Genomic DNA, 53,059 nt, shown 5'->3' with positions numbered 1-53,059 from the left:
AGCGCTCGCCGCGAAGGTCGCGAGCCAGTCGTCCAGCTGTCGGCGCAGTTCGGCGTGGTCCTCGCCCTGCAGGCCATACCACACGTCGGACTGGCCGAACGCCCCCTTGCCGCGAGGCATCGCGAAATGACGGTCCGGCTCCGGGATCAGCACCGCGCGCGGGCTGATCGCCCTGACGATCCATTCGCGTCCCAGTTCGTCGCGTTCGATCTTCGGAGATCTGAAAACCGTCGAATTCAGGTAGGCGCCGACCACCCGGAGCTCTTTCGCGGCCTCGGAGCGCGCGCAGAAGATGACCGTCACATCCTCGGCCGCATCATCCGTGCGGGCCGCGCCCAGCTTGCTGACTTCTAGATTTCCGGGGGCGCCGCCCGCGTCGCCCTTGTGGACGATGTATCCATGAAAGCGGCCGTCCGCTCGCCTGAGGAAATTCAGGCTCTCATAAGGACGGTTGTTTTCGGAGACGTACCTTTGCAGGCCCCAGCTGGCTTCGTGTTCCGAACGGTATTCCGGCATCCAGGACACGCGGGCGACGAGGTAAGGCATGACTGTCCATCCAACAAAGAAAAAGCCCCGGAAGCTTCCGCTCCCGGGGCCTTGAGTTCAACGCCGAGGGCGAAGAAATCAGATCGTCGCGGCCAGCGCCACGGCGGTGTCGGACATGCGGTTGGAGAAGCCCCACTCGTTGTCGTACCAGGTCAGGATGCGGACCATGCGGCCTTCCATGACCTTGGTCTGGTCCATGTGGAACACCGACGAGTGCGGGTCGTGGTTGAAGTCGATCGAGACGTTGGGCAGGTCGGTGTAGCCCAGAACGCCCTTCAGCTCGCCATCCGCGGCTTCGCGGATCGCGGCGTTGATCTCTTCGACCGTGGTGTCCTTCTTGGCCATGAAGGTCAGGTCGACCACCGAGACGTTCGGGGTCGGGACGCGGATCGCGACGCCGTCCAGCTTGCCGGCGAGCTCGGGCAGCACCAGGCCCACGGCCTTGGCGGCGCCGGTCGAGGTCGGGATCATCGACATCGCCGCGGCGCGGGCGCGGTAGAGGTCGCCATGCATCGCGTCCAGGGTCGGCTGGTCGCCGGTGTAGGAGTGGATGGTGGTCATGAAGCCTTTTTCAATGCCCACGACCTTGTCGAGGACCGCGGCCACCGGCGACAGGCAGTTGGTGGTGCAGGACGCGTTCGAGACGACGATGTCGTCCGAGGTCAGCACGCCGTGGTTCACGCCGTAGACGATGGTCTTGTCGGCGCCCGAGGCGGGGGCGGAGACGAGCACGCGCTTGGAGCCGTTCTTGAGGTGCAGCGCGGCCTTGTCGCGGGCGGTGAAGATGCCGGTGCACTCCATCGCCACGTCGACGTCGCCCCAGGGAAGGTCCTCGGGGTTGCGGATGGCGGTGACGCGGATCGGGCCGCGGCCCACGTCGATGGTGTCGCCGTCGACCTTCACCTCGCCCGGGAACTTGCCGTGCACCGAGTCGAAGCGGATCAGGTGGGCGTTGGTCTCGACCGGGCCGAGATCGTTGATGGCGACCACCTCGATGTCGGTGCGGCCCGACTCGATGATGGCGCGCAGAACGTTGCGCCCGATGCGTCCGAAACCGTTGATCGCGACCTTGACCGTCATGATGACTTCTCCTCGCCCAGGAAGGGTGTGCGCCGCCGGGATGGGCCCCCGGACGGCAGGGATATGTTTCGAAGGGGTGTATAGACGCCGCGGCGGCCCGCGAAAAGCGCGGGTTAATGCGGCGCATTGCGGCGGGGCCGGGGGCGCGGGGCGGGGCGAGCGGGGCGGGGTCTGCGGTTGAAACCCGTGTCGGGGCAGGGGGTTGAGGCGCGGCCCGCCGGGGCGCCCGCGCGCCGCCGCCGGGGCCGGGCAAAGGTTTTGCTTCGCGATGCGCAGAAAAATGAAGGTCTCTTGCTTGCCCGTCGCCGGGGCGTGAGCGGCGGGCGCGCGCCCCTCAGCGCCGCCCGAACGCCCCCGCGAACACCCCGTTCACCGCCGCGACGCCGAGGCAGGCGAAGACCACCGCCGCCCAGCCGAGCGGCCCGACCTCTTCCCCCAGGAACAGCCAGCCCCCCGCCGCGGCCCCCATCGGCACCAGCGAGGTGAAGGAGGAGGTGCGCGCGGCCCCGAGATGGCGCACCGCGTAGGCGAAGCCCGCCACCGCGCCGATGCCCGAGAGGACCGCCTGGCTCAGCGCCACCCAGAGGAGGGTCAGGGGGGCGGCGTCGGCCAGGTGCGTCCCCTCGATCAGCGCCGCGATCAGCAGGAAGGGCGAGGACCACAGGCACACATAGGCCGTCGCCTCGAGGCCCGAGAGCGAGGTGCGCCGGAAGGCGATGGTGAAGGCGGCCCACCCGGCGGCGGCGAGCGCGAGGTACGGCGCGCCCTGCAGCACCCCCGGCGGGCCGCCCGCCAGTCCCGGCCCGAGCGTGAGCGCGATGGAGGCGAGGATGAGCGCGAGGCCGACGCCGCGCTGGGCGTGGATGCGCACATCCTCGACGAAGCGGTCCCAGATGGCGACGAAGAGGGGCAGGGTGGCGGGCACCATCGGCCCGAACAGCGAGGCGGGGACCGTCTCCAGCCCCTTGGCGGTCAGCATCACGAACCCCCCGCCCCAGCCGATGGTCATGATGGCGAGGAGGCGCCAGTCCTCTCCCTTCGGGACGATGCCCTTCTTCAGCCAGATGGGCGCGAGGATCAGCGCGGGCAGGCCGTAGCGGACGAGCGAGAGGTCGAGGGGCGAGAAGGCGCCGACCTGGTCGCGGGTGGCGACGATCCAGCCGGCCCAGATGGCGACGGCGAAGATGATGGCGGCGTAGCCGAGCAGCGGGTTCGGGGCGCTGGGGGCCGCCGGGTCTGCGGGTGCGTCCGCGCCCGTGTCGGGGTTGGGCGCCGGGACGGGCGCGCCGGTGGCGAGGGGCACGCCGTCGGCGTCATGGCGGGCGGCGTCATCGGGCGCGGCGTCGGGGCGGGGTGCGGTCATGGTTCGCGGCGCCTCCCAACGCCTTGTCGGCCGGGGGCGGAAGGTGCTGCGCCCGGATCGTAAGTCTCCCTTGGTTTTGGGGGCGGTGCAAGGGGCGCCTTGGGGGAAGGCGGATGCGCGGGCCGGGGGCGGGCCGCCTCGGGGGGGCGCAGGGCCCCCCGCTCGGCGTCCCGCGCCGCGCGGGGCGCGGCGGCGCCCGGGCAGGTCGGATGAGCCCGTTCGATTCGCCCCCGCCGCGCCCCCCCGGGCGCCCGAAACCCGCGCCGGCGGCCCCGTTCGGGCGCATCCGCCGCGGCTTCGGCGCGATTACGGGCCGTTCGGCGCCCCCTCCCCCCTCGCCACGCGGGCCAACCTCCGCTACAAGGCGCGCGTCCGCGCACGCAGAGGACCTGCCAATGACCCTTGAGCCCGCCATCACCGACCAGCTGATCGCCGATCACGGCCTGAAGCCGGACGAGTACCAGCGCATCCTCGACCTGCTGGGCCGGGAGCCGACCTTCACCGAGCTCGGCATCTTCTCGGCCATGTGGAACGAGCACTGCTCCTACAAGTCCTCGAAGATCCACCTGCGCACGCTGCCCACCGAGGGCCCGCAGGTGATCTGCGGCCCGGGCGAGAACGCGGGCGTGGTCGATATCGGCGACGGCGACGCGGTGGTCTTCAAGATGGAGAGCCACAACCACCCCAGTTACATCGAGCCCCACCAGGGCGCGGCGACGGGCGTGGGCGGCATCCTGCGCGACGTGTTCACCATGGGCGCGCGCCCGGTGGCGGCGCTGAACGCGCTGTCCTTCGGGCGGCCCGACCATCCGCGCACGAAGCATCTCGTGGCGGGCGTGGTCGAGGGCATCGGCTCCTACGGCAACTGCTTCGGCGTGCCGACGGTGGGCGGAGAGGTCCGCTTCCACACCGCCTATGACGGCAACTGCCTGGTGAACGCCTTCGCCGCGGGCGTGGCCAGGGCCGACGCGATCTTCTACTCGGCCGCCTCGGGCGTCGGGCGCCCGGTGGTGTATCTCGGGGCCAAGACCGGGCGCGACGGCGTCGGCGGCGCCACCATGGCCTCGGCCGAATTCGACGACACGATCGAGGAGAAGCGCCCCACGGTGCAGGTGGGCGACCCGTTCACCGAGAAGCGCCTGCTGGAGGCCTGCCTCGAGCTGATGCAGACCGGCGCCGTCATCTCGATCCAGGACATGGGCGCCGCGGGGCTGACCTGTTCGGCGGTGGAGATGGGCGACAAGGGCGGCCTCGGCGTCAAGCTCGACCTCGACATGGTGCCGACGCGCGAGACCGGGATGACCGCCTACGAGATGATGCTGTCCGAGAGCCAGGAGCGCATGCTCATGGTCCTCGACCCCGAGAAAGAGGACGTCGCCCGCGCGATCTTCGACAAGTGGGACCTCGACTTCGCCATCGTCGGCGAGACCATCGCCGAGGACCGCTTCCTGATCGTCCATGGCGGCGAGGTGAAGGCGGACCTGCCGCTGAAAGCCCTGTCGGGCGAGGCGCCGGAATATGACCGCCCCTGGGTGCCGACCCCCAAGGCGGCCCCGCTGCGCGAGGCCCTGCCGCAGGACGAGGCGGCGGACCTGCTGCTGCGCCTCGCGGCCCATCCGAACCACTGCTCGCGCGCCTGGGTGTGGGAACAGTATGACAGCCAGGTCGGCGCCGAGACCCTGCGCAAGCCGGGCGCCGACGCCGCCGTGGTGCGCGTCCACGGGCGCGAGAAGGCCCTCGCCTTCACCGCCGACGTGACCCCGCGCTATTGCTTCGCCAACCCGCTTCAGGGCGGCCGCCAGGCGGTGGCCGAGGCGTACCGCAACCTCTGCGCCACCGGCGCCAAGCCGCTGGCCACCACCGACAACCTGAACTTCGGCAACCCCGAGAAGCCCGAGATCATGGGCCAGTTCGTCGGCTGCATCAAAGGCATCGGCGAGGCCTGCGCCGCGCTCGACATGCCGATCGTGTCGGGCAACGTGTCCCTCTACAACGAGACCGACGGCTCGGGCATCCTGCCGACCCCGACCATCGGCGCCGTGGGCCTGCTGGAGAACGCCGAGGCGATCATCCCCACCGCGGGCGAGGATGGCGACGCGCTGGTGCTGCTGGGCGAGACGAAGGGGCATCTCGGCCGTTCGGCGGTGCTGGCCGACCTGTTCGGGATCGAGGAGGGCGACGCGCCCGAGGTCGATCTCGAGGCCGAGCGCAAGGCGGGCGAGCTGGTGCGCAAGCTGCACGGCGCCAAGCTGATCCGCGCGGCGCATGACCTCGCCGATGGCGGGCTGGCCTCGGCCGCCGCCGAGGTGGCGCTGGCGTCGAATGTCGGCGCGGTGCTGGACGCGCACGAGACGCTGTCCGACCTCGCCTGGTTCTATGGCGAGGACCAGGGCCGCTACCTGCTGGCGGTCGCCCCGGCCAAGGCCGACGCGGTGATCGAGGCGGCAAATGCCGCGGGCGTGCCGGCGGCGAAGGTCGGCGGCCTCGGCGGCGCCTCGGTGGGCCTCGGCGAAGGCTCGGTCTCGCTCGACGCGCTGCGCAAGGCCCATGCCGGCGGCTTCGCGAAGATGATGGGCGAGGGCTGACGGCCCCACGCCGCCCACCGATGGCGGACCGCGACGGCGGACCGTGACGGCGGACAAGGCGCCCTCCCGCGAGAGATCGCGGGAGGGCGTCGTCGTTTGCGGGGGGCGCTTGCACGTGGGCCGGGCCGCGGCGATGCTGCGCGGACGAGAGGGGAGAACCGGCATGATCGACGGCGGCGAGATGGACGAGGCGCGCTATCGCGCGGCGCTGCGCGGGATCCTCGACGCCCATTCGGGCGCGGCGCTGGAGAAGCTGCGGGGCCTGTCGCGGGACCTGCCCGAGGCGGCGCGGGGGCTGTCGATCCTGGTGCATGTTCCCCAGGACCCGGAGGGGATGTTCGACGTGGCGGCGCATCTGGACGGGCCGGACCTCCACGCGCTGAACAAGGCCGTCGCGGCGCATCGCGACCTGTTCGGCGTGCGGTTCGAAAGCGGCGTCCTCGTCCCCGACGTCCCGATGTTCGACCCGTTCGACCAGGCGTTCGACGTGAACGAGGTGATCACCCGGGTCGCCCTCGACTGGATCGCCGCGCTCTGGGCCGCGTTCGGCGGGCTGTCCCGTCCGATCCCGGTGATCGCCGCGGGGGTGGACCACCACGGTCCCGAGACGCCGCTGCGCCTCGCCTGACCGCGCCCTTTCCCGCCCGCCGCCGGTTGTCCGCGCGCCGCCCATGGGCGTAGCATCCTTGCCATTCCACGCGGCCTGAAGCGCCGCGCCTATGGCTCGGGAGGAGCGCATGTCGATCATCAGGCTTTCGGTGCTGGGGGACGGGACCTACGCCCCCGACCAGGCGGGCAACATTTCGCCCGAGGAATTCTCGTCCCGCCGCGGCAAGGACTCGCGCGGCGAGGGGCGGATGGACAAGTACCTGCGCGGCGCGCGCCCGCGGCCGGGCGACCCGCTCTGGCGCTACCTTGAAAAATCGCTCTCGGTCGAGGCGGCGAAGCTGCCCGCGGACAAGCCGGTGACGGTGATGGTCCACGGCTTCCAGTTCGACCCGGCGAGCGTGGTGATGCGCCCGCCGCATCACCACAAGGCCGACAACCCCCATGCGCGCCTCTATCATTTCGAGGAGCATGACGAGCTGCGCGAGATGAAGGCGCATTCGACGAGCTGGCCGCTGGGCCTCGGCTTCGCCGAAGGTGATGGCGGGGCCGAGGGGCTGTGCATCGGCTTCGGCTGGTATTCGAACCCGGGGTTCTTCTCGTCCCTCTTCGATCACGGGATGAATTTCTACGCCAAGGCGTATCGCAACGCCGAGGACGCGGCCTGGCAGCTTCTGTGCACGCTGGAGATCCTGACCACGGTGCTGGACCGCAAGGTGGACCTGTTCTGCCACTCGCTCGGCAGCCGGGTGGTGGTGCGGGCGCTGGCGATGGCGGCCTCGCCGCTCTCGGACCTCGGCGCGATGGTGGACGGCAGGCTGACGCCGGGGGCCTGGACCGAAACGCTGGACCGGGTCGACCGGGTGGTGATCCTGGCGGGGGCGGAGAAGGTGCTGGAGGCGCAGCTGATGATGTCGCTGCTGACCACGCTGCGCGCCGAGGGGACGGACGTGACCCCGTGGTTCTTCAACATCGTGAGCCGCGAGAACGACGTGCTCGACAAGCTGGGCGAGAATTTCGGCCCCTCCTCGCCCGGCTCCAAGCAGGTGATCGGGCATAACGGGCTCGAGAAACGCGACGTGAACTGGGTGGACGTGCAGCTTGACGACGTGCTGGTGGGCGAATGGTTCCACGACGCGCACGGGCTGAAGATCTCGGGCGACAACCAGAGCTCGGTCTTCGCGGTGATGGATCACTGGATCCACTACACCTGGCGGGACAACATGAAGGTCTACAACCGCATCCTGCGCGAGCGGGACGCCTGGAGCGTTCCGGGGCTGAAGGCGGTGCGCCACAAGGGCGAGGACATCTTCAACAAGATCCGCCTGAACCGCGGCAAGGGCTTCCGCAGCTTCGACTGAGGGGGCGGCGTCCGGGCCTGCGCCGGGGTCCTGGTGGGGGCCTGGCGGGGTCTCGGCGCGGGCCCGCGGCTTGCGTCGGGCCCCGGCGGAAGCTACATCCCGAAACAGACGACCTGAAACCAATCAAGGGGGCGGCCCATGGCCATGGAAGCGGCTGAGATCGAGCGTCTGATCAAGGAGGCGTTCCCGGGCGCCGTCGTGGAGATCACCGATCTCGCCGGGGATGGCGACCATTACGCCGCCTCGGTCACGGCCGAGGAATTCCGCGGCATGAACCGCGTCCAGCAGCAGCGCGCCGTCTACGCCGCCCTGAAGGGCCGCATGGGCGGGGAGCTGCACGCGCTGGCGCTGACCACCAAGGCGCCGGAGTGACGCCTGGGTGACGCCGGGGTGACGGGCCCGCGCGGGCGCTGAACCGGACGCCTTACGATCCGCGGGCAGGGGCCTTGTTCCCTGCGCCCGCGGCCCCACATCACGCCCTTGAGACAGGGCCGAGCCGCCGCGGCGACCGCGCCCGGCTGCGAGCGAAAAGGACCGAGCCATGACCAATCCCGCGCATGACGCGATCAAGGCCGATATCGACGCCAACGACGTGGTGCTGTTCATGAAGGGCACCGCCTCGATGCCGCAATGCGGCTTCTCCAGCCGCGTGGCGGGGGTGCTCAACTACATGGGCGTGACGTTCAAGGACGTGAACGTGCTGGCCGACGACGCGATCCGCCAGGGCATCAAGGAGTTCTCGGACTGGCCGACCATCCCGCAGCTCTACGTGAAGGGCGAGTTCGTGGGCGGTTGCGACATCATCACCGAGATGACCCTGTCGGGCGAGCTCGACAGCCTGTTCGAGCAGAACGGCGTCGCCTATGACAAGGACGCCGCCGAGAAGATCCGCGAAGCCAACAAGGGCTGAGCCGCTCGCCCCTCGGGGCTGAGCCGCGCGCCCCTCGGGGCTGCGCCGCGGGCCTGCGGGCAGCGGCGCCGGCCTTCGGGCCGGGTGAGACAGGAAAGGGCCGCGCCCCGGGCTGGGGCGCGGCCCTTTTGCGTGCTGCGCGGGGGATGGGGAGAAGGGCCGCGGCCCCCGTCCCATGCCCCGCGCGCGCCCCTCTCCCCTCCCGCGCGGCGGGGCGCGGCGGGGCGCGGGGGCGCGCCGGTCAGCGGCGGCGGCGCAGGGCGACGAGGCCGCCCAGCCCGGCCAGCAGCAGCGGCGCGGCGGCGGGCAGGGGGACGTCCGAGGCGCCGATGGCGTTTTCCTCGAGCACGATGTTGTCGAAGATCGGGAAGGTGCCGTCGGCCATGGCGCTGATGGTGAGGCTGCTCAGCCCCATGTAGCCGGTCGCGGTATAGGTGGTCGGGGCGCTGGCGGTGGTGTCGACGGCGTCATAGGCCGAGCCGCCCTCGGCGATGACCCCGGTGAACTCCAGCCTGCCGTCGCTGTCGAAGGCCGTCGCGTAGTCGAGGCCCAGGAAGTTGAAGGTCCCCCCGGAGGTCGCGGTGATCGTCAGCTGCGCGCCGGACCCGTTGAACATGTAGAGGTCGTCGTCGAAGGGGGCCAGCGCGGCGTTGAAGTCGTTGTCGACGATGTTCTGGATGACTCCGTTGGCGGTGAAGGTGAAGCCGTCTTCGGTGAAGGTCGTGTCGGTGGTCCGCGTGAACGTGCCATCCGCGGCGCGCCCGTTGAAATCGATGGTCACGGGCGCCGCGGCGGCGGAAGACGCGGCGATGGCGGCGGCGAGGCCCAGGAGCGTTGCGCGGAGCGAGGAGAATGTCATTTGCAGATCCTTTGAGGCGCGTGCGGCGAGGGCGACGCATGAAGGGAGGGAGGATCGGAATGGACGGCGCCGTTCACGAAGAATTCATCCCTTGGATCTGCGCTGACCGACAACCCCGATGGGGCCATGAACCTGCAAAAGGCGCCGTTTCAGCGCAGGCTTTTCTGCACCGCGGTGGTGTATGCGCCAGAATGGATAAGATATTGATGTGTATTGTTATTTAGAGCGCCCCGCGCGGGGCGCCGGGTTTCGTTTCCGGCGCCGTCACGGGCGCCGCCGGGGAATCGCCCCGGACCCGCCCCGCCGCGCGCCTCAGCCCCCGGCGCCTTCCTCGATGTCGCCGATCAGCACCCGGATGCGGCGGGTGGCTTCCTCGAGCGCGCGGGCGGCCTCGGCGGCGTCGGCCGGGTCGCCCCCGGCCTCGGCCCGGGCCTCGGCGGCCTGGGCGCGGGCCTTGAGCCCGTCGATCTCGGCCTCCGACGCCTCGATCTGGTCCGAGAGGAGCGCGTTGCGGTGCTCGGCCGCCGCGATGCGGTCGCGCAGGGCGGCGATCTCGGCCGCCGCGGCGGCCTCCGGCTCCCCGGCCCGCAGGCGCGCGTTCTCTTTCTCGAGCGCCTCGAGCCGGGCGGCGTCGGCGCCCCCGGCGGCGCCGGATTTCAGCGCCTCGAGCTCATCCTGAAGCCGGTCGCGGGCCGAGGCCGCGCGCTCGGCGTCGACGCGCAGGCGCTCCATCTCCAGCATCGTTTCGGCCAGGTCCGCGGAGAGGCGGGATTTCTCCGCCTCCAGCGCCTGTTCGCGCGCCTCCACCTCGCCGAGCTTCGCCGAGAGGCGGCTCGCCTCCTTGCCCTGCGCCTCGACCGCGCGCAGGCGGTCGGCGACGAGCAGGCCCGACATCAGCAAGAGCCGCGTCTCGGACAGGTTGGAGAACTGCGACAGCAGCGCGTCGGCCTCCTGGCGCAGCCGCGCGGCGACCGCTTCCAGGTGGGGCTCCTGCCCGTCCTCGCAGGCGACGCGGTACTTGCGCGCGCCGATCTGAACCTCAAGATCCGCCATGGAACATCCCGTCGGGCCGGGCCGCCCGGGGCGGGCGGCGCGGCGTCAAGTGCAAGCTGCGGGGCCGCGCGCGGCGCGGCCCGTGTCCGGGGCATGATTCACGCCCCGGCCGCCTGATGCCAGCGATTTTCGGGAAAATCGTCAGGACGCGGGAAGGCGGCCCGCGGGCCGCGCCCCGGCGGCGCCCTTCAGGACACCTGCCGCAGGTCGCGCAGCGCGTCCTCGACCAGCCGCGCTTCCTCGGCCCGGGCCGAGCGCAGGGCGGTCAGCGCCGCGCGGGCGGCGTCGCGCTCGCGCTCGGCCAGCGCCAGCGCGGCCTCGAGCTCGGCCACCCGGTCGCGCAGGCCCTCCGACTCCGCCGCGCCGCCGTTCGGCGCGCCGCCCATCTGCAGCCCCGGCAGCATCCCGGCCCCGCCGCGCGGGGCCGCCTGCGCCATGGCGGGGGCGATCATCCGCCGGGTCACGACGGTCTCGAGTTCATTCAACGCGGCCGCGAACCCCTTCCGCGCCGCGACCACGGCGCCCTTCTTCGCACTCATCCCCGATCCTTCCATTTCGCCCGAAACACCACGCAGGACGGATCCGGCGCGCACGCCGCCCGGGGCAGGGCGGGCGCGGGGCGCCGGAGAACCATAATGAGCGACACGTTAACACCGCGCGTACGCCCCGCCGACCCCCGAATCGCGCCGCGGGCGCCGCAAATCGCGCCAAAAGCCCGTTCATCGGCCCTTTGCGGCCCGTGTCGCCTTGACCGGAACGGGGGGGCGTGACAAGAGGCCCGCGACCCCGGAACCCCATCGGCGCGGCCCGGACGCCTTGCCCGGCCCGCGACGCCAGCACGAAGAGAGCGACCCCTTGGACATCTCCGATCTGCGCGCCAAGCACCCCGAGCACTGGATGAAGGCCGCCGCCCTGCGCGTCCTGGCCATGGACGCGGTCCAGGCCGCCAATTCCGGCCACCCCGGCATGCCGATGGGCATGGCCGACGTCGCCACCGTCCTGTTCGAGAAGCACCTGAAGTTCGACGCCTCGGCGCCCGAGTGGCCGGACCGCGACCGGTTCGTGCTGTCCGCGGGCCATGGCTCGATGCTCATCTACGGGCTGCTGCACCTGTGCGGCTACCCGGAGATGGACATGGACCAGATCCGCAACTTCCGCCAGATGGGCTACAAGACCGCCGGGCACCCGGAATACGGCCACGCCCCGGGGATCGAGACCACGACCGGCCCGCTCGGCCAGGGCATCGCCACCGCCGTGGGCATGGCGATGGGCGAGGCCTCGATGGCCGCGCGCTTCGGCAAGAAGGTCGTCGACCACTACACCTACGTGATCGCCGGCGACGGCTGCCTGATGGAGGGCATCAGCCAGGAGGCCATCGGCCTCGCGGGCAAGCAGCAGCTGGGCAAGCTGATCGTGCTGTGGGACGACAACGGCATCACCATCGACGGCTCGGTCGAGGCGTCGGACATGACCGACCAGGTGGCGCGGTTCGAGGCTTCGGGCTGGCACGCGATCTCCTGCGACGGGCATGACCCGGAGGCGATCGACGCCGCCATCGCCGCCGCCAAGGCCGACAAGCGCCCGTCGCTGGTCGCGTGCAAGACGCATATCGGCTACGGCTCGCCGGCCAAGCAGGACACCGCGGGCGCCCATGGCGCGCCGCTTGGGGATGCCGAGATCGCCAAGGTGCGCGAGATCTACGGCTGGACCGCGGCGCCGTTCGAGATCCCGGCCGACGTGGCCGCCGCCTGGACCGCCATCGGCGCCCGCGGCGCCGCGGACCGGCAGGAGTGGGAGGGGCGCCTCGCGACCCTCTCGGCCGCCCGCCAGGCCGAATTCGCCCGCGTGGTGTCGGGCGAGGCGCCGAAGAAGCTCGCCGGCGCGGTGCGCAAGGTGAAGAAGCAGGCCGTCGAGGACATGCCGAAGGTCGCCACCCGCAAGGCGTCCGAGATGGCGCTGGAGGCGATCAACGCCGCGATGCCCGAGACCATCGGCGGCTCGGCCGACCTGACCGGGTCGAACAACACCAGGACCGCGGGTCTGGGCACGTTCGACGCCGATGACCGCAAGGGCCGCTACGTCTATTACGGCATCCGCGAGCACGGCATGGCCGCGGCCATGAACGGCCTGGCGCTGCATGGCGGCTGCGCGCCCTATGGCGGCACCTTCATGTGCTTCGCCGATTACGCGCGCGGCGCCATGCGCCTCTCGGCGCTGATGGGCCTGCGCGTGGGCTACGTGATGACCCACGACTCGATCGGCCTCGGCGAAGACGGCCCGACCCACCAGCCGGTGGAGCACCTGGCCTCGCTGCGCGCCATGCCGAACATGAACGTGTTCCGCCCGGCCGACCTGACCGAGACCGTCGAGGCCTGGGAAATCGCGATGACGACCCAGCGCACCCCGTCGGTGCTGGCCCTGTCGCGCCAGAACGTGCCCGCGGTGCGCGAGAAGTTCGTCGGCAAGAACATGACCGCCTTCGGCGCCTACGTGCTGGCCGAGGCGGAGGCCAAGCGCCGCGCGATCCTGATCGCCACCGGCACCGAGGTCGAGATCGCGCTGGCCGCGAAGGCGATCCTCGAGGCCGAGGGCATCGGCGTGCGCGTCGTCTCGGCCCCCTGCCTGGAACTGTTCGCCCAGCAGGACGAGAAGTACCGCAAGAAGGTGCTGCCCGCCGGTCCGGTGCGCGTGGCGGTCGAGGCCGCGACCTCCTTCGGCTGGGACCGCTGGCTCTGCGCCGAGCGGGGCTCGGAGAAGAAGGCGGCCTTCGTGGGTCTCGACAGCTTCGGCGCCTCGGCCCCGGCGCCCGAGCTCTACAAGCATTTCGGCATCACCGCCGAGAACGTGGCCGAGAAGGTGCGCGGCCTGCTCTGAGGCCCGCGCGCGCCGATCGCCGGCAGGGAAGGGGCGGCCCGTCGCGGCCGCCCCTTTCGCGTGCCGGGCTCCCGTCCCGCGTCCGGGGCGGGGGCGCCCTTTCGGACGCTTGACCCCGGGCCGCCGCGCGTGTCCGTTGGGGACGTGCAACCGGAGTCGCATATGACGCTTACTGCCGCAGACCTGGCCGCCGAGGCCGCCGCCGCCCTGGGCGAGCGGGTGGTCGACGCGCGCCCCCTCGCCGGGGGCGACCTGAACCTTGCGCTGCTGGTCCGGTGCGAGAGCGGGCGGGAGATGGTGGTCAAGTCCGGCCCCGCGCCGCGGGTGGAGGGCGAGATGCTCTCGGCCCTGCGCGCCGCCGGGGCCCCGGCGCCCGCGGTGCTGGGCGCCACGCCCCACGCGCTGGCGCTGGAGCGGCTGGACCATGACGGCGCGGGGCTGGGCCCCGAGGGCTGGGCCGAACTGGGGCGGGCGCTGCGCGCGCTGCACGACGCGCCCGCGCCCGCCGGGGCCGCGCTGGGCTGGCCCGAGGACTACGCCTTCTCGGGCGTCGCGATCCCCGGCGCCCCGGCCGCCGACTGGCCGTCCTTCTGGGCGGAGCGGCGGCTGGCGCCGTCGCTGCCGCACCTGCCCGCGGACCTGGCGCTGCGGGTCGAGCGGGTGGCGGCGACGCTGCCGGACCGGCTTCCGGCCGCGCCGCTGTCGCTGCTGCACGGCGACCTGTGGGTGGGCAACCTGCTGGCCGCGGGCGGGCGCTTCACGGCGCTGATCGACCCGGCCTGCTGCTATGGCGACGGCGAGGCGGACCTGGCGATGCTGAACCTGTTCGGCGCCCCGGGCGAGGGGTTTGCCGAGGCCTACGGCCCGCTGGCCCCGGGGGCGGGAGAGCGGCGGGCGGTCTACCAGCTCTGGCCCGCCATCGTGCACGTGCGCCTGTTCGGGGCGGGGTATCACGGGCTGCTGGACCGGATCCTGCGCGCCGCCGGGGCCTGAGACGCCGCCCGTCCCAAAACGAAACGCGCCGCCCCCTGGGGGCGGCGCGCTGCGTTTCAGCCCTGCGGGGCCGGATCAGGCGTCGGCGAGCGATTCGGCCAGCGCGGCGAACATCGCGGCGCCGTCGGTCCCGCCATGGAGCGCGTCCACGGCCCGCTCCGGGTGGGGCATCATGCCCAGCACGCGGCGGTTCTCGGACAGGATGCCCGCGATGTCGTCCGCGGCCCCGTTGGGCGCGCCGCCGGCATAGGTGAAGGCGACCCGGTCCTGGTCCTTGAGCGCGGCCAGCGTCTCGGCGTCCGCGCGGTAGTTGCCGTCATGGTGCGCGATCGGGATGGTGATCTCGCCGCCCGGCTTGTAGCCGCGGGTGAAGGGGCTGTCGGCGGTCTCGACCTTCAGCGCGACGTCCTTGCACAGGAAGCGCAGGCCGGAGTTGCGCATCAGCACGCCGGGCAGCAGGCCGGTTTCGCACAGCACCTGGAAGCCGTTGCAGACCCCGAGGGCGTGGCCGCCGCCATGCACGAAATCGACCACGGCGCGCATGATCGGCATCCGCGCGGCGATGGCGCCGCAGCGCAGGTGGTCGCCGAACGAAAAGCCGCCAGGAATGGCGACGAGGTCGAGGCCCTTCGGCAGCTCCGTCTCCTTGTGCCAGACAAGGGCGGGGGCGCGGCCGGCGGCGCGCTCCAGCGCCGTGGCCATGTCGCGGTCGCAGTTCGAGCCGGGGAAGATCAGGACGGCGGTCTTCATCGCGATACCCTCATCGGAAAGGATGGGCGAGCGGGCGCGGCCTGCGCGCCCGGCGCGGATCAGTCGAGCTCGACCTTCCAGCTCTCGATCACGGTGTTGGCGAGCAGGGCGTCGCACATCTTCTCGACCTCGGCGCGGGCTTTGCCCTCGTCGGTCTCGGCGAGGTCGATCTCGATCATCTTGCCCTGGCGGACGCCTTCGACGCCGCTGAAGCCGAGGGCGCCGAGCGCGTGGCGGATCGCCTCGCCCTGGGGATCGAGCACGCCGGTCTTGAGGGTGACGTAAACGCGGGCGCGCATGGCAGCCTCCTGTCGCATCGCTGGGAGTTCGCGCGGGGCTTAGCGCGGATCGGCGGCGGAGGCCAGAGGCGATGCGGCGCAGAGGGGGCGTCGGGGGGGCGCAGAGGGGGCGCCGGGGGGCGTCCCGGGGACGCATCGGGGGCGATTCCGGCGCGGAGGGGCCGGGCCTGCGCCCGGCGGCCGGGATTCGGGGCCTCTGCGGGGCGGCCCCCGGGGCGGCGGCGCGGCGCGGGGGCGGGGGGCGCGCGGTCAGCCGTCCAGCTTCTTGAGCCATTCGCGCGTCATGCGGGCGACATGGCCGGTGAAGCTCGAATCGATGGCGCGGGAGAGGAACAGCGCCCCGACCCCGTCGGCGCCGCTGTGCATGATCAGAGTCGCGCGGGTGTTGCGGTTGGTTCCGAAGCCGCAGGCGATCACCGCGTCATGGGTTCCGCCGAGGCCGATCAGCTCCACCGTCCAACCCGCGTGGCGCAGCGCCCTGGCGCCGTGGATGCGCGCGGTTTCCTGGAACGCCAGGGCGGCGGCCTCGAGGCAATGCGCCTCGGTCCGGGTGATGCCGAGGTCGATCACCGTCCAGGGGCCGATATCGGGGATCCGGGTGCCCTCGGCGCGGATCACCCGCGGGGCGCGGGGGCCTTCGGCGTCGGCGATCACGGCGGGGAGGAGGGGCGCCTGCAGGGCGGGCGGGGCGATGGCGGGCCGCGGGTCGGCGCGGCCGGGAATCGCCGAGGCGAGGAAGGCGAGGGCGGCGAGGGCGAGCATCCCGGCCAGCGCGGCCAGCCCCTCGGCCCGCAGGCCGAACGGCCCTTCCACCGCCCCGAGGCGCAGCGCGGCGGCGCGCGGCGCGTGGCGATGGGCGGGGGCGTGGCGATGGGCGGGGGCGTGGGGATGGCCGGGGGCGTGGGGATGGGCGTGGGCGTGCGCGGGCCCGGCTGCGGCGTCCGACGGCGCGGCGTCGAGGAAGCGCGCATCCCCCCGCGCGCCGCGCATGGTGGAGAGGGGGCGGGCCCGCTCCGGGCCGTCGGCTGCAAGGGCTGCCTGCTGATGCTCCATCCCTGGTTCTCCCGTTCCGCGTTGAAACGAAAGATGAGGCGACAGCCTTTCCGGGAGCCTAACGCGCGCGACGGGACGCCGCGGATTTCCGGCGAATCCGCTGCGCTCCCCGCGGGCGCGGCGGGGGCGGGTGGGGCGGCGGGGCGTGAAGGTGCGCGCAAACGAAACGCGCCGGGGCGGGGCCCCGGCGCGCGTCATGCGATTCGCGTTCCTTGCGCGGCCCGGCGGGGCCGGGCGGGATCAGTGGACCAGCTTGGGCCCCGATTCCCCGGCGCCGCCGCCCGCGGGCAGGATGCCGAGCCGGGTCGCGACCTCGGTATAGGTGTCGGCCAGGTCGCCCAGGTCGCGGCGGAACACGTCCTTGTCGAGCTTCTTGCCCGTCTTGACGTCCCACAGCCGGCAGCTGTCGGGGCTGATCTCATCCGCCACTACGATGCGCTGGAAGTCGTCTTCCCAGACGCGCCCGGCCTCGATCTTGAAATCGACGAGGCGGATGCCGACGCCGAGGAACAGGCCCGACAGGAAGTCGTTCACCCGCAGCGCGAGGGCGATCATGTCGTCCATGTCCTGCTGGGTGGCCCAGTTGAACGCGAGGATATGCTCCTCGGTCACCATCGGGTCGCCGAGCTTGTCGTCCTTGAAGTAGAACTCGATGATCGGGCGGGGCAGCGGCGTGCCTTCCTCGATCCCGAGACGCTTCGAGAGGGACCCGGCGGCGACGTTGCGCACCACGATCTCCACCGGGATCATCTCCACCGCGCGGATGAGTTGTTCGCGCATGTTGAGACGCTTGATGAAATGGGTCGGCACGCCGATGGCGTTCAGGCCCAGCATCACGTGCTCGGAAATCCGGTTGTTCAGGACGCCCTTGCCGTCGAAGATCGCGTGCTTCTCGCCGTTGCCGGCGGTGGCGTCGTCCTTGAAGTGCTGGATCAGGGTGTCCGGCTCGGGGCCCTCGTACAGGATCTTCGCCTTGCCTTCGTAGACCAGTCTGCGGCGCGCCATGGGTGTCTCCAGGGGGTCCGAAATAGGGAATGGGCCGCGCGGCGGAAGCCGGGCGGCCGAGGGGCTGCGTATACGCCGGGGAAGGCCGCTTGCCAAGGGGCGCCTGCGCCGCGCCCGGGCGCTTGCGCGAAGAAACCGATCCGGCGGTGCAGAAGGGGCCGGTTGTCGCGCCCGGGCGGGGGTCCGGGCGCTGTACACGGGCCGCGCCGGGGGGTACACCGGGCGTCAGGGTACGGACCACGGGCGGAGGAACCCCAGATGACCACCTTCGACAATCGCGAGCAGGCGTTCGAGAACAAGTACGCCCATGACGCTGAAATGCAGTTCAAGGCGCAGGCGCGCCGGGACAAGCTCCTGGGCCTCTGGGCCGCCGAGCAGATGGGCCTGTCGGGCGACGAGGCCGAGACCTATGCGCGCTCGGTCGTGATCGCCGACCTCGAAGAGGCCGGGGACGAGGACGTGTTCCGCAAGGTCTCCGCCGATCTCGAGGGCAAGGGCCTGTCCACCGAGGGCCTGCGCGCCAAGATGGACGAGCTGCTGGCCGTCGCGAAGACGCAGGTCTTCAACGAGGCCGACTGATCCCGTCAGCGGGTTTCGGAACAAGAGGAAGGGGCGGCCCGGCGGGCCGCCCCTTCGTCATTTGCGCCGCCGGAAAGGGCGGGGCGGGGGCGGGCGCGGTCAGGCCGCGCGGCGCCGGGCGGCCCCGAGGGCGGCGAGCGCGCCGAGCATCAGCGCCGCGCCGCCGGGCAGCGGCACGTCCGAGACGGCGGCGGTGTAGCTCAGCGCGATCTCGCCCACCGTGAAGGTCGGCGGCGAGGTGAGCTGCCCGGTGGCGGAGATGCTGAGCGTGTTCAGCCCGTTCACCACCAGCGCGCCGACATCGAGGTCGATCGAAGCCGGCTGGCTGTAATAGGCGCCCGTGCTCTCGAAGCTCGGCAGAACCGTCCCGTTGAAGGCGACGCTCATCGTCAGGGCGTCCGGGTCGCCGCTCCACTGGCCGAAGCGCAGGTGAAGGCTGGCGGGCCCGGGAAGGACGCCGGACAGGGTGAACCCGGCGAGGGCGTGGGACGTTCCCGTCTCGAGGCCGATGTAGAACGCGGGGTCGGAGGCGGTGGCGGCCTGGGCCGAGGCGGCGCCGAGCAGCGCCATGCCGGCCGCGAGGGCGGCGGTTCGTGCAGTCTTCATCTGGATCTCCCCGGATCGGGCGCGGGCGAACGGATGAAGCGCCCGGGCTCGTTTCAGGAAAGGCTGAAGACTTCCGCTAGGTCAACGTCGTTGGAGGCGCCCCGGGCGCCGCGCGCCGCGTCTCAGCCCGGCAGCAGGGCGTCGATGGCGGCGAGGATGTCGGGGTCGCGCGGCTTGACCTCGGAATCCCAGGCCCCGGCCAGCCGCCCGTCGGGCCCGACCAGGTATTTGTGGAAGTTCCAGCGCGGGCTGGGCAGGTCCTGCGCCTTGGCCTGCGCTTCGGCCCAGCGGTAGAACGGGTGCGCGCCGCGCCCCTTCACCTGCACAAGCTCGGTCATCGGGAAGTCTACCTCGAACTGCGCCTCGCAGAAATCGCGGATCTTGCCCTCGTCCTCGAACTCCTGGCGGCCGAAATCGCGGCTCGGGGCGCCGATCACCACCAGCCCGCGATCCTTGCGCGAGGACCAGAGCGCCTGCAGCCCCTCGTATTGCGGGGTGAAGCCGCAGCGCGAGGCGGTGTTGACCACCAGCAGCGGACGCCCGGCGAATTCCGACAGCGCGAGGGTCCCGTCGCGCCGCTCGAGCGTCGCGAAGCTGAAGCCATGCGCGCCGGCCGGGTCGGCCGATGCGGCCGCGGCGGCGATGCGCGGGGCGGCGAGGGCGGCGGCGGCGCCGAGCAGGGCGCCGCGTCTGGTCACGCTGTTGGACACGCTAGCTCTCCGGATCTCGAGGATTGTCGGATGTCGAGGAACGTCGCCCCCAAGGGTGGCGCCCTGCGCCGCCGGGTCAAGCGGGCATCGGGCTGCGGCGGGGCGCCGCGGGCGGGGGCGCAAAGCCGAGTTCTTGACTCCGATCAATGCGTGCGGGGCGTAACGAATGCACTGATGTGCATGTGAAAGATGATGGAGGCTGACATGTATCGCTTGTTCCAGGTCGTGTTCGCGATGGCGGGAACCACGCTTGCGGGCGTGATGGTCACGGCATGGCTGGTGGCGCCGCAGCTGCAGGCGCTGATGAACATCTGGGTGGCGGCGGGGATCGGGTTCGCGCTCGGGCTGCCGTTCTCCTGGTATGTCGCGAAGAAGATCAACCATGTGGCCGACGGCCCCGGCTCGCACCCGCTGCCGGAGTGACGCGGCCCGGCCCGGGGAGGCCGGAAGGACGCGAAGGCCCCGCCGCGGCGACGCGGCGGGGCCTTTCTTGCGCAGGTCTGACATGTGGGCGTCAGGCGCGGGCGAGGCGCAGGGCGGCGGCCTCGGCCGGGGCCTCGGACCCGCCGGGCAGGAAGGCGGCGACGATGGCGGGCGCGGCGCCGGGCGGCGCGACGCGGTACACGGCGCAGGCGCTGAACGGCCCGGCGCCGGAATGGCCCGCCGCCGCCGCATCCCCCCACGCGCCGCACATGACCCCGAGCCCGTAGCCATGGCGCGTCCAGGGGCGGCCCGGAAGGGCGCCCCCGAGGGTGCGCTCGCGCGTCATCCGCGCCCAGGCGGGGCCGGCGGCGAGGGCGGCCAGGAGCTCCGCCGCGTCCCGCGCCGTGCCGGTGAGGCAGCCGGGCGCGACCCAGCCGGGATCGTAGTCCGACGCCTCGGCCCGCGCCTCGGGCCAGGGCAGCCCGTCCCAGTCGGCCGGGCTGCGGGCGAGCCGCAGGCCCGCGGGCGCCCCGGGGATAAGGCGCGGCAGCAGGGCGTCGAGGGGCGCGCCCCCGGCGGCCTCCACCGCCTCGCGCGCCAGCATGCAGCCGATATTGGAATAAGCCCAGCCTGCGCCCGGTGCGAAGGGCGGGGGCGGGATGCGGGCGAGGAATGCGTCCCGGTCCCAGGCCGGGCCGCGTGCGGCGACGGCGTCGTGATAGGCGCGCAGCCCGCCATAGCAGGGCGCCCCGGCGGTATGGGCGAGGAGCTGGCGCAGGGTCCAGCCGCGCGCGGGGTCGGGCGCGTCGAGCGCGAGCGCCCCCGCATCGGCCAGCGCCAGGACGGCGGCGGCGGTCGCGGTCTTGGTGACGCTCCAGAACGGGAAGCGGGCCCCGGGATCGCCGAGGATCCGGGCCGGGCCGTCGGGGCGCAGGACGCAGGCATGGAGAGCGTCGGTCATGGGCGCCAGCCTGCGCCCGCGCGGCGGTGGAGGCAATCCGCGGCGAAATCCAGGGGGAATTCGCGCAAGTCGCCCCGGGTCGTTATTTCGTTTGGTTGCGCGAAGGAGAAAGTATACGGAATTAACCATTAGCTCATCAAGAACCTGGGGATCACCTGATGACCGCTTTTCGCACGACCGCCGCCGCGGCGGCCCTCGCGCTTTGCGCCGCCGCGCCCGCCTCGGCCGCCATGCTGATCTCGATCGACGATGTCGGCTCGGACCTGTCGATCACCTATGCGGGCACGCTCGACCTCAGCGGCTACACCGCGGTCGAGACCTTCGGCGTTTCCAACTTCCGCGCCCTGCGGTCCAACCAGGCGGCGATCTTCAACCTCTCCGGCTCCTACCAGCGCTACCAGTTCGCCTTCTCCCTGACGCCCTTCGGCACGGACCCCGAGATCTTCGCCGCCGCCGGCGCGGGCGACAGCTTCTACATCCTGCCCGGCTACATCTCCGTCCCGCTCGGCTATGTGTCGGGCACGTTCTTGGCGGGCGAGGTCCAGTTCGCGAACACGAGCATCGCGGCCCTGGGCATGAGCGCGGGCACGCAGGAGGCCGTTCTGCCGAACGACAGCATCACCATCGCCATCGGCCAGGGCGGCGGCCTGTCGGCGGACGTGCCGGTCCCGGCCGCCGCGCCGCTGCTGCTGGGGGCGCTGGGCCTCGGGGGCTTCATCGCCCGCCGCAAGGGCTGAGCCGCGCCGCACATACCGCGCCGCTGAAATGCAGAACGCCCCGGCCATGGCCGGGGCGTTTCGCGTTCTCGGGGGCGGGCGGCGCCTCAGTGTTCGCCGAACACCCGGTCGAAGATCACGTCGACGCGCTTGGTGTGGTAGCCGAGGTCGAATTTCTCCTCGAGCTCGGCCTCGGACATGTACCCGCGCACCTCGTCGTCGCCCTTCAGCTCGGTCAGGAAGTCGGCGCCCTGTTCCCAGACCTTCATCGCGTTGCGCTGCACCAGCTTGTAGCTGTCCTCGCGCGAGGCGCCCTTCTGGGTCAGGGCCAGCAGCACGCGCTGCGAATGCACCAAGCCTTTGAACTTGTTGAGGTTCGCCATCATGTTCTCGGGGTAGACCACCAGCTTGTCGATCACCATGGTCAGGCGCGCGAGGGCGAAATCGAGGGTGACGGTGGTGTCCGGGCCGATATTGCGCTCGACCGAGGAGTGGGAGATGTCCCGCTCATGCCACAGCGCCACGTTCTCCATCGCCGGGACCACGGCCATGCGCACGAGGCGGGCGAGGCCGGTCAGGTTCTCGGTCAGCACCGGGTTGCGCTTGTGCGGCATCGCCGAGGAGCCCTTCTGGCCCTTGGAGAAGAACTCCTCGGCCTCGAGGACCTCGGTGCGCTGCATGTGGCGGATCTCGATGGCGATGTTCTCGATCGAGGAGGCGACGACGCCCATGGCCGCGAAGAAGGCGGCGTGGCGGTCGCGCGGGATCACCTGGGTGGAGATCGGCTCGGGCTTGAGGCCGAGCTTGGCGCAGACGTGTTCTTCGACCGCCGGGTCGATATTGGCGAAGGTGCCGACGGCGCCGGAGATGGCGCCGGTGGCGATCTCCTCGCGCGCGACCTTCATGCGGGCCAGGTTGCGGTCCATCTCGGCGTAGAAGCGCGCGAAGGTCAGGCCCATGGTCACCGGCTCGGCATGGATGCCGTGGGAGCGGCCGATGCGGACGGTCATCTTGTGCTCGAAGGCGCGGCGCTTGAGGGCGGCGAGGAGCGCCTCGATGTCGGCGATGATGATGTCGGCGGCGCGCACCAGCTGCACGTTGAAGCAGGTGTCGAGCACGTCCGAGGAGGTCATGCCCTGGTGGACGAAGCGGGCTTCCTCGGCGCCGACATGCTCGGCGAGGTGCGTGAGGAAGGCGATGACGTCATGCTTGGTGACGGCCTCGATCTCGTCGATGCGGGCGACGTCGAATTCCACGTCCTTGGCCTTCCACACGGCGTCCGCGTTCTCGCGCGGGATGACGCCGAGATCGGCCTGCGCGTCGCAGGCATGGGCCTCGATCTCGTACCAGATGCGGAACTTCGATTCGGGCGACCAGATGGCGACCATCTCGGGGCGGGAGTAGCGGGGGATCATGGCGGCCTCCGGGCTCGTGGTGCGTGCGCCGGGTCGCGGCCGTCGGGCGGCGCGGGGGCGCGGGAATTGCGTCGATCTCGCGCGCGGTGTAGCCGGGGGGCATGGATGATGCAACGAAACGTCGCGCCGCAGGCGCGCGGGGGAAAGGCGACGCCGCAGGCGCGCGGGGGACAGGCGACGCCGCAGGGGCGCAGGCGCCGGGCGCATCCGGGCAGGACGCCGCGGGCGCGGGCGCGGGGCTGGACCGCCCCGGCGGCGGCGGCGGGCTGCGCCACCCGGCGTTGCGCTTGCTCGGGCGCTGGCGGCTGACGCGGCGGATCGAGGATTTCCACGCCGCGCAGGAGGGCGCGTTCCACGGCGAGGCGGAGCTTCGGCATGAGCCCGGCGCCCCCGACCGGCTGGCCTGGGAGGAGGAGGGGCTGCTGCGGCTGGGCAAGGCCGAGGCGCGCGGGCGGCGGGCCTATCTTTGGCGGCTCCAGCCCCCGGACGTGGTGGAGATCAGCCACGCGGACGGGAGGTTCTTCCACCTGCTGCGGGTGAAGGGGGACGGGGACGCGGTCTCGCATGATTGTCCGCCCGACCTCTACAAGGGCGAGTACCGGTTCGAGACGCCGGACCGCTGGACCCTGGAATGGCGGGTGACCGGCCCGCGCAAGGATTACCGGATGCTGACGGTGCACGAGCGGATCGGCTGAGCGGCGCGGCCGGGGCGGGGGGCGGAGGCCCTGGCGGGGGAGGCCCGCGCCCCTTTCGGCGGAGAATCGCCACCCCGCCTCCGCGCCCCGCTTTTCGCGCCCCCTTCGCGCCCCTCGCGTCCCGCGCCCGGCGCGCCCGGGCCGCGGCCTTCGGCGCAGGCCCGGCCCGGGGCCGCCCCTGGGGCGCCTTTCGCTCCGTGCATGGCAGCCATGCAAATCACGCTGCGGCGCAGCGTTTCCCGGGGTGAAATACTCGGATCCCGTGGCTTTCCTTTCCTGGTGCAGGAAGGTTAAACCTTTGCCGCGCAACGCCGACCCCGCCGGACTTGAGGGGCGGGACGGCCGCGCTGCACCGCGGTGCGGGAAGGCCCCCGCCCGTGGCGGCGCGCCCCCGCGCGGCAATTCATTGCCCCCGCCGCCCGGCCGCGGCCGCGGGGGACGAACGAGAGAGCAAGAGAGGAAGACGCGCATGAACGCGAAGCTGCTCGCCGACACCTTCGGCCCCGCCGAGGGCGCCGGTCTCTGGATCAAGCGCGCCGCGCTGGTCGTCGCCGGCGTGGCGATCCTGGCCCTGGCCGCGAAGATCAAGGTTCCGATGTGGCCCGTGCCGCTGACCATGGGCACCTTCGCGGTGCTGGCCATGGGCGCCGCCTACGGCCCCCGCCTCGGCCTCGTAACCATCCTGGGCTACATGGCCGTGGGCGCGCTGGGCTTCGACGTCTTCGCCGGCTCCTCGGCCGAGAAGGCGGGCCTGGCCTACATGGCGGGCGGCACCGGCGGGTACCTGGCGGGCTACGTGCTGGCGGTGCTGGCGCTGGGGACCGCGGCCCTGAAGGGCTGGGACCGCTCGCCGGTCAAGATGGCCGCCGCGATGCTGATCGGCAACGCGCTGATCTACATCCCGGGCCTCGCCTGGCTGCAGATGCTCTACGCGGGCGAATCCTTCGCCACGATCCTGGACTGGGGCCTGGTCCCGTTCCTGGTCGGCGACGCGATCAAGCTGGCCCTGGCCGCGGCGCTGCTGCCCGCCGCCTGGAAGCTGATCGGCGACGCGCGCGCCTGATCGGGGGGGGGGCGGGGGCCGCGCGGCCCCCGTCAGCCCAGCCGGTCCACGACCTTGAGGGCGGCGGAGGGGAGACCTTCCGCCGCCCCTTCCTTTTCCAGCGCCCAGGTCTTCGCGTCGATCCGCGCGCCCTTGGCGGTGACATGCGCCTGCATCGAGAGGCGCCAGCGGTTCGGCCCGCTGCGCGCGACGGTCCCGAACCCGGCGCCGCCATCCGAGAATTCGACCATGCAGGGGACGGCGCCCTCGGCCCGGCGGGGCAGGGGGCCTGCGCCGCGCGCGCCCTTGTAAAGATGGGTGTTGGAGAAGCGCAGCGCGATGGCGGCGCGGTCCTGGTCGGGCATCGGCGGTCTTGTCCTGGGGCGGCGGGGGCGACATGCGGCGCACCGCACGTTCTATTCAAAACATGAACGAATTTACAGAAAACTGTGATACGGGGCGATCAGCGCATGTTCGAGTGCGCCGACTCTATCTGGGGGAATGACATGATCCGTACCACTCTCGCCGCCGCGGCCCTCGCCCTGGCCGCCGCGTCGCCTGCGGCTGCAGTATCGCAGACCGGGGCGCTGCCCGACAGCGCCTACATCACCTTCGGCGGGCTCGACTGGGCCTGGGCGGCGCCGGTGGCCAACGGCGCCAGCCCGATCAACTTCACCTTCCAGGGCGCCTATGGCTGGCGCCTGCCGACGGACCTGGAGCTGGCCTCGGCGCCGACGATCTTCGACTTCGCCTTCGACGGCGCGAATGTTCCGGTCGGCGGGTCCGACCCGGCCACCGGCGCGAACTTCCATGTCGAGAACCCGGCCCGCACGTCGGCCGCCGCCTGCGCCGCGCCGTGGTTCAGCGACGCCTATTCCCATTGCGACTGGCAGGACGGCAACGGGGGCGGCCTGGGCTGGAGCTGGGCGACGTCGAGCGACGTTGGCTCCGAGGACCAGCTGGTCGTCCGCGCCGCCGCCGTTTCGGACGTGCCGCTTCCGGCCGCCGCGCCGCTGCTGCTGCTGGGCCTGGGGGGCCTCGCCGCGCTGCGCCGTCGCGCGGCCTGAGGCGCGGGCTCGAGAAACACGAAAGGGCGGCCCGCCGGGGCCGCCCTTTTTGCATCGCCGAGACCCGTTCAGTCCCCCGCTCAGCCCCCCAGCGCCGCCTTGAGCAATTCGCGCGTGTAGGGGTGCTGCGGGTCGGTGAACACCTGCTCCGCGGTTCCGCTTTCCACCACGTCGCCCTGTTTCATCACCAGGATCCGGTGCGAGAGGGCGCGCACCACCTTCAGGTCGTGGCTGATGAAGATATAGGCCAGCCCGCGCCGCTTCTGCAGGTCGCGCAGAAGCTCGACGATCTGCACCTGCACGGTCATGTCGAGCGCGCTGGTCGGCTCGTCCAGCACCAGCAGGCGCGGCTTCAGCGCCACCGCCCGGGCGATGGCGATGCGCTGGCGCTGCCCGCCCGAGAATTCATGCGGGTAGCGGTCCATCATCGCGGGGTCGAGGCCGACTTCCGTCAGCGCGTCGGCCACCACCTCGCGCCGCGCGCGGCCATCCCCCGTGCCGTGGACCTCGAGCCCCTCGGCCACGATCCGCTCGATCGACATGCGCGGGCTGAGGGAGCCGTAGGGGTCCTGGAACACCACCTGGAAGGCGGCGCGCAGGGGGCGCATCTCCTTGCCCGCAAGCCCGTCGATGCGCCGCCCCAGCGCCTCGATCCGCCCCTCGGAGCGGATGAGGCGCAGGAGGGCCAGCGCCATGGTGGTCTTGCCCGAGCCGGATTCGCCGACGATGCCGAGCGTCTCGCCTTCGTGCAGGGAGAAATCGGCGCCGTTGACGGCCTTCACATGGCCGACGGTCTTCTTGAGGAACCCGCGCTTGATGGGGAACCAGACCTTGAGGCCCTCGGCCCGGGCGATCTCGGGGGCGTCCGCGGGGGGCGGGGGGGCCACGCCCTTGGGCTCGGCCGCCAGCAGCTTTTGCGTGTAGGGGTGCCGGGGGGCGTCGAACAGCGCCTGGGTCGGCCCCTGTTCGACGATCTCGCCATCCTTCATCACGCAGGTGCGGTCGGCGATGCGGCGCACGATGCCGAGGTCATGGGTGATGAAGAGCATCGACAGCCCCTCGTCCCGCTGAAGCTGTTTCAGCAGGTCGAGGATCTGGGCCTGGATGGTGACGTCGAGCGCGGTGGTCGGCTCGTCCGCGATCAGCAGCTTGGGGTCGTTGGCCAGCGCCATGGCGATCATCACCCGCTGGCGCTGCCCGCCCGAAAGCTGGTGCGGGTAGTCGCCGAGGCGGCCCGCCGCGTCGCGGATGCCGACCTTGTCCAGCAGCTCGATCATCCGCGCCCGCGCCGGGGCGCCCGAGAGGCCCTTGTGCAGCGCGAGGCTCTCGCCCAGCTGCTTCTCGATGGTGTGCAGCGGGTTGAGCGAGGTCATCGGCTCCTGGAAGATGAAGCTGACCTGGTTGCCGCGCACCCGGCGCAGCTCGGCGCCCGGGGCGCCGACCATCTCGGCCCCCTCGAGGCGCACGGAGCCGCCCACCACCGCCGATTCCGGCAAGAGGCCGACGGTGGAGAGGGCGGTGATGGACTTGCCCGAGCCGGATTCCCCCACCAGCGCCACGCATTCCCCGGCCTCGACCCGGAAGCCGACGCCGTGCACGGCCTGCGCGACGGCGCCCTTGCGGCCCTTGAAGCCGATGGTCAGCCCTTCGATGGCAAGCAGGCTCATGTCAGGGTCTTCCGCGGGTCGAAGGCGTCGCGCACCGCTTCGAAGACGAAGACCAGAAGCGAGAGCATGATCGCGAAGGTGAAGAAGGCGGCGAAGCCGAGCCAGGGGGCCTGCAGGTTGTTCTTGCCCTGCAGCGCCAGGTCCCCGAGCGAGGGGTAGGAGGCCGGGAGCCCGAAGCCGATGAAGTCGAGCGTCGCGAGGGTGGAGATGGAGCCCGTCAGGATGAAGGGCATCATCGTCAGCGTGGCGACCATGGCGTTGGGGGCGACGTGGCGGAACATGATCTTGCCGTCGCTCACCCCCAGCGCTCGGGCGGCGCGCACGTATTCGAAGTTGCGCGCCCGCAGGAACTCGGCCCGCACCACGCCCACGAGCGTGGTCCAGGAGAAGAGCACCAGCAGCCCGAGGAAGATCCAGAAATTCGGGTCGATCACCGCCGCCACGATCATGATGAGGTAGAGCGCGGGGATGGCGGACCAGATCTCCTCGATCCGCTGGGTGATCAGGTCGAACCAGCCGCCGAAATAGCCGCAGGAGGCGCCGATCAGGAAGCCGATGGCCGAGGCCGCGGCGGTCAGCGCCAGCCCGAACAGGACCGAGATGCGGAACCCGTAGATGATCCGCGCCAGCACGTCCCGCGCCTGGTCGTCGGTGCCGAGCCAGTTGACGTCGTCGGGCGGGGACGGCGCGGCGGCGACGTCGTAATTGATGGTGTCGAAGCTGAAGGGGATCAGCGGCCAGGTCATCGAGCCGGGGACGGCGCCCTCGGGGGTCTCGCCCGCCTTGATGGCGTCGATCAGCCCCTCGGGGTCGTCGAAGCAGTCCTCGAGGCCGCCGGTGACGACCAGGCACTGCACCTCGATCGAACGGTAATCGGCCTCGGTCTCGAAATCGCCGCCGAAGGCGGTTTCGGGATAGGCGGTCAGGAGGGGGAACATCACCTCGCCGCGATAGGTGACCATCAGCGGCTTGTCATTGGCCACGACCTCGGCGACCAGCGAGATGGCGAAGAGGACGAGGAACAGCCAGAGCGACCAGAACCCGCGGCCATTGGCGCGGAAATTCTCCCACCGGCGCTTCTGCAGCGGGTCGAGGGTGAAGAGCCCGCGGCGGGGCGGCGGGGGCGGGGCGGCCGTGTCGGCGGAAGCGCTCATGTCTCGCGGCTCTCGAAATCGATGCGCGGGTCGATCCACACATAGGTCAGGTCGGAGATCAGCTTCACCACCAGCCCGATGAGGGAGAAGAGGTAGAGCGTGCCGAACACCACCGGGTAGTCGCGGTTCACCAGGCTCTCGAACCCCAGCAGGCCCAGGCCGTCGAGCGAGAACACGATCTCGATCACCAGCGCGCCGGTGAAGAAGATCGAGACGAACGCGGCCGGGAAGCCGGCGACGACGATCAGCATCGCGTTGCGGAACACGTGGCCGTAGAGGACCTTGCGCTCGGACACGCCCTTGGCGCGGGCGGTGACGACGTATTGCTTCTTGATCTCGTCGAGGAAGCTGTTCTTGGTCAGCAGCGTCAGCGTGGCGAAGCCCGAGATCGACATGGCGATCACCGGCAGGGTGATGTGCCAGAAGTAATCCGCCACCTTGCCCAGCAGCGAGAGCTGCTCGAAGTCGTCCGACACCAGCCCGCGCAGCGGGAAGGCCGAGAGATACGAGCCCCCGGCGAAGAAGATCAGCAGCATGACCGCGAACAGGAAGCCCGGCACCGCGTAGCCGACGATGATGACGCCCGAGGTCACCGCGTCGAAGCGCGAGCCGTCCTTGACCGCCTTGCGGATGCCGAGGGGGATGGAGACGAGGTAGCTCAGGAGCGTGGTCCAGAGGCCGAGCGAGATGGAGACGGGCATCTTCTCCATCACCAGCTCCAGCACCCCGACCGAGCGGAAATAGCTCTCTCCGAAATCGAAGGTGGCGTAGTTCCACATCATGTTGAGGAACCGCTCGACGGGCGGCTTGTCGAAGCCGAACTGGGCCTCGAGCTCCTTGATGAACTCGGGGTCCAGCCCCTGCGCGCCGCGATAGTCCGAGGACGCGCCCGCGCCCTGGCCGCCCGACTGGGCGCCCGCGTCGCCGCCGCCGCCGGTGAAGCGGTCGGTGGCGGAGGTGGGGTCGTTGATCTGGGCGATGATCCGTTCCACCGGCCCGCCGGGGGCGAACTGGATCACGGCGAAGTTGATCAGCATGATCCCGACCAGCGTCGGGATCATGAGAAGGAGGCGGCGCAGGATGTAAGGGCCCATTCAGTCCTCGGTCCGGCGGGGACGGGGCGGGCGCTCGTCCGCGCGGACGGGAATGCGGCGCGGCTCGGGGCGCGCGGCGAGGCCCGCGGCCGCGAGGGCCCCGAGCGCGCCGAGCCCGATCAGGATGGCGGCGTCGACCGGCGTCACAGCGCGCCCTCCGCCTCGAGCTTCGCGGCCTTCTCGGCGTCCCACCACCAGAAGGGCATCACCCCGCGGGCGTAGGGCGGCTTGGTCTCGGGGCGGCCGAACACGTCCCAGTAGGCGACGTTGTGGGTCGCCTTGTACCAGTTCGGGGTCCAGATGTGCAGCGACCGCAGCACCCGGTCCAGCGCCTTGCCGGCGGTGTTCAGCGCCGCGCGGCTGTCGGCCTTGATCATGGTCTCGACCAGCGCGTCGACGGCGGGGTTGGAGATGCCGGTCAGGTTCGGCGTCCCGGCCTGGTCGACCGAGGCCGAGTGGAACAGCGCGCGCAGCGCCGGGCCGGGGGTCAGGGACATGGTGAAGCGGCCGGGCACGACGTCGTAGTCGAACTCCTCGACCCGGGCCTGGTACTGCGAGGCGTCGACCACGCGCAGCGACGCGTCGACGCCGAGCTGGCGCAGGTTCTTCACGTAGGGGCCGATGATCCGCTCGAAGGTCGGGCTGTCGTCGAGGAACTCGACCCGCAGCGTCTCGCCGGCCGCGTTGTGCAGCAGCCGGTCCGGGCCGACGGTCCAGCCCGCCGCCTCGAGCAGGTCCAGCGCCTGCTTCTGCAGCCGCCGGTCCAGCCGCCCGCGGGCCTTGGTGACCGGGGGCATGTAGGCGGGGTCGGTGAAGACGCTCTCGGGCAGGTGCGCGCGCAGCGGCTCGAGCAGCGCCAGCTCGGCCTCGGACGGCATGCCCTCGGCCGCCATGGGGGAGTTCTGGAAGAAGCTGACGGTGCGGTCATAGAGGCCGTAGAACAGCTTCTCGTTCGACCATTCGAAATCGAAGGCCATGGCCAGCGCCTCGCGCACGCGCGGGTCCTGGAACTGCGGGCGGCGGGTGTTGAACCAGAAGCCCTGGGTGCCCGAGGGCGAGCCGTCGGGGAGCATGTCGCGCTTCACCCAGCCCTTGTCGAGGGCGGGGAAGTCATAGCCGGTGGCCCAGATCTTGGAGAAAAACTCCTCGTGGAACAGGAAGGCGCCGCCCTTGAAGGCTTCGAAGGACGCCGTGTAGTCCTTGAAATACTCGAAGATGATTTCGTCGAAGTTCCACGTGCCGATCATGGCGGGGTGGGCGGCGGCCCAGTAGTCCTCGCGCCGCTTGTAGGTGATCGACCGGCCCGGCTTCACGTCGGCGACGACGTAGGGCCCGGCGCCGAGGATCGGTTCGAGGGTCGAGTCCTCGAAGTCGCGCTCGGCCCACCAGGCGCGGGAGAGGATGGAGAGCCCCCCGGCGACGGCGGGCAGGTCGCGGTTCGAGGCGCCCTCGGCGAAGGTGAACTTCACCCGGGTCGGCGACAGCGCCTCGGCGCCGGTGATGTCGCGCAGGTTCAGCCGCAGGCCCGGCGCGCCCTTTTCCTTCAGCGTCTCGAGGCTGAACACCACGTCGTCGGCGGTGAGCGCGGAGCCGTCGGAGAAGGTGACGTCATCGCGCAGGTTGAAGATCACCCAGGAGCGGTCCTCGGGGTATTCGAGCGTGGTGCACATCAGGCAGTAGGCGCTGTCGGCCTCGTCCGCCGATCCGACCAGGATCGAGCCCAGCGTCAGGCCCAGCCCCTGCGCGGCCTCGCCCTTCAGGATGAAGGGGTTGAGGCTGTCGAAGGTGTTGGAGGCCGAGGTCCCGCGCCCGCTCCAGCGCCCGCCCTTGGGCGCGTCGGGGTTCACGTAGTCGAAATGCGGGAAGTCGGCCGGGTACTTGAGGTCCCCGAACGAGGAGATGCCATGGCTGACGATCACGCTCTCGGCGGTGTCCTCGGCGGCTGCGGGGGCGGCGGCGGCGAGGAGCGCGGCGGCGAGGCCGGCGGCTGCGGTCGCGAGCGGGGCTCGGCGGCGAGCATGCATGCGGCGGGTTCTCCCGTGGCGTTTGCGTTGACCTGAATCGTTAGGCCCTGCGCGGGGAGGTTTCAAGGCGAAGGCGCCGCCGCGGACGGTTTCGTGAGCGCGGAGGCGGGCGGCCGCCGCGCCGTGGCCCTGCCGTCGCCCCGCATCCGCCGCGCATTCGCCGCGCGGCGGCGCACATGCGCGCGGCGCGGAGGCGCGCCCCCCCCCGCGCGCGCAGGCGCGGTGAGGGGAGGCGTGGGCGCTGGGCGCGGGGGGGCGGCCGCAGGCGGGGCGCGCAGGCCTCCTGGCCGCAGGCGCGGGGCGCGGACGCAGAAAGGGCCGCGCCCTGCGGCGCGGCCCTGTCCCGTCCAGCCGTCACGCCCCGCGGGGCGCGCGGGTCACTCCTGCGTCGCGAGATAGGCGATCAGGTCGGCGCGCTGCTCGGCGCTCTTGAGCCCGGCGAAGGACATCGCGGTGCCGGGGGCGTAGGCGCTCGGCTTCTCGAGGAAGGCCGACAGCTCCTCGGGGGTCCAGTCGCCTTCCATGCCGGAGAGGGCGCCGGAATAGCCGAAGCCGGCCGAGGCGGCGATGTCGCGGCCGACGACGCCGTTCAGGTGCGGGCCGGTGCCGTCAGAGCCGTCCAGCTTGTGGCAGGCCTTGCACTTGTTGAACACGCGCGCGCCCTTGCCCGGGTCCGCGGCGGCCAGCAGCTCGGCGAAGGGCACCTCGACCTCTTCCTCGCCGCCGCCGGCTTCCTCGATCTCGAGGGCGTAGGCGTAGTGATGCTCATCCCCGTGGCCGCCGGCCGGGGTGAAGGCGAGTTCGGTGAAGAAGTTGACGCCGAGATAGACCAGCAGCGCGCCGACCGTCGCGCCCACGATCTTGTTGATCTCCATCGAGTCCATGCTGGATTCGCCCTTGTGTTTCGCGCGCGTCGGGGCGCGCCGCCTCATGTCCGTCCCGGCGCGGCGGCCGGGGGTTCGCGGGGTCTCCGGCGCGGCGGCCTCTCCCGCCCCCGCTCCGGGCCGGATCGCCGCCCGGACGGATTCGCCCCGAGCGCGACTCCGGCGTCGCTCAGCCGCGGGAATACTGCCTTCCGCCGGGCGCCCGCAAGGCGTATAAGGCGCGACCCGTTGTCAGCCCCCCGACGCGCGCCGCCGCGCAAGGGGGGCGGGCGCGGGTCAGACCGCCGCACCGAAGGACGCCGTGATGACCGCCGAGAAGATCGCATTCCAGGGAGAGCCGGGGGCCTATTCCCACATGGCCTGCCGCCAGACCCACCCGGAGCTGGAGCCCCTGCCGAAGCCGACCTTCGAGGCCGCGATCGCCGCCGTGCGCTCGGGCGAGGCGAAGCTGGCGATGCTGCCGGTGGAGAATTCCACCTATGGCCGCGTCGCCGACATCCACCGGCTGCTGCCCGACAGCGGGCTGTTCATCATCGACGAGACCTTCGTGCCGGTGCGCATCCAGCTGCTGGGCGTTCCGGGCGCGAAGCTTGAGGACGTGAAGGAGGCGCAGTCGCACACGGTGCTGCTGGGCCAGTGCGGCAAGTTCCTGGCCGAGCACGGGATCAAGCCGATCACCGGCGCCGACACCGCCGGGTCCGCCGCGCAGGTGGCCCGCGACGGCGATCCGACCCGCGCCGCGCTGGCCTCGGAGCTGGCGGCCGAGGTCACCGGGCTCGAGATCATCGCGCCGAACATCCAGGACTTCTCGCACAACGCCACCCGCTTCCTGGTGATGTCGCGCCAGAAGGTCGAGGCCGAGCCGGGCGCGCCGAAGGTGGTGACCAGCTTCGTGTTCCAGGTCCGCAACGTGCCCGCCGCGCTCTACAAGGCGATGGGCGGCTTCGCGACCAACGGGGTGAACATGACCAAGCTGGAAAGCTACATGGTCGACGGCCAGTTCACCGCCACCCGGTTCTACGCCGACATCGAGGGGCACCCCGAGGAACGCTCGGTGCGCCTGGCGCTGGAGGAGCTGGCCTTCTTCACCTCCTACGTGAAGATCCTCGGGGTCTACCCGGCGCATCCCTACCGCGACGAGATCGGCTGAGGGGGAGCGCCCCGGCGATCACGCAAAAGGGCCGGAGCGGAGGCTCCGGCCCTTCGCATTCCTGCCCGGGGAGGCGGCTCAGCCCTTGCGGCGGCCGATGAAGCCCAGCGCGGCCAGCCCGACCAGCGCCAGCGGCGCGGCGGCGGGCAGCGGCACGTCCGAGACGGCGGCCGAATATTCCACCACGTAGGAGCCGAGGACCGAGGTTCCCGGGATGTCGTTCCAGGTGGGGTTCCACCAGCCCTCGAGGAAGTTCTCGGTGCCCGAGTTGTTCGGCTCTCCGACCCCCCAGGCGGTGAAGGTGAAGGCGTCGCCCGCCTCGGGCCCCACGGCCCAGATCCAGGCGCCTTCGACGGTGCCGAAGGCGGCGTCGTCGGTGCCGCCCAGCCAGGCGCGGGCGCCCGTGGGGTTCACGGTCCCGTCGACGAAGGCCCATTCCTCGGCCGAGGTGATGGTGGCGAGGTGGCCGATGGCGCCCGCGACGCTGGTGGCCTCGGCCGCGGCCTGCGCCTGGGCCCAGGTCACGCCCGCCGCCGGGGTGATCAATTCGTACCAGTGCCCGTTATCGGCGAACTGGACCGGCGCCGCGGCGGCGCTTCCGGCCGCGCAGGCCGCCGCCGCGCAGGCGGTCAGAACAATGCGTTTCATGGCGTCTCCCACGCCGGAAGCGGCGGAGAAATGCGCCCCGCCCTCGGAAGACTCCCGGCAATGGAAGCGCAGTCTGCGTTGAATTTTAAGTCTGGGCCAGCGTTTCGTCGGGGACCGGTTGCGATGCGAAACCGCTGCGGCGCCCGGAGCAGGCACGCGTCGGGGGGGGCGAACGGGTTGGGGCCGCAGGGAAGGGCCGGAACGCAGAAGGGCCGGAACGCAGAAAGGCCGGGGCGCGCATGCCCCGGCCCTTCGGGCGCCTGGTCGCCGCCGCGAGCGCCTCCCCGCGTCGCGGCGCGCCTGGCCCGGGCGCCCGCTCGGGGCGCTCAGCTTTCGTGCGCGCCGCGCCGCTCCTTCAGCCGCTCCTCGATGCGGCGCCAGGAATGGGCGTCATCCGGCTTGCCCGCATCGTCCGCCTCGGTCGCGCGCTGGGCGGCATGCGCGATGGCCTTGGGGCCGAGCGCTTCGTACAGGCGAATGGCGTGGGCTTCGACGGCTTGAGCATCCATGACGTATCCTCCGCTTTTGTTGGCGGCGAGCGGCGTCGCGGCGCGTTCTGACGGCGCGACAAGGCCCGCCGGGAATGCTCAAGACGTAGGCATTCGGGGCGAGTCGCTCAATGATCTCGGTCAAATTTCCCGAAGAACCGCCCCCGCTCAGCCCCTGCGGCGGCGGGCGGCGAGGGCCAGCCCGGCAAGGCCCAGCGGCAGCAGGCCCGCGGCGGCGGGCAGCGGCACGTCGGCGGCGGCGGCGGCGGAGACGGAGAACACCTCGAGCTCGATCACCGTGAAGGCGGGGCGGGTGGAGCCGTCCCCGGGGGGCTGCCGACGAAGCCGTTGTTGTAGATGTTGTCGCCGAAGCGGCTCCCGTCGCCGTAATCGGCCCCGAGATTGCTGTAGGAGGAGGTCAGGTCGCCGCCCACGGACCAGTCCGCCCCGCCGCCGAAGACCGGCCCGTCGGCGAGGCCGTTGAAGCTCTGGTACTCGCCCGAATTGAAGCTGGTCCCGGCGAGGCGCTGCGGCAGCAGCTGCGCCGTGGTCAGGTTGAACAGGAAGGCGGTCCGGTCGGCGTAGTCGGGGGTCAGCGCCCAGCCCGACGCCGCGTCCCAGGATCGCGGGTTGTAGCCGCCGATGACGTGGCCGGTGGAGAGGCGCGCGACGGTGAAGGTGGCGCCCTGGCCGTCGGCCGCGGCGTGGAAGTCGCGCGAGCTGTCGCCGTCCTGCTTCTGGAACAGAAGATCGAGCGCGATGGTCCCCTGGCCGAGCCAGGCCTCGAGCTGGTTCGCATGGGCGCCGCTCAGCGTGCTCGTGGCGCCGTTGACCGTGGCGGCATGGGCGGGCGCGGCGAGAAGCAGCGCGGCGAGGGCGAGGGCGATGGGGCGCATGCGGGGGGCCTCCTGCCGGGCTCGGTTTTCTTGGCTCCACTTCACCGCCGCGCGCGCGGTCGGTCAAGCCGCCCGCGGCGCCGCGGGCGGGCTTGCGCCGGGCCGCCGATGCGCGCGAGGGTCGGGGCCGGACAGGGCGGCAGGCGAAAGGGCGGGACCATGGATCGAAGCGTGCGGATCGGCATCATCGGCGGCGGCGGGGCGCTTGGCTCGGCGCTGGCACGGGCGTGGATCGAGAGCGGGACCGTCCCGGCGGCGCAGGTGACGGTCTCGGGCCGCTCGGGCGCCGCGCCGGCGCTGGCCGATCTCGGGGTGCGGGCGGTGGCGGACAATGCCGCGCTGGCGGCGGCGTCGGACGTGGTGGTGCTGTCGGTTCCCCCCGCCGCGGCGGGCGGGATCGGCATCGAGGCCCCCCACGCGCTGGTGGTCTCGGTGATGGCCGGTGTGCCGATGGCGCGGATCGCGGCGCTGACCGGGGCGGGCCGGGTGGCGCGGGCGATGTCCTCGCCCGCCGCCGCGCGGCGCCTGGCCTGGTCGCCCTGGTGTGCGGGGCCGGGGGTGACGGAGGCGGACCGGGCGGTGCTGCAGGACCTGTTCGCCGCGACGGGCGATTCGGCCGAGGTCCCGGACGAGGGGCAGATCGACCTTTTCACCGCGATGACCGGCCCGGTCCCGGGCTTCGCCGCCGCCTTCGCCGCCGCCCTCGTCGCCCATGCCGAGGCGCGCGGGGTGGAGGCGGGCGCCGCCGACCGCGCGGTGCGGATGCTGATGAAGGGCGCCGCGGCGGAGCTGGCCGAGGGGCCGCCGCCCGCGGCGCAGGTGCAGGCGATGATCGACTATGCCGGGACCACCGCGGCGGGGCTGAACGCCCTGCGCGCGGCGCCGTTCCAGGAGGCGCTGGATGCGAGCCTGGACGCGGCGGCGGCGCGGGCGCGGGAGATGGGGAAGGGCTGAGGGAGGGAGGCCCGCCCTCAGATCCACCCCTCGCACCACGCCTTGATCACCGAATGGGCGATGGCGCCGGGGCGGCCGGGCACGAGGTCGGGAGTGTTCCCGTCCAGCGCGTCGAGCAGTTCGAGTTTCGAGACCCATTTCGCGGCCTCGAGCTCGTTCTCGTCGATGAAGATCTCGGTCCCCAGCGCCTCGCCCGCGCAGGCGAACATCAGGCTGTTGGGGAAGGGCCAGGGCTGGCTGGCGAGGTAACGCACCTTGCCGACCTCGACCCCCGTCTCCTCGAAGGTCTCGCGGCGCACCGCCGCTTCCAGGCTCTCGCCCGGCTCGACGAAACCGGCGAGCAGCGACCAGAAGCCCCGCGGCCACGACGGTTGCCGCCCCAGCAGCAGCTTGTCGCCCTTGGTGATCAGCTGGATCACGACGGGGTCCGTGCGCGGGAAATGCAGCGCCCCGCAGGCGGTGCAGGCGCGCCGCCAGCCGCCGTTCTCGGGCGCCGAGGGCGATCCGCACTTGGCGCAGAAGCGGTGGGAGCGGTGCCATTCCATCATCCCGCGCGCCGTCGCCGCGTCGGCCGCGTCCTGGCCGGAGATCCGCGCCATCATGTTGCGCAGGTCGGCGAACTGAAGCGTGTCGTCCAGCGCCGGGTGGCCCTGCATCGAGCGGTCGAACAGGCCCCCGGGGGCGCCGTCCGGCCCCTCGGGCGCCTTCGAGCGGGAGATGTCGAGCGCGAAGCGCGCCGCGCCCTGCTCCAGCCCCAGGAAGATCGGCGGCTCGGCGGCCTCGGCGAGGCTCGGGTCCCCCGCTTCGCGCCAGGCCAGCACCGGGTCGGGGCCGGAGAGGTCGAACAGCGGCTTGCCGCGCCAGAGCGGGACGGTGCGCGCCTCGGGCGCGGCGGCGAGGGCGGCGAGCTTCTCCGCCTGCGCCCGCAGGTGGTCGGCGCGGTCGCGGGTTCCTTCCGCGAAGGTGATGGTCTCGAGCGGCGAGCGTTCGGCGGCGTCCATGATGGCGGTTCCTCCCCGGGGCGTCCGGCCGGGGGACCCGACCTGTTCTCGTGCGGCTTCTCGTGCGGCGAGCGGCAAAGTGGCGCCTCGGGGCCGTCCCGGCAAGCGCGGGGAGGCGGCGGCGGCGGGGCGACGGGCGCTGCGTCCGGTTCACGCTTTCCGGGGGTTGAAAACCGGCGCGCGGACCGCTATCTGAACCCTCGAGAGGTTGGCGTGGGCAAGCGCCTCGCCAACCCGGTCAGGTCCGGAAGGAAGCAGCCGCAACGAGTCCCGCTTGGGTCGCGTTCCAGCCTCTCACCCCGCCGCCCCCCGCAGCGATGCGAAGGGTGCGCGTGAAAAGGCCGTCCCCGCGGGGGCGGCCTTTTTCGTTGCGGCGGGACCTGCCCCGGGACGAGCGCGGCCCGCGCGCCGGTCGCGCCTTCCGCCTGCGCACCTCCCCCCTCCCGTCCCCCTCCCGTTCCCCCCTCTCCCGTTCGCGCGAGCGCCCGTCCGCCCGTCCGCGCCGCCGCCCCGGTCGGCGCCGGCCGCGGGATGATTTGAAATCATTGGGCGGATTGCGCATATGATGTAAGACGAGAGTGAGGGGAGCGGGCGGAATGATTTGGGGAAGTTCCAGCATGTTTCGTAATGTTTTTGTAATCGCCGCGTTAATCGGCATGTTTTACAGCCCGGTCGCCCGGGCGGACGGCGTGAATTTTGGAGAGGCGGTCGGGATTTCGGTCGACTCGGCGCAGCTTGCGGGGTGGAACCTGGTGCGCCAGCGCGTGGTCGGCCCGCGGCGCGACATCGGGGCGGCGGTGCTCAACGCCCCCGACGGCGCCGCGCAGGTCAGCCTGATCGCCCGCCGGTTCCAGAGCGCGGACGTCGCCGGCGCGCGCATGCGCAAGGCGGTGATCGAGGCGCATCGCGCCGCGTTCGAGCAGCAGGAGCTGCGCACCTTCTTCGGCCGCTGGGAGGCGAAGCTGGTCGATGGCGGCGCCTTCGCCATCGCGGATGCCGACGGGCGGCCCTGGCGGGTCTGGGGCGGGCGCTGGCGCGCGGATGAGGGCGGGGTGGAGCGGGTGATCCATTTCGCCGCCCCCGACGATCTGATCGACCTGAGCTGGGTGTTCGTCGCCCGGCTTGACGAGGCCGACGCCGCCACGGGGCGCGAGGCGCTGTTCCGCACCATCGACGCGCTCAAGGTCTCCGCCGCGGAGGACTGACGCGGGAGCGGGGTTTGCGCGCGGGCCCGGCAGGGCCTCGCCCGGCCCCGCCGCCGCCCGGGCGGCCCGTCCGCGCTTGTTCCCGCCCCCCCGCTCGCATAGGTTCGAGGCGGCCGCGCGGGGGACATGCCGCGGCGGCCCCGCACCACCTTCCCGAGCGCGCGCAGGAGCCCAGATGGCCGAGGACAGCCCCAAGGACGACAGCCCCCGGCAAGCCAGGCCCGGGGGCGGCGCCTACCAGGTGCTGGCGCGCAAGTATCGCCCCGCCGATTTCCACGACCTGATCGGGCAGGAGGCGATGGTCCGCACCCTGCGCAACGCGTTCGAAGGGGGCCGCATCGCCCATGCCTTCGTGCTGACCGGCGTGCGCGGCGTGGGCAAGACCACCACCGCCCGGATCATCGCCAAGGGCCTCAACTGCATCGGCGAGGACGGGCAGGGCGGCCCGACGGTGGAGCCTTGCGGGAAATGCGAGCCCTGCGTGGCGATCTCCGAATCCCGCCACGTGGACGTGCTGGAGATGGACGCCGCGTCCCGCACCGGCGTCGGCGACATCCGAGAGCTGATCGACGGCGTGCGCTACCGCGCCGCCTCGGCCCGCTACAAGGTCTACATCATCGACGAGGTCCACATGCTCTCGACCAGCGCGTTCAACGCGCTGCTCAAGACGCTCGAGGAACCGCCCGAGCACGTCAAATTCATCTTCGCCACCACCGAGATCCGCAAGGTGCCGGTGACGGTGCTGTCCCGCTGCCAGCGGTTCGACCTGCGCCGGATCGAGCCGGAGGTGATGATCGCCCACCTCTCCGGCATTTGCGGCAAGGAGGGGGCCGAGGTCGACGCCGACGCGCTGGCGCTGGTCACGCGGGCCGCCGAGGGCTCGGTGCGCGACGCGCTCTCGCTGCTGGACCAGGCCATCGCGCATGGCGCCGGGGCGACCACGGCGGCGCAGGTGCGCGACATGCTGGGCCTGGCCGATCGCGGCCGGGTTCTGGACCTGTTCGAGGCGGTGATGCGCGGGGACTGCCGCGCGGCGCTGGAGGAATTGTCCGCGCAATACGCGTCCGGCGCCGATCCGCTGGCGGTGCTGCGGGACCTCGCCGAGGCGACTCACTGGATCTCGATGGTCCGCATCGCGCCGGAAAGCGCCGACGATCCCACCGTGCCGCCCGAGGAACGGGATCGCGGGCGCGAGCTTGCGGGCAAGCTCGGGATGCGGCCGCTGGCGCGGATGTGGCAGATGCTGCTGAAGTCGATGGAGGAGGTCGGCCGCGCGCCCAACGCGATGATGGCCGCCGAGATGGCCGTCATCCGACTGACCCACGTGTCGGAGCTGCCGAGCCCCGAGGACATCCTGCGGCGGCTGGAGAATTCGCCCCCCGCTCCGGGTCCCGGCGGCGGCGGGATGCACCCGGGCGGCGGGTCCGGCGGCGGCGGCGGCGGCGGCGGGCATCCGGCCCAGGGCGGCCCCGGCCCGATGGGCGGCGGCGGCGCGCTGCACGGCGCCGTGACGGCCATGGCGCTGACCCCGGCCCAGGCGCTCGCCCGCGCGGCGCCCGAGACCCGCACGCCCCTGCGCGTCGTCGCCGGCGGCGCGCCGCGGGCGGCGGAGGACGAGGCCGAGGCGCTCGACCCCGAGGCGGCGGCGGCGCTGGCGGCGCTGAAAAGCTTCGACGACGTCGTGGGCCTGATCCGCGCCAAGCGCGACGCGCGGCTGCTGACGGATGTGGAGCGCGGGCTGCGCCTGATCTCCTACAAGCCGGGGCGGATCACGTTCCAGCCCTCGGACAAGGCGCCGAAGGGCCTGGCGGCCGAGCTGTCGCGGCGGCTGATGGCCTGGACCGGGGCGCGCTGGGTGGTGAGCGTGTCGCAGGGCGCCGCGGCGCCGACCATCGCCGAGACGCGGGACGCGGCGGCGGCGGACGTGCAGGCGAGCCTGAAGCGCCACCCGCTGGTGGCCGCCGCGCTGGCGGCCTTCCCGGGGGCCGAGATCAAGGCGACGCCGGAACTGATCGAGACCGGCCCGGGCGGCGAGGCCCCCGAGGGCGCCGATGATCCCTGGGATGACTGGGAACCCGTTGATCCGTTCGACGACGAACCCATCTGAGAGTTTGACGACATGCCGGGGGCGGCTGCGGCGCGCCCCCTTCCGCCCGGCCGCCGCGCGCGTCCGCCGGGCCGAGACATCAAGGAGCGAGAGCGATGATGAAGGGACTTGGCGGCCTTGGCGACATGGCCAAGATGATGAGCAAGGCCAAGGAGATGCAGGAGAAGATGCAGGAGGCCCAGGCCCGCATCGAGGAGCTGGAGGCCACCGGCGAATCCGGCGCCGGGCTGGTGAAGGCCTCGGTCTCGGCCAAGGGGCAGCTGAAATCGCTCTCCATCGACCCGTCGCTGTTCAACCCCGATGACCGCGAGGCGGTCGAGGACCTGATCGTCGCCGCCGTGCGCAGCGCGCAGGAAGCGGGGCAGGAGCTGGCCGCGCAGGAGATGGCCAAGGCCACCGAGGGCCTGCCGCTGCCGCCGGGCATGAAGCTGCCGTTCTGATCCGCCGCAGGGTGGGCTGAGCGAGGGGCCGGCGCCGGGTGCGCCGGCCCTTTTGCGTTTGGGTGGGGGGGGGCGTCTTGGCGGGCCTTGGCGGCGGTGAACGCCCCGCTCGGGTTGGGGGACGCGGCGCAAGGGGCGCGGCGTCCTGGGGTGCAGCGGCGTCGCGGAAGGCTGTCCATCCCGCGCCCCGGCCTGGATCGGCGCCCGGCGGCGCAGCCGCCTGCGGCCGCGAACGGGGGCTTGTCCCCCTGAGCGGCCGCATCCTCCCCCCGATGCCTTCCCCCGATGCCTTCCCCCGATGCCTCCCCCCGATGCCTCCCCCTCCCTGGCGGCGCCCCCGGTCCTCGCCGCCCGATGCGGCCAGGCTCGGGGAGGGACAGGCCCTCCCGCGCGCCCGCCCGGCCGCGCCCGGGCAGGCGTCGGCGCGCGGGGGCCGCGGCGGCGCGGGGGCGCGGCGCGCTTGCGGCAGGGGGACGGGCCGGGGCCATGGCGTCGCGCAGGCGGCGCGGCGCGCGTAAACGCGAAAGGGGCGCACGCGGCGCCCCTTCGTCCCCCGGTGGAACCCGCGGGATCAGTTCTTCAGGATCACCTTGTCGCCGCGGATGGTCATCTCGTGCAGCCGGCCGAGGAAGCTCATCCCCAGCAGCCCGCCCTGCAGCGTGCCCTTCGGGGCGACGGCGGCGCGCACGTCCTGCACCGCGACCGCGCCGATGCGCATCAGCGGCACCCGCAGCGGGGCCACCATCGCCTCGCCATTGGCGGTCAGCACCGGCATCTCGAAGCGCAGCGAGGCCATGTCGACGCCCATCGCCTCGGCATCCTCCCAGCGCATCAGCACCAGGGAGGCGCCGGTGTCGATCAGGAACGGGGCGGCGGTGTCGCCGACCTCGACCCAGGCGCGGAAATGGCCGTCCCAGGTGCGGGTGATCTCCACCTCGCCCGGGGCGCGGGCGACGGCGGCCATCGAGGCGCGGGCGCCGAGGCGGCGGTCGAACTGCTCGCGCAGCTCGTCCTCGAACGCGAAGCCCGCGAGCAGCGCGCTGGACGCGCCCGCCCAGACCACGGCGGCGCTGAGAAAGTTGGGGCCTTTCTCAAGGCGCGGCAGCGAGGCGGAGGAGACGATGACGAGGAACAGCAGCGCGAAGAAGGCCAGCCGGGCCATGTCGTCGCCGGTGGTCAGCGCCTCGGGGAACAGGGCGTTCAGCAAGAACATCCCGCATCCCATGATTCCCAGTCTGAATGCCAGGCTGTACATCACGCTCTGACGCCTCCGAACGCCGTGAAATCCAGTCGCGCCGCGGCGAAGCCCCGCCGCTCGCGACCAATTCCCCCGAACGATACATGCGGTCGAATCGAAAAGCGAGCCTGAGACGCCCGCCGGACGGTTCGAATTGCGCCTTTTGCTGAACCCAACCTGAATGCGTTGCATGCACGCATCAGGCGAGCAGGGCGGGCGCGTGCCGCCCGGCGCGTCCCCCCCCCCGGGCCTCAGCCGCGGGTGAAGCCCGCCGTCAGCTCCACATGCGGGGCCCAGCGGAACTGGTCCACCGGGCGCACCGGGCCCATGCGCCAGCCTGCATCCACCAGCGCCCGCGCGTCGCGCGCGAAGGTGGCGGGGTTGCAGCTGACCGCCGCGATGCGCTCCGGCCCCGGCATCCCGCCGGCCGCAAGCGCCGCCAATTCAGCCGTCTGCGCCTCGGCCCCCGCCCGCGGCGGGTCGATCACCGCGGCCTGGAACCCCTTCATCTCGGCCGCCAGCAGCGGGCGGCGGAAGAGGTCGCGCTTCAGCGGAACCACCTTGCGCAGCGCGCCGCCGGTGGCCCGCCACCCGGCCTCGAGCGCCGCCAGCGCCGGGCCGTCGCCCTCCACCGCCAGCACCTCGGCGGTCTCGGCCAGCGGCAGGGCGAAGGCCCCGGCGCCGCAGAAGAGGTCCACCACCCGGGCAGCCTTGCCCACCACGGCGCGGATCTCCGACAGGATCGCCGCCTCGCCTTCCGCCGTCGCCTGCAGGAAGCCGCCGGGCGCCGGGGCCACGCGGGCCTTGCCGAAGGGCTGGTGCGGCGGGCGGGCGGTCGCGATCGGCTCGTCATCCACCACCAGCCGCGCCCAGCCGAATTCCCCCGCCAGCCGCGCGAGGTCCAGCCGCAGCGGGCCGTCGAGCGGCCGGGCGCCGGTGGCGGCGATGTCCAGCCCGTTCAGCGACACCGTCACCGACAGCCGCAGCTCGCCCTTGCGCGAGGCGGCGCGGGCGACCAGCGCCTCCAGCCCCGCGCGGCCCTCGAGGATCTCGGGGCGCAGCAGCGGGCAGGCATCGGCCAGCGGCACGATCTCGGCGTCGCGGGCGGCGTGAAAGCCCAGCAGCACGGTCTTCTTGGTGCGCCGCCCCGACAGCACCGCGCGGCGGCGGGAGCGGTCCGGTGAAGTCGCCGTCTCCAGGATCTCGGCCTGCAGTCCCCGCGCGGCCAGCGCCGCGGCCACCGCGTCGCGCTTCCAGCCCGCCACGAAGGCGTCCGAGGCGTGCTGCAGCGCGCAGCCGCCGCAGCGCCCGAAGGCCGGGCAGGGCGCCTTCACGCGGTGGGCGGAGGGCGCGGCGATCTTCGGCGCCGCCATGCGCCCGCCGGAAACCTCGCCGCGCACCACCTCGCCCGGAAGGGTGAAGGGCGCGAAGACCTCCCCCTCCGGGCCATGGGCCACGCCGTCGCCCCGGTGCCCGAGGCGGTCGATGGTCAGCTCGGTCTGGGTCTCGGTCATGCCGGGCCCTCCTTGATGGCGGCGATCAGGTATTCGCGGTTGCCGTCGCCCCCCGCGATGGGGCTGTCGCCCTCATGGGTCACGCGCCAGCCCGCGCCCTCGAGGAAACCGCGGATGCGGGCGCGGATCTGCGCGATCAGCGCGTCGTCCTTGAGGACCCCGTCCTTGCCGACGGCGCCGGGCCCGGCCTCGAACTGCGGCTTGATCAGGGCGACGAGGCGGGCGCCGTCGCGCGCCAGCGCCATCGGTCCGGGCAGCGCCTTTTCCAGCCCGATGAAGGACACGTCCGAGACGATCCAGTCCACCGGCGGGACCAGGCCTTCGGGGATCTCGCGCGCATTCACCCCCTCGAGGTTGCGCACGCGCGGGTCGGCGGCGATGCGCGGGTGCAGCTGGCCGTGGCCGACGTCCAGCGCATGGACCCGCGCCGCGCCGTGCGCCAGCAGCACCTCGGTGAAGCCGCCGGTCGAGGCGCCGACGTCGAGCGCCTCGCCATGGGGCTTCAGTCCGAAGACCTCCAGCGCATGGGCCAGCTTCAGCGCGGCGCGGGAGACCCAGGGGTTGGGATTTTCGGTGACCTCGATGCGGTCGGACTCGGCGGTTTTCTGCGAGGCCTTCTTCGCCGCGGCGCCGTTCACGCGCACCACCCCCGCGGCGATCAGCGCCTGCGCGCGGGCGCGGCTGTCGGCGAGGCCGAGTGCGGCGAGGCGTTGGTCGAGGCGCATGGGCGGGGCGGGTCCTGGCGGGGGCTGGGGATGGGCCGAGCCTATACGCCAGCGGACGCGCTTTGGCGAGCGGGCAAGGTTTCGCCAAGGCTTCTGCGCCATGCTGCGCCCCCGGGGGCGCCGCCCGCCGCGACGGCGCGGCCGGGGCGCCCCGCTGCGGGAACGGGTTTCGGCGCATGGCGGACACGGCCACATTCCCCCTCAGGGGCGACCAGATCGGCTCCTACACCCTGATGTCGGGGTCGGGGAACGACGGCGACCGCGTGGTCACCCTGACCGGCGCGCAGGCGCTGGGGACCGCGGACGACGTCTACACCATCGAGGTCTCGCAGACCGTCGGCGCCGAGCAGTTCGAGAACGGCCAGATCGTCAGCGTCTATGACGGGACCGGCGCGCTGGTGGGCGGGCCGGTCTTCGTGCGCCCGGACGAGGAGCAGGGCTTCGCCGCGGGGGACGAGCACCTGGTGATCTCGGACCTCAACCTCGTCATCGACCTTGCCGGGCTGCCCGCGACGCCGACCGACATCACCTATGACGCCTCGGACGAGGCGGCGACGGTCGGGGTCGGCGATGATGACGGGGAGCTGGATTTCGCCGACCGGCTGGACCCCGCCTTCGCCCCCGCCGCGGCCTTCACCTGCATCGGCGCGGGCGCGCGGATCGACACGCCGGAGGGGCTGCGGCCGGTCGAGGCGCTGGCGCCGGGGGACCTGGTGGAGACGCTGGACCACGGGCCGCGGCCGCTGATCTGGGTCGGGCGGCGGCGGGTGGCCTGGGGCGGAAGCGCCCCCGCGCCGCCGCCGATGCGCATCGCGCCCGGGACGCTGGGCCCCGCCATCCTGGGCGGGGCGGCGGGCGGCGGGGCGGGGTGCGGCGGGGCGGCAGGGGGCGGGGCGGCAGGAGGCGTCCCGGCGCGCGGCGGGGCGGCGGGCGGCATCCCGGCGCGGCCGCTGATCCTCTCGCCCCAGCACCGGGCGCTGCTGCGCGGCGGCGGGCTCGAGGCGCTCTGCGGCGGGCCCGAGGCGCTGGCGCTGGCCAAGGGCCTCGGGCCGCTGCCGGGGGTCTCGGTCGCCGGGGGGCGCGGGGCGACGCGCTACGTCACGCTCCTGCTTGCGCGGCACGAGGTGATCCGGGCCGAGGGGGTCTGGGTCGAGAGCCTTCTGCCCGGCCCGCAGGCGCTGCGGATGCTGGGGCCGCGCATGGCGCGCGAGCTGCGCACCGCGCTGGCGGCGGCGGGGGCGGCGCCGCGGGGCTGGGACGGCGCGGCCCCGCCCTTCGCCCCCGCGCGGCCGCTGCTCCGCTGGCGCGAGGCGCGGGACTGGGCGGCGGGCATGGCGGCGACGGGGTGCGGAGGGGCGCGGAACGGAGGGCCGGGAGACGGAGGGCCGGGAGACGGAGGGCCGGGCGTCGCGCCCGCCTGCGCCGCGGCGGTCTGACGGGGGCAGGGGGGCGGCCCGGGCCGCGCCTCAGAGGTCGTCGAAAGCCGCCTCGTCGATGCCCAGCACCACGAAGCGTTCCTGTTCGCGCACCCCGATCCCGTGGGCGATCATCAGCCGGGCGAGGCGGGCGCCGTCGACCAGCACGATCCGCTTCGAGACGGTGCGCAGGTACTCCTCGGCCTCGCGCGTGAAGCCCGAGGTGGTGACGAACACGCCCTTGGTCGCGCTCTCGCCGCTCATGGCGCCGACGAAGGCCTGGAGGGCGGGGCGGCCGACCTTGTTCTCGGGCGCGTAGCGCTTGGCCTGCACGTAAACGGCGTCGAGGCCGAGCGCGTCCTCGTTCACCACCCCGTCGATGCCGCCGTCGCCGGAGCGCCGGCATTCCAAGCCGATCCCCAAAAAAAAGCTCGTTTGTAGGTCGTGGAACGAGGCACAGGCGGGACGGCGGGACCCTCTTGGGTGAAGCACATCGGTTCCGAAGGGCCCAAGCGTCATGCGTTAGGGTCCGGTCCCAACATGCCAGGCTCTCAGAGCCCCGCCTTCAGCCCTATCCTGCCCTCTCGTTTCGAAAGGGCCAGACTGCGCCGGCACCACCCGGCTCAGAGCGACTCCCACACACCGGTGGGGTGGTCACATCAGGCCATATCCCATTCCCCGACATGAGAGCCTCTGCAAGTGTGGTGCCTCACAGTTCCAAGTTAAGGGAGGTCAAAAAAGCTTCCAAGAGAAGCCTTCCTTTCTCCCCTCACTTGTGGGGGTGGAGAGGAGATAGGAGCCTATTGCGCCCACCGCAAGGCCCGCCACCACATATTGCGTCGATGCGGAGAATAGAACGCCTGAACGCTTGATGGTCCGGGATCGCGATCCCCTCACCCCCGCGCCGCAGCCGCCCGCGCGCCCTCTTCGCCCAGCGCCTCCAGCGCCTTGGCAACGATGTGGCGCGCCTGCAGGCCCGCCGCCTCGTACATCGCCGCGGGGCTGTCCTGGTCCTGCCAGGTGTCCGGCAGCACCATCGAGCGGATCCGCAGGCCGCGGTCGAACGCGCCCTCTTCCGCCAGGAGCTGCATGACGTGGCTGCCGAAGCCCCCCACCGCGCCTTCCTCGATGGTGATCAGCGCCGCGTGCTCGCGCGCCAGGCGCAGGATCAGCTCGCGGTCCAGCGGCTTGGCGAAGCGCGCGTCGGCGACGGTGGTCGACAGGCCCATGGCGTCGAGCTCCTCGGCCGCCTTGCGGGCCTCCTCCAGCCGCGCGCCGAAGGACAGGAGCGCGACCTTCGTCCCCTCCTTCACCACCCGGCCCTTGCCGATCTCGAGCGGGGTCCCGTGCAGCGGAAGCTCGATCCCCACGCCCTCGCCGCGCGGATACCTGAAAGCAGACGGGCCGTCGTCGTAAGCGGCGGCGGTGGCGACCATGTGGACCAGCTCGGCCTCGTCCGCCGCGGCCATCATCACCATGCCGGGCAGGGCCGAGAGATAGCCGATGTCGAAGGACCCGGCATGGGTCGGCCCGTCGGCGCCCACCAGCCCGGCGCGGTCGATGGCGAAGCGCACGGGCAGGGATTGCAGGGCGACGTCATGGACCACCTGGTCGTAGCCGCGCTGCAGGAAGGTGGAATAGATCGCGCAGAACGGCTTCATCCCGGCGGCGGCGAGCCCGCCGCAGAAGGTGACCGCGTGCTGCTCGGCGATGCCGACGTCGAAGCAGCGGTCGGGGAAGCGCCCGCCGAACAGGTCGAGCCCGGTGCCGTCGGGCATGGCGGCGGTGACGGCGACGATCTTCGGGTCCCGCTCCGCCTCGTCGATCAGCGCGTTGGCGAAGACCTTGGTGTAGGAGGGCGCGTTGGACGGCGCCTTCTTCACCTCGCCGGTGATCACGTCGAACTTGCCGCGCGCATGGCCGCGGTCGGCGGCGCCCTCGGCGGGGGCGTAGCCCTTGCCCTTGCGGGTGATGGCGTGGATCAGCACCGGCCCGTCGGCCCGCGCGCGCACGGTGCGCAGCACGGGCAGAAGCTGGTTCATGTCATGCCCGTCGATGGGGCCGATATAGTCGAAGCCCAGCTCCTCGAAGAGCGTGCCGCCGACGGTCATGCCCTTGAGCATCTCCTTGGCGCGCCGCGCGCCCTCGCGCATCGGCGGCGGCAGGAATTCGAGCGCGCCCTTGGCCGCCGCCTTCAATTCGTGCAGCGGCGCCTCGGCGTAGAGGCGCGAGAGGTAGGAGGACATGGCCCCCACCGGCGGCGCGATCGACATCTCGTTGTCGTTGAGGATCACGATCAGCCGCTTGCCGAGATGCCCGGCGTTGTTCAGCGCCTCGTAGGCCATGCCCGCGGAGATGGAGCCGTCGCCGATCACCGCGATGGCGTCGCCGGTGTCCTGGCCCATCTCGCGCGCCATGGCGAAGCCGAGCGCGGCGGAGATGGAGGTGGAGGAATGCGCGGCCCCGAACGGGTCATAGTCGCTCTCGGCCCGCTTGGTGAAGCCCGAGAGGCCCCCGCCCATGCGCAGCGTGCGGATGCGGTCCCGCCGCCCGGTCAGGATCTTGTGCGGGTAGCACTGGTGCGACACGTCCCAGATCAGCTTGTCGCGCGGGGTGTCGAACACGGCGTGGATCGCCACCGTCAGCTCGACCACCCCGAGGCCCGCGCCCAGGTGCCCGCCGGTGACCGAGACGGCGCTGATGGTCTCCTCGCGCAGCTCGTCGGCCACCCGGGTCAGCTCGGCGTCGCTCATCCCGCGCAGGTCGGCGGGATGGCGCACGCGGTCCAGCGTCGGCGTGTCGGGGCGGTGCGGGGCGGTCGGCTGATCGGTCAAGTCGGGGCCTTTCGGCTGGCGCCGCGAAGGGGCGGCGTGGCGGGCGGACGGGCGCGGCGGGGACGGGCCTGCGGCGTCACTTGCTCCGCGATATGGCGAAACGGGCGGCGAGGGCAAGCGGACGCGCGGCCGCGCCGAAGCCCGAGAGGGCGGTTTCGGCCCGCGCGACCTCCTCGGCCGCCAGCGCGCGGGCGCCGGGAAGGCCGAGGAGCGAGACGAAGGTGGCCTTGCCCGCCTCGGCGTCCTTGCCCACCGCCTTGCCCGCGGCTTCGGCGTCGCCGGTCACGTCCAGCACGTCGTCCTGGATCTGGAAGGCGAGGCCCATGTGGGAGGCGAAGCGGCGCAGCGCGGCGCGGCCGGGGGCGGCGTCCTCGGCGCCCCCCGGCTCGGCCAGGATCGCGCCCGCCTCGGCCGAGAAGGCGATCAGCGCGCCGGTCTTGAGGGCCTGGAGCCGCTCGATGGAAGCGAGGTCGAGCGGCGTCTCGGCGGTCTCGGCGGCGATGTCGAGCGCCTGGCCCAGCACCATCCCCTGCGCGCCCGAGGCGCGGGCGAGCCCGAGGCAGAGCGCGGCGCGGCGCGCCGGGTCGGGATGGGTGGCCGGGTCGGCGAGGATCTCGAAGGCCAGCGTCTGCAGCGCGTCGCCGGCGAGGACCGCGGTCGCCTCGTCCCATTTGACGTGGACGGTGGGCAGGCCGCGGCGCATGTCGTCATCATCCATGCAAGGAAGGTCGTCATGGACCAGCGAATAGGCGTGCAGGCACTCCACGGCGGCGGCGACGCGCAGGGCGGCGGGGCGCAGCGCGGCGGCGTCCACGTCCGCGCCTTCGGGGGCGCCTTGGGGGGCGCACAGCGCCGTCGCCTCGACCGCGAGGAACGCCCGCAGCCGCTTGCCGCCCCCGAGGGCGGCGTGGCGCATCGCGGCGGCGACCTTGTCGCCCGCGGCGGGCAGCAGGGCGTCCAGCGCCTCCTCCACAGCCTGCGCGACCTCCGAGAGGCGGGCCGAGAGCTCGGCCTCGTCCGCCGCCGTCCAGGGGGCGTCGGACCGGGGGGCGTCGGACCGGGGGGCGTCCGCGGTCATGTCCTGCGCGCCGGGAACGGGGGCGCCGTCGGTTGCGCTCATGCGAGGGGGCCTTTCGTCAGTCGCGGCTGCGCCGGATCGGTCCGGGATGTCGGCCGAGGGTGTACCACGTCGCGCGGCGGAGGAAAGGCCCCCAAGGGGCGCAGGCGCGGGGAAAACGGGGCCATGTCGGGGGTGCGGGGCCGGTGGAGGGCCAGTGGAGGGCCGGAGGGGCGCGGGGGGGGGCGCGGGGGGGCGGGGGCGAGGCGCAGGGAGGCGCGGGAAGGGCGTGCGGCCCTCGGGGGCGCCCCGGCGGCGCGGCGCGGGCGGCCGCCGTCGGGCGCGGGTCCCGGGGCGGCGCGCCTTCCCGGTCGGGCCCGGCCGGGCCCCGCCGCGCCCCGCCGCACGTCGCCCGGGGGCGCCGCCCCCCCGCCGCGGGTCGCCGCACGTCGCCGCACCCGGGCCGCCGGGGCCCCGGACCCTCTGGCGCCCGCAAAACGCTGCTTCTACCCTGCGCGCTTTCCCGCACCGCCGAAGGACGAGCCCCGAATGACGATGCAAGATGGCCGGCGCGGCGACCCGCGCGAGATCGCCCAGGATCCCGGCGTTCCGGCCGTCACCCGCCACGCCGCCGCCGCCGCCGCCGAGATCGGCGCGCGGATGGTGCTGCTCGACCTCGGCGGCTGGCTGTTCCGCATCGAGCGGGACGGGCGGCGCTTCACCTCGGGCGCGGGGGCGGTCTGCGCCTTCCCCGTGAACTCCGCCGCCGCGCATTCGCTGGCCCGCGACAAGCAGCACAGCGCCACCATCCTGCGCGCCGACGGCCAGCCCGCGATCCCCGGCCGCCTGTTCTTCGCCCGCACCGACCGCTTCGCCGCGCTGCGCCCGCCGGGCGCCACCCCCGCCGACGCCCTCGCCTTCGCGGCCGAGATCGGCTGGCCGGTGTTCTGCAAGCCCAACACCGGCTCGCGCGGGGATTTCGCCGAGCGGGTGGAGGACGCGGTGGCCCTGTCGGACTACATCGCCCGGCTGCGCGAGGAGCATGACGGCTTCCTCGTGCAGTCCTGCATCGCGGGCGAGGAGCTGCGCGTGGCGGTGTTCGACGGCGAGGCGGTTTACGAGGTCCACAAGGCCGAGCCGGCGCTGGTCGGCGACGGCGCGCGCACCGTCGCGGCGCTGCTGGCGGCCGAGAACGCGGCGCTGGCCGCGCAAGGCCTGTCGCCCTGGCCTGGAACCGCGCTGTCGGCGCCGCCCGAATCGGTCCCGGAAGCGGGCGCGCGGGTCCCGCTGTCGGGCCGCCGGAACCTCTCGGCCTCGGGCGAGACCGAGGAGGTGACGGACGCGCCCGACCCCGAGGCCGCCGCCCTCGCCATCCGCGCCGCCGCGGCGCTGGGCCTGCGCTTCGCCGCCGTCGACCTGTTCGACCACGGCCCCGGCATGGGCCATGCGCGCTTCACCATCATCGAGCTGAACGGCAACCCGGGGATGGAGGCGCTGGAGCGCGCGGGCCGGTCCGACATCATCCTGTCGCTCTGGACCCGGATGCTGGAAGAGGCGCTGGCATGAGCGCCGCGCCCGGCCCCTCCCCGGCCCCCCCCACCGCCCCGGCGCTGCGCGAGGCGATCTCGGCCTTCCCGAAATTCGGGGACGGCGCGTCGCTGCCGCGCATCCTCGGCTTCGCGGCGGCCGAGGGGCTGGACCTCGCGGCCCTCGGCGCGCGCTCCATCGTGGTCACCGGCAGCAAGGGCAAGGGCGGGACCGCCGCCGCCGCCGCCGCGGGGCTGGACGCGGCGGGGATCCGCACCGGCCTCTTCACCTCGCCCCACCTGCGGCGTCTGAACGAGCGGATCGCGATCGGCGGGACGGAGATTTCCGACGACGCCTTCCTGCGCGCCCTCGCCCGGGTGCGCCGCCATGCCGAGGGGCCGGGCGCGGGCCCGGGCGCCAGGATGGGCGCGTTCGAGGCGCTGTTCCTCGCCGCCGCCCTCTGGTTCGCCGAGGAGGCCCCCGACGCGATGGTCTGGGAGGCCGGGATCGGCGGGCGGCTCGACCCGGTGCGCTGCCTCGGGGCGCGGATCGGGACGCTGACCTCGGTGGAGCTCGAGCACGCGGCGATCCTCGGGTCGCGCCGGGACATCATCGCCTATGACAAGCTCGACGCCATCGCGCCCGGGGGGATCAACGTGATCTCGCCCTCGGTGGGCGAGGACCTGCGGCTGGCGCTGGCGGCGCATAATGCGCTGGCGGGGCGCGAGACGGTCTTCGTGGCGGACGAGATCCGGGCCGCGGCGCAGGTCGACGCGCAGGGGACCACGGCGCGGTTCACCGGGGCGGCGGCGGGGCAGGTCGGCGGGCCGCTGCGCTTCGCCATGGCCGCGGCGCACCAGGTGGACAACGCGCTGACGGCGGCGCGGGCGGCGGGGGCGCTGCATGGCGCGCTGCGGGCCGGGGGCGATGTCGGCTACGGGCTGCTGCCCGGCATGTGCGACCTGCGCTGGCCGGGGCGGATGGAGCGGATCTGCGCCGCGCCCGAGGCCTGGATCGATGTCGGCCACACGCCGGAGAGCCTGGCGCGCACCGTCGAGGCGCTGGCCGGGGCGGTGGAGCTTTCACGGGCGCTGCTGGTCTTCGGCGCGTCCGAGGGCAAGGAGATCGCGGGCATGTGCGCCGCCGTCGCCGGGCGCTTCGGCGGGGGCGTGATCCTGGCCGCCGCGTCCAAGCACGGGGCCGACCCGGCGGCGCTGGCGCAGATGTTCGGGGCGGGCGAGGTGCGGGCGCAGGCGGCGGATGTCGCGGCGGCCTGCGCCGAGGCCCGGGGGATCGCGGCGGCCGAGGGGCGGCCCGTGGCCGTGCTCGGCGGATTGTTCCTGGCCGAGGAGTTCCGGCAGGCCTGGGCCGGGGGCGATCCCGCCGACCTGTGGTTCCTGTAACCGCGCCTAGGACGCGGACTCATATCCCGGCAATCCAAATGCGGATGGATGCGAGCTTCAGGGCTGCGAGATAGTTGTCCGGTC

53 protein-coding genes and 1 other RNA gene (1 of these 54 cut by a window edge) are annotated in these 53,059 nt (G+C 72.7%); 22 read left to right on the top strand and 32 right to left on the bottom strand.

What is annotated here, in order from left to right; all coding sequences use genetic code 11:
* The 3 genes from ACQ5SO_RS06300 to ACQ5SO_RS06290 all read right to left on the bottom strand — a co-directional run.
* A protein-coding gene (locus ACQ5SO_RS06300) for an HNH endonuclease (RefSeq protein WP_430940735.1) crosses the window boundary here: on the bottom strand, nt 1-546 show its 5' portion. The gene continues 366 nt to the left of window position 1, outside the view; only the first 546 of its 912 coding nucleotides appear in the window; the start codon lies at nt 544-546; its stop codon lies beyond the left edge, outside the window.
* Between the two features lie 78 nt (nt 547-624).
* Nucleotides 625-1,626, bottom strand: a complete 1,002-nt coding sequence (gene gap, locus ACQ5SO_RS06295; RefSeq protein WP_430940734.1) for a type I glyceraldehyde-3-phosphate dehydrogenase — start codon at nt 1,624-1,626, stop codon at nt 625-627.
* Nucleotides 1,627-1,960: 334 nt separating this feature from the next.
* Nucleotides 1,961-2,989 (bottom strand): DMT family transporter, encoded by a 1,029-nt coding sequence (locus ACQ5SO_RS06290; RefSeq protein WP_430940733.1) that lies wholly within the window; start codon nt 2,987-2,989, stop codon nt 1,961-1,963.
* A 395-nt stretch (nt 2,990-3,384) separates the two neighbouring features.
* On the opposite strand from ACQ5SO_RS06290, the gene purL reads away from it, so the two are divergent.
* The 5 genes from purL (at nt 3,385) to grxD (ending at nt 8,451) form a co-directional block, all read left to right on the top strand.
* The gene (gene purL, locus ACQ5SO_RS06285) at nt 3,385-5,574 is read left to right on the top strand and encodes a phosphoribosylformylglycinamidine synthase subunit PurL (RefSeq protein ID WP_430940732.1); all 2,190 of its coding nucleotides are present in this window, start codon (nt 3,385-3,387) and stop codon (nt 5,572-5,574) included.
* A 163-nt stretch (nt 5,575-5,737) separates the two neighbouring features.
* The gene (locus tag ACQ5SO_RS06280; RefSeq protein ID WP_430940731.1) at nt 5,738-6,202 is read left to right on the top strand and encodes a DUF6389 family protein; all 465 of its coding nucleotides are present in this window, start codon (nt 5,738-5,740) and stop codon (nt 6,200-6,202) included.
* Nucleotides 6,203-6,311: 109 nt separating this feature from the next.
* Nucleotides 6,312-7,541 carry a hypothetical protein gene (locus ACQ5SO_RS06275; RefSeq protein WP_430940730.1) on the top strand — a complete coding sequence of 410 codons (1,230 nt, stop codon included), beginning with the start codon at nt 6,312-6,314 and terminating at the stop codon, nt 7,539-7,541.
* A 138-nt stretch (nt 7,542-7,679) separates the two neighbouring features.
* Entirely contained in the window at nt 7,680-7,913 is a 234-nt protein-coding gene (locus ACQ5SO_RS06270) for a BolA/IbaG family iron-sulfur metabolism protein (protein ID WP_430940729.1), read from the top strand.
* A 169-nt stretch (nt 7,914-8,082) separates the two neighbouring features.
* Nucleotides 8,083-8,451 (top strand): Grx4 family monothiol glutaredoxin, encoded by a 369-nt coding sequence (grxD, locus tag ACQ5SO_RS06265; protein ID WP_430940728.1) that lies wholly within the window; start codon nt 8,083-8,085, stop codon nt 8,449-8,451.
* 241 nt (nt 8,452-8,692) lie between these two features.
* On the opposite strand, the gene ACQ5SO_RS06260 is transcribed toward grxD, so the two are convergent.
* The 3 genes from ACQ5SO_RS06260 to ACQ5SO_RS06250 all read right to left on the bottom strand — a co-directional run bounded on the left by ACQ5SO_RS06260 (nt 8,693) and on the right by ACQ5SO_RS06250 (nt 10,902).
* On the bottom strand, nt 8,693-9,310 hold the full coding sequence (locus ACQ5SO_RS06260) for a VPLPA-CTERM sorting domain-containing protein (protein WP_430940727.1): 618 nt from the start codon (nt 9,308-9,310) through the stop codon (nt 8,693-8,695).
* Nucleotides 9,311-9,622: 312 nt separating this feature from the next.
* Entirely contained in the window at nt 9,623-10,363 is a 741-nt protein-coding gene (zapA, locus tag ACQ5SO_RS06255; RefSeq protein WP_430940726.1) for a cell division protein ZapA, read from the bottom strand.
* Between the two features lie 188 nt (nt 10,364-10,551).
* Nucleotides 10,552-10,902 carry a hypothetical protein gene (locus ACQ5SO_RS06250; protein ID WP_430940725.1) on the bottom strand — a complete coding sequence of 117 codons (351 nt, stop codon included), beginning with the start codon at nt 10,900-10,902 and terminating at the stop codon, nt 10,552-10,554.
* Between the two features lie 316 nt (nt 10,903-11,218).
* Here ACQ5SO_RS06250 and tkt point away from each other — a divergent pair, with 316 nt between their 5' ends.
* Nucleotides 11,219-13,237 (top strand): transketolase, encoded by a 2,019-nt coding sequence (gene tkt, locus ACQ5SO_RS06245; RefSeq protein ID WP_430940724.1) that lies wholly within the window; start codon nt 11,219-11,221, stop codon nt 13,235-13,237.
* 162 nt (nt 13,238-13,399) lie between these two features.
* A complete protein-coding gene (locus ACQ5SO_RS06240; protein WP_430940723.1) occupies nt 13,400-14,230 on the top strand; it encodes a fructosamine kinase family protein in 831 nt (276 codons plus the stop codon).
* Between the two features lie 75 nt (nt 14,231-14,305).
* On the opposite strand, the gene purQ is transcribed toward ACQ5SO_RS06240, so the two are convergent.
* The 4 genes from purQ to purC form a co-directional block, all read right to left on the bottom strand.
* Entirely contained in the window at nt 14,306-14,980 is a 675-nt protein-coding gene (gene purQ / locus ACQ5SO_RS06235) for a phosphoribosylformylglycinamidine synthase subunit PurQ (RefSeq protein ID WP_430940722.1), read from the bottom strand.
* Nucleotides 14,981-15,039: 59 nt separating this feature from the next.
* Nucleotides 15,040-15,279, bottom strand: a complete 240-nt coding sequence (gene purS, locus ACQ5SO_RS06230) for a phosphoribosylformylglycinamidine synthase subunit PurS (RefSeq protein ID WP_430940721.1) — start codon at nt 15,277-15,279, stop codon at nt 15,040-15,042.
* Nucleotides 15,280-15,528: 249 nt separating this feature from the next.
* On the bottom strand, nt 15,529-16,332 hold the full coding sequence (locus tag ACQ5SO_RS06225; protein ID WP_430940720.1) for a hypothetical protein: 804 nt from the start codon (nt 16,330-16,332) through the stop codon (nt 15,529-15,531).
* Between the two features lie 240 nt (nt 16,333-16,572).
* Nucleotides 16,573-17,337, bottom strand: coding sequence for a phosphoribosylaminoimidazolesuccinocarboxamide synthase (gene purC / locus ACQ5SO_RS06220; protein ID WP_430940719.1), 765 nt, complete (start codon nt 17,335-17,337; stop codon nt 16,573-16,575).
* Between the two features lie 258 nt (nt 17,338-17,595).
* On the opposite strand from purC, the gene ACQ5SO_RS06215 reads away from it, so the two are divergent.
* Nucleotides 17,596-17,916, top strand: a complete 321-nt coding sequence (locus ACQ5SO_RS06215; RefSeq protein WP_430940718.1) for a DUF1476 domain-containing protein — start codon at nt 17,596-17,598, stop codon at nt 17,914-17,916.
* A 99-nt stretch (nt 17,917-18,015) separates the two neighbouring features.
* On the opposite strand, the gene ACQ5SO_RS06210 is transcribed toward ACQ5SO_RS06215, so the two are convergent.
* A complete protein-coding gene (locus ACQ5SO_RS06210) occupies nt 18,016-18,522 on the bottom strand; it encodes a hypothetical protein (RefSeq protein ID WP_430940717.1) in 507 nt (168 codons plus the stop codon).
* A gap of 122 nt (nt 18,523-18,644) precedes the next feature.
* Nucleotides 18,645-19,232: a glutathione peroxidase gene (locus ACQ5SO_RS06205; protein WP_430940716.1), complete on the bottom strand. Its 588-nt coding sequence runs from the start codon at nt 19,230-19,232 to the stop codon at nt 18,645-18,647.
* A gap of 204 nt (nt 19,233-19,436) precedes the next feature.
* Between ACQ5SO_RS06205 and ACQ5SO_RS06200 the strand changes: the two genes are divergently transcribed.
* Nucleotides 19,437-19,655, top strand: coding sequence for a CTP synthetase (locus ACQ5SO_RS06200; protein WP_430940715.1), 219 nt, complete (start codon nt 19,437-19,439; stop codon nt 19,653-19,655).
* Nucleotides 19,656-19,746: 91 nt separating this feature from the next.
* Here the strand turns inward: ACQ5SO_RS06200 and ACQ5SO_RS06195 are convergent, their stop codons facing one another.
* Complete coding sequence (locus ACQ5SO_RS06195) at nt 19,747-20,616, bottom strand: serine hydrolase (protein WP_430940714.1); 870 nt, start codon at nt 20,614-20,616, stop codon at nt 19,747-19,749.
* Nucleotides 20,617-20,774: 158 nt separating this feature from the next.
* On the opposite strand from ACQ5SO_RS06195, the gene ACQ5SO_RS06190 reads away from it, so the two are divergent.
* On the top strand, nt 20,775-21,353 hold the full coding sequence (locus ACQ5SO_RS06190; protein ID WP_430940713.1) for a hypothetical protein: 579 nt from the start codon (nt 20,775-20,777) through the stop codon (nt 21,351-21,353).
* 86 nt (nt 21,354-21,439) lie between these two features.
* Here ACQ5SO_RS06190 and purB read toward each other — a convergent pair whose 3' ends face one another.
* A complete protein-coding gene (gene purB, locus ACQ5SO_RS06185; RefSeq protein WP_430940712.1) occupies nt 21,440-22,747 on the bottom strand; it encodes an adenylosuccinate lyase in 1,308 nt (435 codons plus the stop codon).
* Nucleotides 22,748-23,034: 287 nt separating this feature from the next.
* Between purB and ACQ5SO_RS06180 the strand changes: the two genes are divergently transcribed.
* Both ACQ5SO_RS06180 and ACQ5SO_RS06175 read left to right on the top strand, forming a co-directional pair.
* Complete coding sequence (locus ACQ5SO_RS06180) at nt 23,035-23,442, top strand: DUF6314 family protein (protein ID WP_430940711.1); 408 nt, start codon at nt 23,035-23,037, stop codon at nt 23,440-23,442.
* Nucleotides 23,443-23,911: 469 nt separating this feature from the next.
* Nucleotides 23,912-24,505, top strand: a complete 594-nt coding sequence (locus tag ACQ5SO_RS06175) for a biotin transporter BioY (RefSeq protein WP_430940710.1) — start codon at nt 23,912-23,914, stop codon at nt 24,503-24,505.
* Between the two features lie 32 nt (nt 24,506-24,537).
* On the opposite strand, the gene ACQ5SO_RS06170 is transcribed toward ACQ5SO_RS06175, so the two are convergent.
* The gene (locus ACQ5SO_RS06170; RefSeq protein WP_430940709.1) at nt 24,538-24,849 is read right to left on the bottom strand and encodes a hypothetical protein; all 312 of its coding nucleotides are present in this window, start codon (nt 24,847-24,849) and stop codon (nt 24,538-24,540) included.
* 141 nt (nt 24,850-24,990) lie between these two features.
* Here ACQ5SO_RS06170 and ACQ5SO_RS06165 point away from each other — a divergent pair, with 141 nt between their 5' ends.
* Nucleotides 24,991-25,551 (top strand): VPLPA-CTERM sorting domain-containing protein, encoded by a 561-nt coding sequence (locus ACQ5SO_RS06165; protein ID WP_430940708.1) that lies wholly within the window; start codon nt 24,991-24,993, stop codon nt 25,549-25,551.
* Between the two features lie 80 nt (nt 25,552-25,631).
* Here the strand turns inward: ACQ5SO_RS06165 and ACQ5SO_RS06160 are convergent, their stop codons facing one another.
* The 6 genes from ACQ5SO_RS06160 to ACQ5SO_RS06135 all read right to left on the bottom strand — a co-directional run bounded on the left by ACQ5SO_RS06160 (nt 25,632) and on the right by ACQ5SO_RS06135 (nt 32,374).
* Nucleotides 25,632-27,218: an ABC transporter ATP-binding protein gene (locus ACQ5SO_RS06160; RefSeq protein WP_430940707.1), complete on the bottom strand. Its 1,587-nt coding sequence runs from the start codon at nt 27,216-27,218 to the stop codon at nt 25,632-25,634.
* Nucleotides 27,215-28,372 (bottom strand): ABC transporter permease, encoded by a 1,158-nt coding sequence (locus ACQ5SO_RS06155; RefSeq protein WP_430940706.1) that lies wholly within the window; start codon nt 28,370-28,372, stop codon nt 27,215-27,217. The genes ACQ5SO_RS06160 and ACQ5SO_RS06155 overlap by 4 nt, the downstream gene beginning before the upstream one ends.
* The gene (locus ACQ5SO_RS06150) at nt 28,369-29,466 is read right to left on the bottom strand and encodes a microcin C ABC transporter permease YejB (RefSeq protein ID WP_430940705.1); all 1,098 of its coding nucleotides are present in this window, start codon (nt 29,464-29,466) and stop codon (nt 28,369-28,371) included. Before ACQ5SO_RS06150 ends, ACQ5SO_RS06155 begins: the two co-directional genes overlap by 4 nt.
* On the bottom strand, nt 29,467-29,613 hold the full coding sequence (locus tag ACQ5SO_RS06145) for a hypothetical protein (RefSeq protein ID WP_430940704.1): 147 nt from the start codon (nt 29,611-29,613) through the stop codon (nt 29,467-29,469). It lies immediately after the preceding gene.
* Nucleotides 29,610-31,490 (bottom strand): extracellular solute-binding protein, encoded by a 1,881-nt coding sequence (locus tag ACQ5SO_RS06140; RefSeq protein ID WP_430940703.1) that lies wholly within the window; start codon nt 31,488-31,490, stop codon nt 29,610-29,612. The genes ACQ5SO_RS06145 and ACQ5SO_RS06140 overlap by 4 nt, the downstream gene beginning before the upstream one ends.
* 377 nt (nt 31,491-31,867) lie before the next feature.
* Entirely contained in the window at nt 31,868-32,374 is a 507-nt protein-coding gene (locus ACQ5SO_RS06135) for a c-type cytochrome (protein WP_430940702.1), read from the bottom strand.
* Nucleotides 32,375-32,678: 304 nt separating this feature from the next.
* Between ACQ5SO_RS06135 and ACQ5SO_RS06130 the strand changes: the two genes are divergently transcribed.
* Complete coding sequence (locus ACQ5SO_RS06130; protein ID WP_430940701.1) at nt 32,679-33,524, top strand: prephenate dehydratase; 846 nt, start codon at nt 32,679-32,681, stop codon at nt 33,522-33,524.
* A gap of 78 nt (nt 33,525-33,602) precedes the next feature.
* Here ACQ5SO_RS06130 and ACQ5SO_RS06125 read toward each other — a convergent pair whose 3' ends face one another.
* From ACQ5SO_RS06125 to ACQ5SO_RS06110, 4 genes are all read right to left on the bottom strand, one after another.
* Complete coding sequence (locus ACQ5SO_RS06125) at nt 33,603-34,172, bottom strand: C-type lectin domain-containing protein (protein ID WP_430940700.1); 570 nt, start codon at nt 34,170-34,172, stop codon at nt 33,603-33,605.
* A 326-nt stretch (nt 34,173-34,498) separates the two neighbouring features.
* Nucleotides 34,499-34,681: a hypothetical protein gene (locus ACQ5SO_RS06120; protein ID WP_430940699.1), complete on the bottom strand. Its 183-nt coding sequence runs from the start codon at nt 34,679-34,681 to the stop codon at nt 34,499-34,501.
* Between the two features lie 147 nt (nt 34,682-34,828).
* Nucleotides 34,829-34,957, bottom strand: a complete 129-nt coding sequence (locus tag ACQ5SO_RS06115; protein WP_430940698.1) for a VPLPA-CTERM sorting domain-containing protein — start codon at nt 34,955-34,957, stop codon at nt 34,829-34,831.
* The gene (locus tag ACQ5SO_RS06110) at nt 34,954-35,556 is read right to left on the bottom strand and encodes a PEP_CTERM-anchored TLD domain-containing protein (protein ID WP_430940697.1); all 603 of its coding nucleotides are present in this window, start codon (nt 35,554-35,556) and stop codon (nt 34,954-34,956) included. Before ACQ5SO_RS06110 ends, ACQ5SO_RS06115 begins: the two co-directional genes overlap by 4 nt.
* Nucleotides 35,557-35,715: 159 nt before the next feature.
* Here ACQ5SO_RS06110 and ACQ5SO_RS06105 point away from each other — a divergent pair, with 159 nt between their 5' ends.
* Nucleotides 35,716-36,510 (top strand): pyrroline-5-carboxylate reductase family protein, encoded by a 795-nt coding sequence (locus ACQ5SO_RS06105; RefSeq protein ID WP_430940696.1) that lies wholly within the window; start codon nt 35,716-35,718, stop codon nt 36,508-36,510.
* Between the two features lie 17 nt (nt 36,511-36,527).
* Here ACQ5SO_RS06105 and nudC read toward each other — a convergent pair whose 3' ends face one another.
* Nucleotides 36,528-37,511 (bottom strand): NAD(+) diphosphatase, encoded by a 984-nt coding sequence (gene nudC, locus ACQ5SO_RS06100; RefSeq protein WP_430940695.1) that lies wholly within the window; start codon nt 37,509-37,511, stop codon nt 36,528-36,530.
* Between the two features lie 202 nt (nt 37,512-37,713).
* On the opposite strand from nudC, the gene ffs reads away from it, so the two are divergent.
* The 4 genes from ffs (at nt 37,714) to ACQ5SO_RS06080 (ending at nt 41,263) form a co-directional block, all read left to right on the top strand.
* An RNA gene (ffs, locus tag ACQ5SO_RS06095) (signal recognition particle sRNA small type) lies at nt 37,714-37,810 on the top strand.
* Between the two features lie 357 nt (nt 37,811-38,167).
* Nucleotides 38,168-38,716 (top strand): hypothetical protein, encoded by a 549-nt coding sequence (locus ACQ5SO_RS06090; RefSeq protein ID WP_430940694.1) that lies wholly within the window; start codon nt 38,168-38,170, stop codon nt 38,714-38,716.
* Nucleotides 38,717-38,891: 175 nt separating this feature from the next.
* A complete protein-coding gene (locus ACQ5SO_RS06085) occupies nt 38,892-40,823 on the top strand; it encodes a DNA polymerase III subunit gamma/tau (RefSeq protein ID WP_430940693.1) in 1,932 nt (643 codons plus the stop codon).
* Between the two features lie 95 nt (nt 40,824-40,918).
* Nucleotides 40,919-41,263 carry a YbaB/EbfC family nucleoid-associated protein gene (locus ACQ5SO_RS06080; RefSeq protein ID WP_430940692.1) on the top strand — a complete coding sequence of 115 codons (345 nt, stop codon included), beginning with the start codon at nt 40,919-40,921 and terminating at the stop codon, nt 41,261-41,263.
* Nucleotides 41,264-41,834: 571 nt separating this feature from the next.
* Here the strand turns inward: ACQ5SO_RS06080 and ACQ5SO_RS06075 are convergent.
* From ACQ5SO_RS06075 to ACQ5SO_RS06065, 3 genes are all read right to left on the bottom strand, one after another.
* Nucleotides 41,835-42,476 carry a retropepsin-like aspartic protease family protein gene (locus ACQ5SO_RS06075; protein ID WP_430940691.1) on the bottom strand — a complete coding sequence of 214 codons (642 nt, stop codon included), beginning with the start codon at nt 42,474-42,476 and terminating at the stop codon, nt 41,835-41,837.
* A 275-nt stretch (nt 42,477-42,751) separates the two neighbouring features.
* Complete coding sequence (locus ACQ5SO_RS06070; protein ID WP_430940690.1) at nt 42,752-44,014, bottom strand: class I SAM-dependent RNA methyltransferase; 1,263 nt, start codon at nt 44,012-44,014, stop codon at nt 42,752-42,754.
* Complete coding sequence (locus ACQ5SO_RS06065; RefSeq protein WP_430940689.1) at nt 44,011-44,739, bottom strand: TlyA family RNA methyltransferase; 729 nt, start codon at nt 44,737-44,739, stop codon at nt 44,011-44,013. The genes ACQ5SO_RS06070 and ACQ5SO_RS06065 overlap by 4 nt, the downstream gene beginning before the upstream one ends.
* 176 nt (nt 44,740-44,915) lie before the next feature.
* Here ACQ5SO_RS06065 and ACQ5SO_RS06060 point away from each other — a divergent pair, with 176 nt between their 5' ends.
* Nucleotides 44,916-46,175 (top strand): Hint domain-containing protein, encoded by a 1,260-nt coding sequence (locus ACQ5SO_RS06060; protein WP_430940688.1) that lies wholly within the window; start codon nt 44,916-44,918, stop codon nt 46,173-46,175.
* Nucleotides 46,176-46,205: 30 nt separating this feature from the next.
* Here the strand turns inward: ACQ5SO_RS06060 and ACQ5SO_RS06055 are convergent, their stop codons facing one another.
* From ACQ5SO_RS06055 to ACQ5SO_RS06045, 3 genes are all read right to left on the bottom strand, one after another.
* Nucleotides 46,206-46,673: a restriction endonuclease gene (locus tag ACQ5SO_RS06055; protein WP_430940687.1), complete on the bottom strand. Its 468-nt coding sequence runs from the start codon at nt 46,671-46,673 to the stop codon at nt 46,206-46,208.
* A gap of 374 nt (nt 46,674-47,047) precedes the next feature.
* Nucleotides 47,048-48,988, bottom strand: a complete 1,941-nt coding sequence (gene dxs / locus ACQ5SO_RS06050) for a 1-deoxy-D-xylulose-5-phosphate synthase (protein ID WP_430940686.1) — start codon at nt 48,986-48,988, stop codon at nt 47,048-47,050.
* A 76-nt stretch (nt 48,989-49,064) separates the two neighbouring features.
* Nucleotides 49,065-50,108, bottom strand: a complete 1,044-nt coding sequence (locus tag ACQ5SO_RS06045) for a polyprenyl synthetase family protein (RefSeq protein ID WP_430940685.1) — start codon at nt 50,106-50,108, stop codon at nt 49,065-49,067.
* A gap of 486 nt (nt 50,109-50,594) precedes the next feature.
* On the opposite strand from ACQ5SO_RS06045, the gene ACQ5SO_RS06040 reads away from it, so the two are divergent.
* Both ACQ5SO_RS06040 and ACQ5SO_RS06035 read left to right on the top strand, forming a co-directional pair.
* Nucleotides 50,595-51,611, top strand: a complete 1,017-nt coding sequence (locus tag ACQ5SO_RS06040; protein WP_430940684.1) for an ATP-grasp domain-containing protein — start codon at nt 50,595-50,597, stop codon at nt 51,609-51,611.
* Entirely contained in the window at nt 51,608-52,975 is a 1,368-nt protein-coding gene (locus ACQ5SO_RS06035; protein ID WP_430940683.1) for a glutamate ligase domain-containing protein, read from the top strand. Before ACQ5SO_RS06040 ends, ACQ5SO_RS06035 begins: the two co-directional genes overlap by 4 nt.
* Nucleotides 52,976-53,059: the final 84 nt, after the last annotated feature.

The sequence above is a fragment of the Rhodovulum sp. DZ06 genome, from assembly GCF_050586345.1.
Classification (GTDB): Bacteria; Pseudomonadota; Alphaproteobacteria; order Rhodobacterales; family Rhodobacteraceae; genus JBOCEF01.
The sequence above is the reverse complement of the archived record's forward strand: the minus strand, read 5'-3'. Positions and strand labels throughout refer to the sequence as shown.

What these genes read in the sequence shown, in the direction of transcription:
- gap (WP_430940734.1), bottom strand. Translation starts at nt 1,626, where the DNA reads ATGACGGTCAAGGTCGCGATCAACGGTTTCGGACGCATCGGGCGCAAC.
- ACQ5SO_RS06290 (WP_430940733.1), bottom strand. Translation starts at nt 2,989, where the DNA reads ATGACCGCACCCCGCCCCGACGCCGCGCCCGATGACGCCGCCCGCCAT.
- purL (WP_430940732.1), top strand. Translation starts at nt 3,385, where the DNA reads ATGACCCTTGAGCCCGCCATCACCGACCAGCTGATCGCCGATCACGGC.
- ACQ5SO_RS06280 (WP_430940731.1), top strand. Translation starts at nt 5,738, where the DNA reads ATGATCGACGGCGGCGAGATGGACGAGGCGCGCTATCGCGCGGCGCTG.
- ACQ5SO_RS06275 (WP_430940730.1), top strand. Translation starts at nt 6,312, where the DNA reads ATGTCGATCATCAGGCTTTCGGTGCTGGGGGACGGGACCTACGCCCCC.
- ACQ5SO_RS06270 (WP_430940729.1), top strand. Translation starts at nt 7,680, where the DNA reads ATGGCCATGGAAGCGGCTGAGATCGAGCGTCTGATCAAGGAGGCGTTC.
- grxD (WP_430940728.1), top strand. Translation starts at nt 8,083, where the DNA reads ATGACCAATCCCGCGCATGACGCGATCAAGGCCGATATCGACGCCAAC.
- ACQ5SO_RS06260 (WP_430940727.1), bottom strand. Translation starts at nt 9,310, where the DNA reads ATGACATTCTCCTCGCTCCGCGCAACGCTCCTGGGCCTCGCCGCCGCC.
- zapA (WP_430940726.1), bottom strand. Translation starts at nt 10,363, where the DNA reads ATGGCGGATCTTGAGGTTCAGATCGGCGCGCGCAAGTACCGCGTCGCC.
- ACQ5SO_RS06250 (WP_430940725.1), bottom strand. Translation starts at nt 10,902, where the DNA reads ATGAGTGCGAAGAAGGGCGCCGTGGTCGCGGCGCGGAAGGGGTTCGCG.
- ACQ5SO_RS06240 (WP_430940723.1), top strand. Translation starts at nt 13,400, where the DNA reads ATGACGCTTACTGCCGCAGACCTGGCCGCCGAGGCCGCCGCCGCCCTG.
- purQ (WP_430940722.1), bottom strand. Translation starts at nt 14,980, where the DNA reads ATGAAGACCGCCGTCCTGATCTTCCCCGGCTCGAACTGCGACCGCGAC.
- purS (WP_430940721.1), bottom strand. Translation starts at nt 15,279, where the DNA reads ATGCGCGCCCGCGTTTACGTCACCCTCAAGACCGGCGTGCTCGATCCC.
- ACQ5SO_RS06225 (WP_430940720.1), bottom strand. Translation starts at nt 16,332, where the DNA reads ATGGAGCATCAGCAGGCAGCCCTTGCAGCCGACGGCCCGGAGCGGGCC.
- purC (WP_430940719.1), bottom strand. Translation starts at nt 17,337, where the DNA reads ATGGCGCGCCGCAGACTGGTCTACGAAGGCAAGGCGAAGATCCTGTAC.
- ACQ5SO_RS06215 (WP_430940718.1), top strand. Translation starts at nt 17,596, where the DNA reads ATGACCACCTTCGACAATCGCGAGCAGGCGTTCGAGAACAAGTACGCC.
- ACQ5SO_RS06210 (WP_430940717.1), bottom strand. Translation starts at nt 18,522, where the DNA reads ATGAAGACTGCACGAACCGCCGCCCTCGCGGCCGGCATGGCGCTGCTC.
- ACQ5SO_RS06200 (WP_430940715.1), top strand. Translation starts at nt 19,437, where the DNA reads ATGTATCGCTTGTTCCAGGTCGTGTTCGCGATGGCGGGAACCACGCTT.
- ACQ5SO_RS06195 (WP_430940714.1), bottom strand. Translation starts at nt 20,616, where the DNA reads ATGACCGACGCTCTCCATGCCTGCGTCCTGCGCCCCGACGGCCCGGCC.
- ACQ5SO_RS06190 (WP_430940713.1), top strand. Translation starts at nt 20,775, where the DNA reads ATGACCGCTTTTCGCACGACCGCCGCCGCGGCGGCCCTCGCGCTTTGC.
- purB (WP_430940712.1), bottom strand. Translation starts at nt 22,747, where the DNA reads ATGATCCCCCGCTACTCCCGCCCCGAGATGGTCGCCATCTGGTCGCCC.
- ACQ5SO_RS06175 (WP_430940710.1), top strand. Translation starts at nt 23,912, where the DNA reads ATGAACGCGAAGCTGCTCGCCGACACCTTCGGCCCCGCCGAGGGCGCC.
- ACQ5SO_RS06170 (WP_430940709.1), bottom strand. Translation starts at nt 24,849, where the DNA reads ATGCCCGACCAGGACCGCGCCGCCATCGCGCTGCGCTTCTCCAACACC.
- ACQ5SO_RS06165 (WP_430940708.1), top strand. Translation starts at nt 24,991, where the DNA reads ATGATCCGTACCACTCTCGCCGCCGCGGCCCTCGCCCTGGCCGCCGCG.
- ACQ5SO_RS06160 (WP_430940707.1), bottom strand. Translation starts at nt 27,218, where the DNA reads ATGAGCCTGCTTGCCATCGAAGGGCTGACCATCGGCTTCAAGGGCCGC.
- ACQ5SO_RS06155 (WP_430940706.1), bottom strand. Translation starts at nt 28,372, where the DNA reads ATGAGCGCTTCCGCCGACACGGCCGCCCCGCCCCCGCCGCCCCGCCGC.
- ACQ5SO_RS06150 (WP_430940705.1), bottom strand. Translation starts at nt 29,466, where the DNA reads ATGGGCCCTTACATCCTGCGCCGCCTCCTTCTCATGATCCCGACGCTG.
- ACQ5SO_RS06140 (WP_430940703.1), bottom strand. Translation starts at nt 31,490, where the DNA reads ATGCATGCTCGCCGCCGAGCCCCGCTCGCGACCGCAGCCGCCGGCCTC.
- ACQ5SO_RS06135 (WP_430940702.1), bottom strand. Translation starts at nt 32,374, where the DNA reads ATGGACTCGATGGAGATCAACAAGATCGTGGGCGCGACGGTCGGCGCG.
- ACQ5SO_RS06130 (WP_430940701.1), top strand. Translation starts at nt 32,679, where the DNA reads ATGACCGCCGAGAAGATCGCATTCCAGGGAGAGCCGGGGGCCTATTCC.
- ACQ5SO_RS06125 (WP_430940700.1), bottom strand. Translation starts at nt 34,172, where the DNA reads ATGAAACGCATTGTTCTGACCGCCTGCGCGGCGGCGGCCTGCGCGGCC.
- ACQ5SO_RS06120 (WP_430940699.1), bottom strand. Translation starts at nt 34,681, where the DNA reads ATGGATGCTCAAGCCGTCGAAGCCCACGCCATTCGCCTGTACGAAGCG.
- ACQ5SO_RS06110 (WP_430940697.1), bottom strand. Translation starts at nt 35,556, where the DNA reads ATGCGCCCCATCGCCCTCGCCCTCGCCGCGCTGCTTCTCGCCGCGCCC.
- ACQ5SO_RS06105 (WP_430940696.1), top strand. Translation starts at nt 35,716, where the DNA reads ATGGATCGAAGCGTGCGGATCGGCATCATCGGCGGCGGCGGGGCGCTT.
- nudC (WP_430940695.1), bottom strand. Translation starts at nt 37,511, where the DNA reads ATGGACGCCGCCGAACGCTCGCCGCTCGAGACCATCACCTTCGCGGAA.
- ACQ5SO_RS06090 (WP_430940694.1), top strand. Translation starts at nt 38,168, where the DNA reads ATGTTTTACAGCCCGGTCGCCCGGGCGGACGGCGTGAATTTTGGAGAG.
- ACQ5SO_RS06085 (WP_430940693.1), top strand. Translation starts at nt 38,892, where the DNA reads ATGGCCGAGGACAGCCCCAAGGACGACAGCCCCCGGCAAGCCAGGCCC.
- ACQ5SO_RS06080 (WP_430940692.1), top strand. Translation starts at nt 40,919, where the DNA reads ATGATGAAGGGACTTGGCGGCCTTGGCGACATGGCCAAGATGATGAGC.
- ACQ5SO_RS06075 (WP_430940691.1), bottom strand. Translation starts at nt 42,476, where the DNA reads ATGTTCTTGCTGAACGCCCTGTTCCCCGAGGCGCTGACCACCGGCGAC.
- ACQ5SO_RS06070 (WP_430940690.1), bottom strand. Translation starts at nt 44,014, where the DNA reads ATGACCGAGACCCAGACCGAGCTGACCATCGACCGCCTCGGGCACCGG.
- ACQ5SO_RS06065 (WP_430940689.1), bottom strand. Translation starts at nt 44,739, where the DNA reads ATGCGCCTCGACCAACGCCTCGCCGCACTCGGCCTCGCCGACAGCCGC.
- ACQ5SO_RS06060 (WP_430940688.1), top strand. Translation starts at nt 44,916, where the DNA reads ATGGCGGACACGGCCACATTCCCCCTCAGGGGCGACCAGATCGGCTCC.
- ACQ5SO_RS06055 (WP_430940687.1), bottom strand. Translation starts at nt 46,673, where the DNA reads ATGACGCTTGGGCCCTTCGGAACCGATGTGCTTCACCCAAGAGGGTCC.
- ACQ5SO_RS06045 (WP_430940685.1), bottom strand. Translation starts at nt 50,108, where the DNA reads ATGAGCGCAACCGACGGCGCCCCCGTTCCCGGCGCGCAGGACATGACC.
- ACQ5SO_RS06040 (WP_430940684.1), top strand. Translation starts at nt 50,595, where the DNA reads ATGACGATGCAAGATGGCCGGCGCGGCGACCCGCGCGAGATCGCCCAG.
- ACQ5SO_RS06035 (WP_430940683.1), top strand. Translation starts at nt 51,608, where the DNA reads ATGAGCGCCGCGCCCGGCCCCTCCCCGGCCCCCCCCACCGCCCCGGCG.